The organism is Agreia sp. Leaf210 (assembly GCF_001421485.1).
Classification (GTDB): Bacteria; Actinomycetota; Actinomycetes; order Actinomycetales; family Microbacteriaceae; genus Agreia.
In genome coordinates this window covers 283421-340852 of sequence record NZ_LMKK01000003.1, presented here as the reverse complement: position 1 = coordinate 340852, position 57432 = coordinate 283421, and the positions used below count along the sequence as shown (strand labels likewise).

Annotated in this window: 52 protein-coding genes and 1 tRNA gene (2 of these 53 only partly in view); 29 read left to right on the top strand and 24 right to left on the bottom strand. The window is 66.6% G+C overall.

Annotated elements, in window-relative coordinates; all coding sequences use genetic code 11:
* The 6 genes from ASE64_RS12015 to ASE64_RS11990 all read right to left on the bottom strand — a co-directional run.
* Positions 1 to 1162 carry the 5' portion of a homoserine dehydrogenase gene (locus tag ASE64_RS12015; RefSeq protein ID WP_055780734.1) on the bottom strand. It extends 197 nt beyond the left edge of the window, so the window shows 1162 of its 1359 coding nt (coding positions 1-1162); the start codon lies at positions 1160 to 1162; the stop codon falls past the left edge of the window.
* On the bottom strand, positions 1159 to 2592 hold the full coding sequence (gene lysA / locus ASE64_RS12010; RefSeq protein WP_055780732.1) for a diaminopimelate decarboxylase: 1434 nt from the start codon (positions 2590 to 2592) through the stop codon (positions 1159 to 1161). The genes ASE64_RS12015 and lysA overlap by 4 nt, the downstream gene beginning before the upstream one ends.
* Positions 2593 to 2712: 120 nt before the next feature.
* Positions 2713 to 3621: a Vgb family protein gene (locus ASE64_RS12005; protein ID WP_156351855.1), complete on the bottom strand. Its 909-nt coding sequence runs from the start codon at positions 3619 to 3621 to the stop codon at positions 2713 to 2715.
* Positions 3621 to 4379: an LmeA family phospholipid-binding protein gene (locus tag ASE64_RS12000; protein WP_156351852.1), complete on the bottom strand. Its 759-nt coding sequence runs from the start codon at positions 4377 to 4379 to the stop codon at positions 3621 to 3623. The genes ASE64_RS12005 and ASE64_RS12000 overlap by 1 nt, the downstream gene beginning before the upstream one ends.
* A 20-nt stretch (positions 4380 to 4399) precedes the next feature.
* Positions 4400 to 6079, bottom strand: a complete 1680-nt coding sequence (gene argS / locus ASE64_RS11995; RefSeq protein ID WP_055780722.1) for an arginine--tRNA ligase — start codon at positions 6077 to 6079, stop codon at positions 4400 to 4402.
* A 58-nt stretch (positions 6080 to 6137) separates the two neighbouring features.
* Positions 6138 to 6932, bottom strand: coding sequence for a transglutaminase-like domain-containing protein (locus ASE64_RS11990; protein ID WP_055781965.1), 795 nt, complete (start codon positions 6930 to 6932; stop codon positions 6138 to 6140).
* 111 nt (positions 6933 to 7043) lie between these two features.
* On the opposite strand from ASE64_RS11990, the gene ASE64_RS11985 reads away from it, so the two are divergent.
* The 4 genes from ASE64_RS11985 (at position 7044) to ASE64_RS11970 (ending at position 10150) form a co-directional block, all read left to right on the top strand.
* A tRNA-Arg gene (locus tag ASE64_RS11985) sits at positions 7044 to 7115 on the top strand.
* A gap of 44 nt (positions 7116 to 7159) precedes the next feature.
* Positions 7160 to 7855 (top strand): Pr6Pr family membrane protein, encoded by a 696-nt coding sequence (locus tag ASE64_RS11980; RefSeq protein WP_055780719.1) that lies wholly within the window; start codon positions 7160 to 7162, stop codon positions 7853 to 7855.
* A 33-nt stretch (positions 7856 to 7888) separates the two neighbouring features.
* The gene (locus tag ASE64_RS11975; protein WP_055780717.1) at positions 7889 to 9643 is read left to right on the top strand and encodes a pyruvate dehydrogenase; all 1755 of its coding nucleotides are present in this window, start codon (positions 7889 to 7891) and stop codon (positions 9641 to 9643) included.
* 60 nt (positions 9644 to 9703) lie between these two features.
* Positions 9704 to 10150, top strand: a complete 447-nt coding sequence (locus ASE64_RS11970) for a MarR family winged helix-turn-helix transcriptional regulator (RefSeq protein ID WP_055780714.1) — start codon at positions 9704 to 9706, stop codon at positions 10148 to 10150.
* Between the two features lie 17 nt (positions 10151 to 10167).
* On the opposite strand, the gene ASE64_RS11965 is transcribed toward ASE64_RS11970, so the two are convergent.
* The gene (locus tag ASE64_RS11965; RefSeq protein WP_055780713.1) at positions 10168 to 10911 is read right to left on the bottom strand and encodes a gamma-glutamyl-gamma-aminobutyrate hydrolase family protein; all 744 of its coding nucleotides are present in this window, start codon (positions 10909 to 10911) and stop codon (positions 10168 to 10170) included.
* Between the two features lie 105 nt (positions 10912 to 11016).
* Here ASE64_RS11965 and ASE64_RS11960 point away from each other — a divergent pair, with 105 nt between their 5' ends.
* From ASE64_RS11960 to ASE64_RS11915, 10 genes are all read left to right on the top strand, one after another.
* On the top strand, positions 11017 to 13116 hold the full coding sequence (locus ASE64_RS11960) for a TPM domain-containing protein (RefSeq protein WP_055780710.1): 2100 nt from the start codon (positions 11017 to 11019) through the stop codon (positions 13114 to 13116).
* A 39-nt stretch (positions 13117 to 13155) separates the two neighbouring features.
* Positions 13156 to 13902, top strand: a complete 747-nt coding sequence (locus ASE64_RS11955; protein WP_055780707.1) for a PspA/IM30 family protein — start codon at positions 13156 to 13158, stop codon at positions 13900 to 13902.
* Between the two features lie 41 nt (positions 13903 to 13943).
* The gene (locus ASE64_RS11950) at positions 13944 to 14801 is read left to right on the top strand and encodes an arginase family protein (RefSeq protein ID WP_055780705.1); all 858 of its coding nucleotides are present in this window, start codon (positions 13944 to 13946) and stop codon (positions 14799 to 14801) included.
* Complete coding sequence (locus ASE64_RS11945) at positions 14798 to 15601, top strand: crotonase/enoyl-CoA hydratase family protein (RefSeq protein ID WP_055780702.1); 804 nt, start codon at positions 14798 to 14800, stop codon at positions 15599 to 15601. The genes ASE64_RS11950 and ASE64_RS11945 overlap by 4 nt, the downstream gene beginning before the upstream one ends.
* A gap of 13 nt (positions 15602 to 15614) precedes the next feature.
* The gene (locus tag ASE64_RS11940) at positions 15615 to 17066 is read left to right on the top strand and encodes a dihydrolipoyl dehydrogenase family protein (protein ID WP_055780699.1); all 1452 of its coding nucleotides are present in this window, start codon (positions 15615 to 15617) and stop codon (positions 17064 to 17066) included.
* A gap of 5 nt (positions 17067 to 17071) precedes the next feature.
* Positions 17072 to 17461 (top strand): Fe-S oxidoreductase, encoded by a 390-nt coding sequence (locus tag ASE64_RS11935; RefSeq protein ID WP_235480637.1) that lies wholly within the window; start codon positions 17072 to 17074, stop codon positions 17459 to 17461.
* Positions 17458 to 18333, top strand: coding sequence for an SDR family NAD(P)-dependent oxidoreductase (locus ASE64_RS11930; protein WP_235480609.1), 876 nt, complete (start codon positions 17458 to 17460; stop codon positions 18331 to 18333). The genes ASE64_RS11935 and ASE64_RS11930 overlap by 4 nt, the downstream gene beginning before the upstream one ends.
* A gap of 109 nt (positions 18334 to 18442) precedes the next feature.
* Positions 18443 to 19243, top strand: a complete 801-nt coding sequence (locus ASE64_RS11925) for an HAD family hydrolase (RefSeq protein ID WP_442853834.1) — start codon at positions 18443 to 18445, stop codon at positions 19241 to 19243.
* Positions 19240 to 21747: a glycoside hydrolase family 65 protein gene (locus ASE64_RS11920; protein ID WP_055780696.1), complete on the top strand. Its 2508-nt coding sequence runs from the start codon at positions 19240 to 19242 to the stop codon at positions 21745 to 21747. The genes ASE64_RS11925 and ASE64_RS11920 overlap by 4 nt, the downstream gene beginning before the upstream one ends.
* 32 nt (positions 21748 to 21779) lie before the next feature.
* Positions 21780 to 23072: a GNAT family N-acetyltransferase gene (locus tag ASE64_RS11915; RefSeq protein ID WP_162234568.1), complete on the top strand. Its 1293-nt coding sequence runs from the start codon at positions 21780 to 21782 to the stop codon at positions 23070 to 23072.
* Between the two features lie 43 nt (positions 23073 to 23115).
* On the opposite strand, the gene ASE64_RS11910 is transcribed toward ASE64_RS11915, so the two are convergent.
* Complete coding sequence (locus ASE64_RS11910) at positions 23116 to 23526, bottom strand: siderophore-interacting protein (protein ID WP_162234567.1); 411 nt, start codon at positions 23524 to 23526, stop codon at positions 23116 to 23118.
* A 42-nt stretch (positions 23527 to 23568) separates the two neighbouring features.
* The gene (locus ASE64_RS11905) at positions 23569 to 25023 is read right to left on the bottom strand and encodes an amidase (RefSeq protein WP_055780688.1); all 1455 of its coding nucleotides are present in this window, start codon (positions 25021 to 25023) and stop codon (positions 23569 to 23571) included.
* A gap of 29 nt (positions 25024 to 25052) precedes the next feature.
* Here ASE64_RS11905 and ASE64_RS11900 point away from each other — a divergent pair, with 29 nt between their 5' ends.
* Positions 25053 to 25577, top strand: a complete 525-nt coding sequence (locus ASE64_RS11900; protein ID WP_235480608.1) for a DinB family protein — start codon at positions 25053 to 25055, stop codon at positions 25575 to 25577.
* A gap of 42 nt (positions 25578 to 25619) precedes the next feature.
* Here the strand turns inward: ASE64_RS11900 and ASE64_RS11895 are convergent, their stop codons facing one another.
* From ASE64_RS11895 to ASE64_RS11880, 4 genes are read right to left on the bottom strand one after another with little or no spacing between them, the layout of a single operon-like run.
* A complete protein-coding gene (locus ASE64_RS11895; RefSeq protein ID WP_055780685.1) occupies positions 25620 to 26198 on the bottom strand; it encodes a GNAT family N-acetyltransferase in 579 nt (192 codons plus the stop codon).
* A gap of 9 nt (positions 26199 to 26207) precedes the next feature.
* Entirely contained in the window at positions 26208 to 26909 is a 702-nt protein-coding gene (locus ASE64_RS11890) for a uracil-DNA glycosylase (RefSeq protein WP_055780682.1), read from the bottom strand.
* A gap of 3 nt (positions 26910 to 26912) precedes the next feature.
* A complete protein-coding gene (locus tag ASE64_RS11885) occupies positions 26913 to 27668 on the bottom strand; it encodes a peptidase S51 (RefSeq protein WP_235480607.1) in 756 nt (251 codons plus the stop codon).
* Entirely contained in the window at positions 27638 to 28156 is a 519-nt protein-coding gene (locus ASE64_RS11880) for a phosphoribosyltransferase (RefSeq protein ID WP_055780679.1), read from the bottom strand. The genes ASE64_RS11885 and ASE64_RS11880 overlap by 31 nt, the downstream gene beginning before the upstream one ends.
* 53 nt (positions 28157 to 28209) lie before the next feature.
* On the opposite strand from ASE64_RS11880, the gene ASE64_RS11875 reads away from it, so the two are divergent.
* Positions 28210 to 29724 carry an MFS transporter gene (locus tag ASE64_RS11875; protein ID WP_055780676.1) on the top strand — a complete coding sequence of 505 codons (1515 nt, stop codon included), beginning with the start codon at positions 28210 to 28212 and terminating at the stop codon, positions 29722 to 29724.
* On the opposite strand, the gene ASE64_RS11870 is transcribed toward ASE64_RS11875, so the two are convergent.
* Positions 29712 to 30500 (bottom strand): SDR family oxidoreductase, encoded by a 789-nt coding sequence (locus tag ASE64_RS11870; protein ID WP_055780673.1) that lies wholly within the window; start codon positions 30498 to 30500, stop codon positions 29712 to 29714. The genes ASE64_RS11875 and ASE64_RS11870 overlap by 13 nt on opposite strands.
* Positions 30501 to 30613: 113 nt before the next feature.
* Here ASE64_RS11870 and ASE64_RS11865 point away from each other — a divergent pair, with 113 nt between their 5' ends.
* The 6 genes from ASE64_RS11865 (at position 30614) to ASE64_RS11840 (ending at position 37748) form a co-directional block, all read left to right on the top strand.
* Positions 30614 to 31720, top strand: coding sequence for an acyltransferase family protein (locus ASE64_RS11865; protein WP_235480606.1), 1107 nt, complete (start codon positions 30614 to 30616; stop codon positions 31718 to 31720).
* Positions 31721 to 31771: 51 nt separating this feature from the next.
* Entirely contained in the window at positions 31772 to 33100 is a 1329-nt protein-coding gene (locus ASE64_RS11860) for a bifunctional o-acetylhomoserine/o-acetylserine sulfhydrylase (protein WP_055780671.1), read from the top strand.
* A gap of 82 nt (positions 33101 to 33182) precedes the next feature.
* On the top strand, positions 33183 to 34388 hold the full coding sequence (metX, locus tag ASE64_RS11855) for a homoserine O-acetyltransferase MetX (protein ID WP_055780666.1): 1206 nt from the start codon (positions 33183 to 33185) through the stop codon (positions 34386 to 34388).
* 214 nt (positions 34389 to 34602) lie between these two features.
* The gene (locus tag ASE64_RS11850; RefSeq protein WP_055780663.1) at positions 34603 to 35769 is read left to right on the top strand and encodes a sensor histidine kinase; all 1167 of its coding nucleotides are present in this window, start codon (positions 34603 to 34605) and stop codon (positions 35767 to 35769) included.
* Positions 35766 to 37040 carry a hypothetical protein gene (locus ASE64_RS11845; protein ID WP_055780660.1) on the top strand — a complete coding sequence of 425 codons (1275 nt, stop codon included), beginning with the start codon at positions 35766 to 35768 and terminating at the stop codon, positions 37038 to 37040. The genes ASE64_RS11850 and ASE64_RS11845 overlap by 4 nt, the downstream gene beginning before the upstream one ends.
* An 18-nt stretch (positions 37041 to 37058) precedes the next feature.
* Positions 37059 to 37748: a response regulator transcription factor gene (locus ASE64_RS11840; RefSeq protein WP_055780657.1), complete on the top strand. Its 690-nt coding sequence runs from the start codon at positions 37059 to 37061 to the stop codon at positions 37746 to 37748.
* On the opposite strand, the gene ASE64_RS11835 is transcribed toward ASE64_RS11840, so the two are convergent.
* Both ASE64_RS11835 and ASE64_RS11830 read right to left on the bottom strand, forming a co-directional pair.
* A complete protein-coding gene (locus ASE64_RS11835; RefSeq protein WP_055780654.1) occupies positions 37738 to 38049 on the bottom strand; it encodes a thiamine-binding protein in 312 nt (103 codons plus the stop codon). The genes ASE64_RS11840 and ASE64_RS11835 overlap by 11 nt on opposite strands.
* Positions 38049 to 39323: a glycosyltransferase 87 family protein gene (locus ASE64_RS11830; protein WP_055780651.1), complete on the bottom strand. Its 1275-nt coding sequence runs from the start codon at positions 39321 to 39323 to the stop codon at positions 38049 to 38051. Before ASE64_RS11830 ends, ASE64_RS11835 begins: the two co-directional genes overlap by 1 nt.
* Positions 39324 to 39447: 124 nt before the next feature.
* Between ASE64_RS11830 and ASE64_RS11825 the strand changes: the two genes are divergently transcribed.
* Positions 39448 to 40152, top strand: a complete 705-nt coding sequence (locus tag ASE64_RS11825; protein ID WP_055780648.1) for a YceI family protein — start codon at positions 39448 to 39450, stop codon at positions 40150 to 40152.
* Between the two features lie 37 nt (positions 40153 to 40189).
* Here ASE64_RS11825 and ASE64_RS11820 read toward each other — a convergent pair whose 3' ends face one another.
* The gene (locus ASE64_RS11820; RefSeq protein WP_235480605.1) at positions 40190 to 41083 is read right to left on the bottom strand and encodes an ADP-dependent NAD(P)H-hydrate dehydratase; all 894 of its coding nucleotides are present in this window, start codon (positions 41081 to 41083) and stop codon (positions 40190 to 40192) included.
* Positions 41084 to 41137: 54 nt separating this feature from the next.
* On the opposite strand from ASE64_RS11820, the gene ASE64_RS11815 reads away from it, so the two are divergent.
* Both ASE64_RS11815 and ASE64_RS11810 read left to right on the top strand, forming a co-directional pair.
* Positions 41138 to 41773 carry an HAD family hydrolase gene (locus tag ASE64_RS11815; RefSeq protein WP_055781943.1) on the top strand — a complete coding sequence of 212 codons (636 nt, stop codon included), beginning with the start codon at positions 41138 to 41140 and terminating at the stop codon, positions 41771 to 41773.
* A gap of 20 nt (positions 41774 to 41793) precedes the next feature.
* Entirely contained in the window at positions 41794 to 42879 is a 1086-nt protein-coding gene (locus ASE64_RS11810; protein ID WP_055780645.1) for an NADH:flavin oxidoreductase/NADH oxidase, read from the top strand.
* A 30-nt stretch (positions 42880 to 42909) separates the two neighbouring features.
* Here ASE64_RS11810 and ASE64_RS11805 read toward each other — a convergent pair whose 3' ends face one another.
* From ASE64_RS11805 to ASE64_RS11795, 3 genes are all read right to left on the bottom strand, one after another.
* A complete protein-coding gene (locus ASE64_RS11805; RefSeq protein ID WP_055780642.1) occupies positions 42910 to 43947 on the bottom strand; it encodes a hemolysin family protein in 1038 nt (345 codons plus the stop codon).
* Positions 43940 to 45307 (bottom strand): hemolysin family protein, encoded by a 1368-nt coding sequence (locus ASE64_RS11800; RefSeq protein ID WP_055780639.1) that lies wholly within the window; start codon positions 45305 to 45307, stop codon positions 43940 to 43942. Before ASE64_RS11800 ends, ASE64_RS11805 begins: the two co-directional genes overlap by 8 nt.
* 103 nt (positions 45308 to 45410) lie before the next feature.
* Positions 45411 to 46850, bottom strand: a complete 1440-nt coding sequence (locus ASE64_RS11795; protein WP_055780636.1) for a GuaB1 family IMP dehydrogenase-related protein — start codon at positions 46848 to 46850, stop codon at positions 45411 to 45413.
* Between the two features lie 188 nt (positions 46851 to 47038).
* Here ASE64_RS11795 and ASE64_RS11790 point away from each other — a divergent pair, with 188 nt between their 5' ends.
* Complete coding sequence (locus ASE64_RS11790) at positions 47039 to 50866, top strand: multifunctional oxoglutarate decarboxylase/oxoglutarate dehydrogenase thiamine pyrophosphate-binding subunit/dihydrolipoyllysine-residue succinyltransferase subunit (protein WP_200920219.1); 3828 nt, start codon at positions 47039 to 47041, stop codon at positions 50864 to 50866.
* A gap of 52 nt (positions 50867 to 50918) precedes the next feature.
* Here ASE64_RS11790 and ASE64_RS11785 read toward each other — a convergent pair whose 3' ends face one another.
* Complete coding sequence (locus ASE64_RS11785; RefSeq protein ID WP_055780631.1) at positions 50919 to 51161, bottom strand: zf-HC2 domain-containing protein; 243 nt, start codon at positions 51159 to 51161, stop codon at positions 50919 to 50921.
* The gene (locus ASE64_RS11780; protein WP_055781940.1) at positions 51158 to 51778 is read right to left on the bottom strand and encodes a sigma-70 family RNA polymerase sigma factor; all 621 of its coding nucleotides are present in this window, start codon (positions 51776 to 51778) and stop codon (positions 51158 to 51160) included. The genes ASE64_RS11785 and ASE64_RS11780 overlap by 4 nt, the downstream gene beginning before the upstream one ends.
* 202 nt (positions 51779 to 51980) lie before the next feature.
* On the opposite strand from ASE64_RS11780, the gene aroA reads away from it, so the two are divergent.
* The 3 genes from aroA to ASE64_RS11765 are packed head-to-tail and all read left to right on the top strand — an operon-like array spanning position 51981 to position 55280.
* Positions 51981 to 53354: a 3-phosphoshikimate 1-carboxyvinyltransferase gene (aroA, locus tag ASE64_RS11775; protein WP_055780628.1), complete on the top strand. Its 1374-nt coding sequence runs from the start codon at positions 51981 to 51983 to the stop codon at positions 53352 to 53354.
* A complete protein-coding gene (gene rsgA, locus ASE64_RS11770) occupies positions 53351 to 54403 on the top strand; it encodes a ribosome small subunit-dependent GTPase A (protein ID WP_055780625.1) in 1053 nt (350 codons plus the stop codon). The genes aroA and rsgA overlap by 4 nt, the downstream gene beginning before the upstream one ends.
* A 52-nt stretch (positions 54404 to 54455) precedes the next feature.
* Positions 54456 to 55280, top strand: coding sequence for an inositol monophosphatase family protein (locus ASE64_RS11765; RefSeq protein WP_055780622.1), 825 nt, complete (start codon positions 54456 to 54458; stop codon positions 55278 to 55280).
* On the opposite strand, the gene ASE64_RS11760 is transcribed toward ASE64_RS11765, so the two are convergent.
* Positions 55277 to 55945: a DUF4166 domain-containing protein gene (locus ASE64_RS11760; protein WP_055780619.1), complete on the bottom strand. Its 669-nt coding sequence runs from the start codon at positions 55943 to 55945 to the stop codon at positions 55277 to 55279. The two genes, ASE64_RS11765 and ASE64_RS11760, sit on opposite strands and share 4 nt — an antisense overlap.
* Before the next feature lie 12 nt (positions 55946 to 55957).
* Positions 55958 to 57432: the 3' portion of a phosphoenolpyruvate carboxylase gene (locus ASE64_RS11755; RefSeq protein ID WP_055781937.1), read on the bottom strand. Its footprint extends 1189 nt past the window's final position; only the last 1475 of its 2664 coding nucleotides appear in the window; its start codon lies off the right edge, out of view — the gene reads right to left on this strand; it ends in the stop codon at positions 55958 to 55960.

Sequence of the window (57432 nt, the reverse complement as noted above, 5' to 3'; positions counted from 1 at the left end):
ACTGTTGCACCGTCTCGACGGAGACGCCGTGCTCGCTGAAGAGCGAGGCGATGCGGGCGAGCACGCCCGGCGCATCCGACACCTCGAGTGTGATCTGGTAGCGGGTGCTCACGCTGTCGATCGGAAGAATGGTCAGGTTGGCGTGCGTGGTCTCCGCCACACCGGGTCCGCCGGCGACGTGGCGACGGGCGGCGGAGACGACATCGCCGAGAACCGCCGACGCGGTCTCGATCCCACCGGCTCCGGCGCCGTAGAACATCAGATCGCCGGCCGCCTCGGCCTCGACGAAGACGGCGTTCTTTCCCCCGTGGACGGCGGCGAGCGGGTGCTGACGCGAGATCAGCGCGGGATAGACACGGGCCGACACCCCGTCGACGCCCGAGGTGGGGTCGGTGATCCGCTCGCAGATCGCCAGCAGTTTGACCACGTAACCGGCCTTTTGAGCCTGACTGACCTGCGCGGCCGTGATCTGCGTGATGCCCTCGCGGTGCACCGCTTCGACGGGCACATCGGTGTGGAACGCGAGGCGCGCGAGAATCGCCGCCTTCTGCGCAGCGTCGTACCCTTCGATATCGGCGGTGGGGTCGGCCTCGGCGTATCCGAGCTCGGTGGCGACGGCCAGGGCGTTCTCGAACGTGTCCCCCTCGACATCCATCTTGTCGAGGATGAAGTTCGTGGTGCCGTTGACGATGCCCAGGATGCGCTTCACCCGGTCTCCGGCGAGCGAGTCGCGGAGCGGACGGATGATGGGAATGGCGCCCGCGACCGCGGCCTCGTAGTACACCTGGGCACCCACCTGTTCGGCAGCGGCCTGCAGTTCGGGTCCGTGAGCCGCCAACAGCGCCTTGTTGCCCGTGACGACGTCGGCGCCCGAATTGAGTGCGTGGAGAATGTAGCTCCGCGCGGGCTCGATGCCGCCCATCAGCTCGATGACGATATCGGCCGATTCGATCAGGCCCATCGCGTCCGTGGTGAACAGCGCGGGGTCGATCGGCGCCGTGCGCGGAGCATCGACATCGCGGACGGCGATGCCGATGAGGTCGAGACCGGCGCCGACTCGTGACGCGAGTTCCTCGTGATGCTCGGTGAGCAGCGTCGCCACCTGGGCACCGACGGATCCCGCGCCCAATAGTGCGACTCGGAGGTTGCGGTAGGCGATCATGATGCTCCTGGTTCATCGGATGCGACACCCGTGTCGCGTGCAAGAAGGTCGTGCTCGGTCTCGCCCCGGATGAGCAGGCGTGCCTCGCCGTTGGCAACGGCAACGACGGGCGGGCGACCGACGATGTTGTAGTTGCTCGCCAGCGCCCAGCAGTACGCGCCCGTAGCGGGAACGGCCAGCAGATCGCCGGGAGCGACATCGCCGGGAAGGTAGTCGGCGTAGACGACGATGTCGCCCGACTCGCAGTGCTTGCCGGCAATGCGCACGAGTGCGGTGTCGGCGGCGGATGCGCGGCTCGCGATGCGGACGGAATAGTCGGCTCCGTAGAGGGCCGGGCGGGCGTTGTCGCTCATGCCGCCGTCGACGCTCACGTAGCGCCGCAACGCCGTCGCTCCGGATTCGTCCCCCGGGAGGGTCACGTCGACGTCTTTGATCGTTCCGACGGTGTAGAGCGTTACTCCTGCACCGCCCACGATCGAGCGACCCGGTTCGAATGCGACGACGGGCAGAGCGATGTCGAGACGAGCGCACTCCGTGGCCACGATGTCGGCGATGCTGGCGGCGAGCTCGGCGATGGGGGTCGGGTCGTCGGCCGTCGTGTACGCGATGCCGAATCCTCCCCCGAGGTTGAGTTCGGGCACAGGGCCGTCCTCCAGGAGCGTCGCGTGCAAGGAGAGCAGACGCGCTGCCGACTCGGCGAATCCGTCTGCTCCGAAGATCTGCGAGCCGATGTGGCAGTGCAGCCCGAGGAACATCAGGCTGGCGTGCGAGCGGATCGTTCGCACGGCGGCTTCGGCTCGCTCGAGCGGGAAGCCGAACTTCTGGTCTTCGTGGGCGGTCGCGAGGAAGTCGTGCGTGTGGGCGTGGACACCGCTGTTGACCCGCAGCCTTACGGCCTGGATCTTGCCCGAGCGGGACGCCGCATCCGCCACGCGGTCGATCTCGATCTCGCTGTCGATCACGATCGTGCCGACCCCGGCGGCAACGGCGCGCTCGATCTCTTCGACCGACTTGTTGTTGCCGTGCATGCCGATGCGGGCCGCGTCCACTCCGCCCGCCAATGCGACGGCGAGCTCTCCGCCAGAACAGACGTCGACCCCGAGACCCTCGTCGCTGACCCAGCCGGCCACCGCCGTGCTGAGAAACGCCTTGCCGGCGTAGTAGACCTTGGCCCGGGTGCCGATGCGCTCGAACTGCGACGAGAAGGCGGCGAGAGTCTCCCGGGCACGCGAGCGGACGTGCTCCTCGTCGACGACGTACAGCGGGGTTCCGAACTGGGCAGCGAGATCGGTGGCCGGTACTCCGCCGATCGAGACGACGCCACGCTGGTCGCGAGAAGCGCTCGACGGCCACACGGCCGGAGCGAGGTCATTCGCGTCGACGGGAACCGACAGCCATCCGGGGGCGAGCGGGTGTGCGACAGAGGTCATGGAGGATCCTGACGTGAGATCGATCGTCCCGGCACGGGACCAGTGGTCGGGTGGGGGCGAGCGAACCCGGATTGGTTCCTGAAGCCTTCGCGCGCCCGCAGACAGGGCGACAGCAGAATACTACTGGATGTCCGCCGCCAGGCTTCCTGGCTCGTGGATCTGCACGAGCTCTCCGGACTGGCGGGCCACCCAGAGTTCGCCGTCTGCGGAGAGCGCGATCGCCGTCGGCAGATCTCGCTCGCCCGGCATGGCGATCATTCTCGAGCGCCCGTCGCCGTCGAGGTGCCCGATCGCGTCGACGCCGTCGATCGTGAACCAGCACCCGTCCGTCGCGTCGGAGGCGACACGCACGGGCCGCCACTCCGGCTCGGGCAGAACGAACTCTGTCACGGCCCCGCCGCGGCCGACGCGACCGATGACGCGGCGTACGGGATCGGCGAACCACAGGCATCCGTCGTCGCCCATGCTGACCGCCGTCGGCGCGGCCGACGGGTCGTCGAACTCCACGAGCGAGGGCGCGGAGTCGCCTCCCCTGGCGTGCGCGATCGACCCGGCGCCGGGAAGGGCGAACCAGACGGACGAGCCGTTCGATGCGATCGAGGCGGGTGCGCCTCGGGGCACGCCCGTGTCGAATTCGGTCACGCGACCGAGGATGTCGACGTGGCCCACGGCATCGGCGTGTTCTTCGACGAACCATGCGCTGCCGTCGGGCTGTCCGACGATGCCCGCCGGGGCGGCATCCGGCGTGACCGTTGCCGACCATGCGATACCGCGTGAATCGAGACGGAGGACGCGATCCTCTGCACTGTCGGTGACCCAGACGGAGTCGTCGGTCGCGACGGCGACCGAGTGGGGTTCGGCGGACTCCCCCTCGAGCGCTATCCTCCGCTGCTCCCCGTGCGGCGACAGGCGCACGACGACGCCATCCTCGGCGAGAGCGCACCACACGGCTCCGTCCGCGGTGACCACGATGTCTCGGGCCCCCGCCGACGAGCCTTCGAGGGAGTGGACGACTAACGGCGACGGCATCACGGGCACGTTCCCATCGAGCGAAGACTCGTCTCATCGAGGGTGAAGTCGGCTGCACTCAGGGCGACCGTGGCCGACCCCGGAACGACCGTCAACGAGGTGAGGGTGACACCCTGCGGCAAGCGATCTGCGATGCACAAAGGAATCGACGTGTCGAGCACCGCGTTCACTGCACTCGAGGCATCGATCACGGTGGAACCTGCGGTGAGCGAGGCGGTCTCCGGCGTCAGGACGACGGAGTCGGCCGTCACCGAGACCCCGGCCGTCACCAGGTACTCGAGAGTGAGCCCGAGAACCGAGATCGACCCGTCATAGCCCACCGACTGGTCGCCGAGGGTCAGCGCGGCCGCACCCGGAACCTGGATCACACTGTTCACCGCGTCTTCGCTGAGCGACAGGCGTGCCGACACGGCGCCGACAGGCTTCGAGAGATCGGTGGGGACTCCCTCCGCCTCGACGTGCGCGGTGACAGGGACACCGTCGACCGACAGTGCCGGCGCGTCGAGAGTGACCCGATCGAATGTGCCCGAGAGATACTGCTGCAGAAAAGAGAAGCCGCCGATCTCGACGTCGACCTTTCCGTCGACGGTGTCGGGCAGGCTCGATGAGATCTCCGCTCTCGCGCGGTCTTCCGCATACGCGCGCAGCGCGATGTCTGCGACGACGACGACGACGGCGAGAACCACGACGGTCGCCAGAAGCACCACGATCCCTCGGGTGCGTCGGCGGGGCTTGGTGTTCGCTTCACCATTGATCATCGGCTCGCCCACGCGACCACTTACATCCGTTCCGGAGCGGAGACGCCGAGGAGGTCGAGGCCGTTGCGGATGACCTGTCCCGTCGCGTCGTTCAGCCACAGACGGGTGCGGTGGAGATCGCTGATCGGCTCGTCGCCCAGCGGAAGCACGCGAGCCTGGGAGTACCAGCGGTGGTAGTGACCGGCGACCTCCTCGAGGTAGCGTGCGATGCGATGCGGCTCGCGCAGTTCGGCGGACTTCTGCACGATGCGTGGGTATTCCTGCAGTGAACCGAGAAGCTCGGTCTCTGACTCGTGCGAGAGGAGGGTGGGCTCGAACACCGAGCGGTCGACGCCGGCTGAGGCAGCATTGCGCGCAACCGAACGGGTGCGCGAGTGCGCGTACTGAACGTAGAAGACAGGATTGTCGTTGGTCTTCGAGCGCAGCACATCTCCGTCGAGCGACAGGGGCGAATCCGCGGGATAGCGGGCGAGCGAGTAGCGCAGCGCGTCCGCACCCACCCACTCGAGCAGATCGTCGAGTTCGATGATGTTTCCGGCGCGCTTCGAGAGCTTGGCGCCATTGAGATTCACCAGCTGGCCGATCAACACCGAGATGTTGACGGCGGGGTCGTCTCCCGCCGCAGCAGCCAGAGCCTTGAGCCGCCCGACATAGCCGTGGTGGTCGGCGCCGAGAAGGTAGATCTTCTCCGTGAACCCGCGGTCCTTCTTGCTCAGATAGTAGGCCGCGTCTGCGGCGAAGTAGGTGACGACTCCGTTGCCCCGCGTGAGCACCCTGTCTTTGTCGTCGCCGAAGTCGGTGGTGCGCACCCACACCGCGTCGTCTGCTTCGAACACGTGACCCTGGGCGCGGAGCCGGTCGGCCGCGTCATCGATCAGGCTTCGCCCGGTCGCCGGGTCGATCTGATGCAGCGTGCGCTCAGAGAAGAACACGTCGAAGTGCACGTGGAAGCGCTCGAGCGAATCCTTGATCTCTTCGAGCTGCCTCAGGTATCCGAGGTCGCGAGCGACCGGGACAGCCTCGCCGAGCGGGAGGTCGAGCAGATTCGGCGCGCTCTCGAGCACGTGCTTCGCGAGTTCTCCGATGTAGGCGCCCGGGTATCCCTTCTCCGGCGTCGGCTCGCCCTTTGCTGCGGCGAGGATCGAGAGGCCGAAGTTGTCCATCTGATTGCCGGCGTCGTTGATGTAGTACTCGGTCGCGACGACGGCACCGGATGCGCGCAGCACGCGAGCGATCGCGTCGCCGAGGGCGGCCCAGCGGGTGTGGCCCAGGTGCAGCGGCCCGGTCGGATTCGCCGAGACGAACTCCATGTTCACAGAGAGTCCGTCCAGCGAGTCGTTGCGGCCGTAGCTCTCTCCGGCGTCGACGATCTGTCGGGCGATCTCGGCGGCCGCGGCGACGTCGAGAGTGATGTTGATGAACCCGGGACCCGCGACATCCACCGACGCGACGCCCGGGATGGCCTCGATCTCGGGCGTGATCTCCGCGGCGAAGGCGCGAGGATTCGTTCCCAGCCTGCCCGCGAACTTCATCGCCACGTTGGAGGCCCAGTCTCCGTGATCGCGGTTGCGAGGACGTTCGAGCACCAGGTCGGCGATGGTGACACCAGCGTCGGGAACGGACTCCCCCGCAGCTCGGCGCCGCTCGATACGAGCGGTCACGATGTCGAAGAGGGCCAGGGAGAGCTGTTCGGGAGTCACGAACGTCGATCTTACCGTTCAGGCTGCGCCGGCCGCGGTGCGTGCGCGACGGTCGTCCTCAGCGCAATTGCACCAGCCGCGTCACATCGTCGGTCGGCAGCTCGTCGACCGTCGCCGTCACCTCGAGCTCGGTCAGAGTGAGCAGCCCGTCGTGGTTCGTGAGAAATGCCGTGTCCGCCGCATCGCGTCCCGTCGAGATTCGGACAAGGCTCTGCCTCGGGGCCAGCGCCGTCGCATCCACGATGTACCACGCGCCGTCGACGAAGGCTTCGGCCACGGCATGGAAGTCCATGGGATCGAGCCCCGGCGCGTACACGGCGACCAGCCGAGCGGGCACGTCGAGTGCGCGGAGCAGCGCTACGACGAGGTGCGCGTAGTCGCGGCAGACTCCCTGTCTGGCGAGCAGCGTTCGAACGGCACCGTCGGTGGGCAGACTCGAGCCGGGAACGTAGCTCAGCTTGTCGCCCACCCACGAGCTGACGCCGTCGAGCAGGGCCCGCCCCTTGAGACCGGCGAACTCGGACACGGCGGTGGGCAGGAGGATGTCGGACTCGCAGTACCGACTGGGCTTGAGATAGGTGATGCGGTCGATCGCCGTGATGGCGGCGGGCACCGCCTCCCCCGTGACCGTCGCCCAGTAGTCCATCGTCAGCGTTCCCGCGCCGACAGTGAACTGGTGCAGCCGCGTGCCGTGCACATCCGAGATCTCGACCGGGGTGATGCTGCTGCTGCCGTAGCGGAAGTCGATGGTCTCGACGTATCGGGTGATGCCTTCAGCGACCGATGCCGCGAAGACCATCGTGACGGGACTGTCGATACGAACGGCGATGTGTGCTGAGACGGAGCGCTTCATGGCATGCATCATGCCATTCGAATGTTTCGAGTTCGTGTTGCGCACGGGTCGTCGCCACCGTCCGATCACGCGCGCTACAGTGTGCCGCTTCTGGTAGGTTTTCTGGAGTACGCCCTCGTAGCTCAGCGGAAGAGCGCTTCCCTCCGAAGGAATAGGTCGCTGGTTCAAATCCAGTCGAGGGCACACCGGCGCTTCGTCGGCCGCGCACATCCGGGGGTCGGATCGCCATGAGGATTCTCTTCGCCGCACTCCGCGTCGCCGTCGCCATCGCCATCCTCGCCGCGATCGTCGGCCAGTTGATGACGAGCCTCGCGTTCTGGTCGGATCGAGGCGTCACAAACGTCGGCAGCAACATCGTGAACTTCTTCAGCTTCTTCACGATCGAGTCGAACGTCGCTGCGGCGATCGTGTTATTGATCGGCGCGGTCCTGATGGTGGCACGCCGTGGCCACGATCCCGAGTGGTTTCAGGTGACGCGCGCGGCCGTCGTGAGCTACATGGTCGTGACCGGCCTCGTCTACAACGTGCTGCTGCGCGGCATCGACCTGCCGCAGGGGGGGACGCTCGGCTGGTCGAACGAGATCGTCCACGCCGTCGCGCCCGCCTACGTTCTGCTCGATTGGATCCTCGCTCCCGGACGCCGCCCGATCTCCGCGCGCCGGATAGGCGTGATCCTGATCTACCCGCTGGCCTGGGTGGTCTACACGCTGGTCCGAGCGCCCTTCGTCACCGATCAGGTCTACGGGACCGAGTACTGGTACCCGTATCCGTTCCTGAACCCGAACAGCTCGCCACAGGGATACGTCTCGGTCGCGTTCTACGTCGTGCTCATCGCCGCGGTCATCGGGCTGACGGCAGCCGGCGTCCTGTGGCTCTCTCGACGGGGCACGGTCTCCCGCCGAGACTCTCGACAGCTGTCCTAGCCCGACCCCGGGCCACGGGGGTTAACTGGATCCATGGCCACAACCGTTGCAGACCAGCTCATCGCCCAGCTCATCGACGCGGGAGTCCACCGCATCTACGGCATCGTCGGAGACAGCCTCAATCCGGTGGTCGACGCCGTGCGCCGCACCGGTGGATCCGCCAAAGGCGGCATCGACTGGATCCACGTGCGCAACGAGGAGGCTGCGGCCTTCGCCGCCGGAGCCGAGGCACAGCTCACCGGCAAGCTCGCCGTATGCGCCGGCAGTTGCGGCCCGGGAAATCTGCATCTCATCAACGGTCTCTTCGACGCCCATCGATCGGGTGCGCCCGTTCTTGCGATCGCGAGCCACATTCCGAGCATCGAGATCGGCAGCTCCTACTTTCAAGAGACCCACCCCGACCGTCTGTTCGTCGAGTGCTCGAATTATCGCGAGCTGATCTCGACTGCCGTACAGGCGCCGCGCGTCGTGAACTCCGCCATCCGGCACGCGACAGGACTCGGCGGCGTGGCCGTCGTCACGCTGCCCGGCGATATCGCCGAGTTGGATGCCGTCGGCTCGGCCCCGGCATTCGTTCTCCCCCGGCCTCCCGCGATCGTGCCCGACGCGAACGACATCGCTGAATTGGCCAGCGCGATCAATGATGCGAAGACGGTCGCCATCTTCGCGGGCGCGGGCGTCGAGGGCTCGCACGACGAGGTCGTCGCCTTCGCCGACCTGCTCGCCGCCCCCGTGGGTCACACGCTACGCGGCAAGCAGTGGATCCAGTACGACAACCCCTTCGACGTCGGCATGACAGGTCTGCTCGGCTATGGTGCGGCACACGCGGGAATGCACGATGCAGAGCTGCTCATCCTGCTCGGCACCGATTTTCCGTACGAGCCGTTCCTGCCCGACGGAACGAAGGTGCAGATCGCCCAGATCGACGCCGACGCGTCGCACCTCGGGCGGCGCGCGAGCGTCACTCATGCGATCCACGGTGACGTCGCATCGACCCTGGCCGCCCTCACCCCGCTGATCCGGGGCGAGCGAAACCGGAGCTTCCTCGAGAAGACTCTCAAGCGGCACCACAAGTTGCTCGACTCGGTCGTGGGAAAGTACACCGACGTCGACAAGACCGTGCCGATCCACCCGGAATTCGCCGTCACCGTGCTCGACGAGCTGCTGTCGGACGATGCCATCGTGACCGCCGATACCGGCATGGGCAACGTCTGGCAGGCGCGCTACATCACTCCCAACGGGCGCCGTCGGCTGATCGGATCGTACCTGCACGGATCGATGGCCAACGCCGTTCCCCAGGCCATCGGAGCCCAGTCTGCTTATCCGGGTCGTCAGGTGGTCACGATCTCGGGCGACGGTGGCCTGTCGATGCTGCTCGGCGAGCTGGTGACCATCGCCGCGTACAAGCTCCCCGTCAAGGTGGTCGTGTTCAACAACTCCACCCTCGGCCTCGTGAAGCTCGAGATGTTCGTCGACGGCTACCCCGATTTCGGCGTGGACGTGCCAGGGGTCGACTACGCCGCCGTCGCCGCTGCGCTCGGCTTCTTCTCCCGTCGCGTCGAGGATCCACAGGACCTGCACGGGGCCCTGAGCGAGGCGTTCGCCCACGACGGCCCCGCGCTGGTCGACATCGCCACCGATCCGCTCGCCCTGTCGCTGCCACCGAACATCACGGTAAAGCAGGTCACCGGATTCGGACTGGCTCTGTCGAAGCTCGTTCTGAACGGCGGCGTCGGCGAGGCTGTGCGGATGGCGCGCTCGAATATCAGACACGTTCCGGGGCTCTGAGCCTCTTATACTTAGTGCCCTATTGATTCGTGCGCATCGCACGGGCGAAGGGAAGCGTGCATGCCGCAGGACGTCGACGTGCTGGCGCTCGAGAATCAGGTGTGCTTCGCTCTGGCCGTGGCTTCGCGCAGCGTGATCGGGCTCTATCGCCCCGTTCTCGAGCCGCTCGGTCTCACGCACCCGCAATACCTCGTGATGCTGGCGCTCTGGCAGCAGGATCCGAGGTCGGTGAAAGAGCTCGGAGCGGCGCTTCAGCTCGAGCCCGCGACCCTCTCGCCCCTGCTCAAGCGGCTGGAGGCATCCGGTCTCATCGATCGACGACGCAGCGCGGCCGACGAGCGGCGCCTCGACGTGACCCTCACCGAAGAAGGCCGGGCGCTGCGGTCACGGGCGGAGAGCATCCCGCAGACGATGATCGAGCAGTTGGGCATGCCCGTCGCCGAGCTTCAGGCGATGCAGGCGTCGCTGACGGCGATCATCGCGGCGGCGACGCGGTCGAGCGACTGAGACGACCGGTTCGACTCTCAGGCCAGAGCGCGCTCGCGCACGCTGAGCCGGGCCACCAGCTGCGCGAGCTGGCCGTCCGGGGCACCCGGGTCCTCGGGGTGGAACTGCACCCCCGTGACCTGTGCGTCGGCATGCTCGACCGCCTCGACGACGCCGTCCGGTGCTGTGCCGATCGCGACGAGACCCTCGCCCAACCGGGCGACCGCCTGGTGGTGCGCGCTCTGTACGACGATTTCGGTCGCGCCCAGATCCGTCGACAGTCTGCTCGAGGAGTCGAGAGCCACGGTGTGCGCGGCCATGATGTCTCGAATGGGCGCACCGAGGTTCTTGTGGATGGTCTGGTTGCCGAGGTCCTGCACGATGTCTCCGCCGAGAGCGACGTTGATGACCTGGAGTCCGCGACAGATGCCGAGCAGAGGCGTGCCGCGTCGCAGCGCTCGGTGCACGAGCGCGATCTGACCCTCGTCGGCGGTCTCGAAGTGCTGGCTCTCGAAGGGGTAGTCCGCCGCTCCGCCATAGAAGCGAGGCGAGATGTCTTCGCCGCCCATGATCATGATGGCGTCGCTCGCGTCGGTGAGAGAGAGCAGTGATGCTGTTCCGACATCGGCGGCGGCGACACGATTGACGAGCCAACCGTCATTCTCCGCAGCACGCACGGCTCGGGAGTTGAGCACCTCGACGTAAGCGTGGTACTCGACATCGCGCGGGCGGTACCGGGTGACCTCGACGACGCTGAGTCGCTTCTCGGTGCGGGTGGGCATGCATCCATCATGCTGATTTCGACGCGCGCTCCCCAGCACACTCGTAACGCGGCGACACACAGTGTCGATACCGTCGAGACAGACCTCTGTTCTAGACTGCCTGCGATGTCCAGTAGCGATCGACGACGATTCTCCAGCCTCTCATCCCGCCTTCTCGCCGGGGTCGGACTCGTGCTCGCCCTGTTCGCGTTTCAGGTGCCCTCGGCCGCTACGGCGACCGGACCGGTCGACCTGGACGGGGCATACATCGTCGACCGGTCGAGCGTGCTCGGTAGCCGGGCCGGCGAGGTGCAGGACGCTCTCGACGACCTCTCGGCCGACGAGAGCGTCAATCTCTTCGTCGTCTACGTCGACAGCTTCACCGGAGTAGACGACAGGCAGGCATGGGCCGACGACACGGCCATCAAGAACGATCTCGGCGTCAACGACGTGTTGCTCGCCGTGGCGACAGACGACCGCCTCTATCAGGTCTCCGTCGATCCGGGGTTCTCTCTGGATGACGCGCAGCTCTCGAGGCTGGCCACCACCTCGATCCAGCCGTCGTTGCGCGAGAACGACTGGGCTGGCGCAGCCATCAACACGGCTACCGGATTGGGTGAACTCCTCCGGGGAGATGATCTCTCCGCCCCGGTGATCACACCGGGCCAGGAGACCGCGACTGGCTCGGGTGGCGGGTCGACCGTCTTGACCTGGATCCTCGGAGGCGCCGTCGTTGTGGTGGCGGCCATCGTCGGGCTCGTCTTTCTGCGGCGTCGAACGAAAGCCTTGGCAGAATCGGCGCGGTCCCGAGGATCCGGCCCTAGCCAGAAAGACCTCGATCGGCAGGTCGGCAGGCTGCTCGTGCAACTCGATGACGCGACCGCGAGCAGCGAACAGGAATTGGGTTTCGCCATCGCCCAGTTCGGAGACGACGCGACCGCGACGTTCGCGCAGACCTTGGAGAGCGCCAAGCAGAAGGTGCGCGAGAGCTTCGCGCTCAAACAGCGTCTCGACGACAGCACGCCCGATAGCGCAGAAGACCGGAGAGCATGGTCGCTGAGGATCATCGACCTGTGCACGAAGGCCGATGCCGAGCTCGACGCTCAGGCCGAGGCGTTCGCGGCGCTGCGCGAGCTCGAGAAGAATCCGCAGCCCGCGCTCGCCGCCATCGCGACGGGCGTAGCAGCGGCCCGTCAGACCGCTCCGAGGGCGGCGTCGACCCTCGCCTCACTCACCGCGCGCTATGCGCCTCACGCACTCGCGACGGTCATCGACAACGCGTCTCAAGCGGAGAGACTGTTGTCGTACGCCGACGCCACGGCGCGGGCCGTGCCAGATCTCATCGCCGCCGGTCGCGCAAGCGAGGCGGCTGTGAGCATCCAACGTGCGCAGGGCGCGGTCGCGCAAGCCGGAGTCCTGTTCTCAGCGATCGACACCCAGGCGACCGCGTTGCAGAACGCGGTCGCCTCGCTCACCTCGGCTATCGGAGAAGCGTCCAGCGACACAGCCGAAGCACGGGCCCTGCTGTCGACTCCCTCGGGCGCGGCCCGCGGCGCCGAAGTGAATCCGTTGATCGCCCAGGTGGAGGCGGCCGTGGCTCAAGCTCAGACCTCCGGTCCTTCGGATCCCGTTGCCGCGCTCCAGTCGCTCCAGTCGGCGAACGGGCCACTCGACGCGGCGCTCGCGGTCGAGCGTGAGCAGGCGCAACGGTTGGCGCGCACGCAGGAACAGCTCTCGAGAACGCTCGCGGCTGCATCCGGCACCATCTCTGCGGTCAAGGAGTATGTCGTGACGCGCCGAGGGGCCGTCAGCGTCGATGCCCGCACCCGCATAGCCGAGGCCGAACGGCTGCTCACCGAGGCCTACGGCCTGCAGACGACAGATCCGGAACGGGCGTTGGCCTCCGCAACACAGGCGAACAGATTCGCGCAGACAGCCGATCAGTCCGCCCGCATCGATGTCGACGCCTACAGTCCTCCGTCGAGCCGGGGATGGCCCGACGACGACGGCGATTCGGCCGCGCTCGGAGGTCTCCTCGGGGGTCTGTTCTCGGGTGGCGGCTCGACGAGACGCTCGTACTCCGGCGGCTTGTTCGGAGGATCATCAGGCTGGGGCGGCAGCTCGCGTTCCTCGGGTTCATCACGTTCCTCGCGGTCGTCGGGCTCACGTCGGAGTTCCTCGTCATCACGCTCGGGCGGTCGTCGCGGCAGCGGCGGGCGTTTCTAGTACACGCACGATCCACGGTCACAACCCAAGGAGAAGACAATGGCAAAGCAGTCCATCATCGGTCGCATCACGCAGCTCGCCAAGGCGAACATCAACGCTCTGATCGATCAGGCCGAGGATCCCCAGTTGATGCTCGATCAGCTCGTGCGCGACTACAGCGACAACATCGCCGATGCCGAGAGCGCCATCGCGCAGACCATCGGAAACCTGCGTCTGCTCGAAGACGACCACCGCGAAGACGTGTCGACGGCAGAAGACTGGGGTCGCAAGGCGCTCGCTGCAAGCCAGAAGGGCGATGAGCTCCGTGTCGCCGGCAACACCATCGACGCCGACAAGTTCGATGCTCTCGCCAAGGTGGCCCTGACTCGTCAGCTCCAGAGCGAGAAGGAGGCTGCCGACGCCGAACCCTCGATCGCCTCGCAGACCGAAGTGGTGGAGAAACTCAAGGCGGGCCTCAACGCCATGAAAGAGAAGCTCGGCCAGCTCACGCGCAAGCGCGACGAGCTCGCGGCGCGCGCCAAGACCGTCGAGGCGCAGAGCACGGTGCAGGATGCGCTGAAGAGCATCGATCTGCTCGACCCGACCAGCGACCTCGGCCGATTCGAAGACAAGATCCGACGCGAGGAGGCGAAGGTGCGCGGCCAGGAAGAGCTCACGGCCTCGAGCCTCGACGCCCAGTTCGAGAGCCTCGACGATCTCGGGGAGCTCACCGAGGTCGATGCCCGTCTGGCGCAGCTGAAAGCGAAGAACCAGCCGGCTCGACCCATCGACGCGCCGGTCGAATAGCCTCCGGTCCGACGCCCCGAAGACCGTGGAAGACTGAGCAGGTGCCAGCTACTTTCGTGATCGTGCCCCAGTGGCAGGGCTCCGGTTCGTCGAGGGCCATGCGCCTCGTCGACGGGGCGTCGGCCATCCAGGGCGATCTGCCCGCCGCAGCCACCAGAGTCGTCGATGTACCGATGGGCGCGGGCGAATCGCAGGGCACCGGCGTTCTGCGCTACACGGCCATCCAGTCCGTGCTCGCCAACCAGCGACGCGTTCTCGGCGCCACCGTCGGCCCGGTGGTGACGATCGGCGGCGATTGCGGCGTGGAGTTGGGAGCCATCCCGCACGCCCTCGAGTCGTCCGGCGAATCGGTTGCCGTCGTCTGGTTCGATGCGCACGGTGACCTCAACTCGCCTGAGACCTCGCCGTCGCACGCGTTCCACGGAATGGTTCTGCGCGCTCTGCTCGGCGATGGTCCCGACGCGCTCCTGCCCTCCGTCCCACTGTCGAGCACACGAGTCGTGCTCGCCGGCACGCGGTCGCTCGACGACGACGAGGCCGCCTACATCGAGTCCGCGGGCCTGCGCGTGGTCTCGGTCGCCGAGCTCCAGGAGCCGGAGGCCGCGGTCGAGGCGGTCCTGCAAACGGGAGCGAGCTCCGTGTACATCCACGTCGACCTCGACGTCATCGACCCCGCCGGGATCGACGGCGTCGGCTACCCCGAACCGTTCGGACTCACCGTTCAGCAGCTCGTGCAAGCGATCTCGGCCATCCGCGCGCGGTTCGGGCTCGTCGGTGCCGGCATGACGGAGTTCGCTCCATCGACGCCCGAGTCCGCGTCCGACGATCTGCCCGGCATCCTCCGCATCATCTCGGCCCTCACCCGCACCGTGCCGCGACAAGAAGAGAGCACTCCGTGACCGACTCCCCCCGGCCCGATGGGGCCCGGATCGTGACCGAACGATGCGGCCACGTACTCCTGATCCAGCTCCACAGGCCTGAGAAGCGAAACGCGGCCGACTTCTCGATGCTGCAGCAGCTCTCGTCCGCCTACGGCGAGCTCGACTCCGATCCCGAACTGCGGGTCGGGCTCGTGCACGCTGCCGGTGATCATTTCACCGCCGGACTGGACCTCGCCGACATCGGCCCGCGCATCACCGAATCGGGAATCGACTACGTCGATCACGACGGAATCAATCCGTGGCAGGTCTCGGGGCGCAGTCTCAGCAAGCCCGTCGTCATGGCGGTGCAGGGAATCTGCCTGACGCTCGGAATCGAATTGATGCTCGCCAGCGACATCGTCGTCGCCGCCAATTCGACGCGCTTCGGACAGCTCGAGGTGAGCCGCGGCATCCTGCCCTTCGGCGGGGCCACCCTGCGTTTTCCCCGCGCCGTCGGCTGGGGGAACGCCATGCGCTGGATTCTGACGGGCGACATGTTCGACGCGGCGGAGGCCCTCAGAATCGGACTGGTGCAGGAGGTCGTTCCCGAGGGAACGCAGTTCGAGAGGGCGCTCGAGCTCGCCGAACGCGTGGCGGCGCAAGCGCCCCTCGCCGTGCAGGCCGCGCTCGCCAACGCCAGGCTCGCCGTTCGCTCGGGCGACGCGGCAGCCGAGGCCGAGCTTCAACCCGCTCTCGTTCGTCTCGCGTCGAGCGACGACGCACGAGTCGGTCTCGAAGCATTCGCAACCCGCACCACGGCTCGCTTCACGGGCCACTGAGCAAGGACACATCATGACAACGACCGAATACGACCTCATCGTCATCGGCGCGGGCGCCATCGGAGAGAACGTGGCAGACCGTGCGGTCCAGGGCGGCCTGCGCACGGCCCTCATCGAGAGCGAACTCGTCGGAGGAGAGTGCAGCTACTGGGCGTGCATGCCCTCGAAAGCCCTGCTGCGGAGTGGGTCGGTGCTGCGCTCGGCGCAGTCCGTGGAGGGTGCGAAGGAGGCGGTGACGGGAGACATCGACGTGTCCGCAGTGCTGAATCGACGCAACTCGTTCACCAAAGACTGGAAAGACGACAGCCAGGCGGACTGGGTCTCGAGCGCTGGCATCGACCTCATCCGCGGGCACGCGCGGTTCATCGGCCGCAAGCGCATCGAGGTCACCGGTGCCGACGGAACGACGACCACCTACTCGGCGAAGCACGCCATCACGGTCTCGACCGGATCCGCGGCCCTGCTGCCCGACATTCCCGGGTTGGCCCAGTCCCGTCCGTGGACGAGTCGCGAAGCGACCAGCGCGCAGTCGATCCCGTCGAGACTCGCCATCATCGGCGGCGGTGTCGTGGCCGTGGAAATGGCCACGGCCTATGCCAGCCTGGGCGCCGTCGTCACTCTCCTCGTGCGTGGGGCGCTCCTCGACTCGATGGAGCCCTTCGCCGGCGAGCTCGTCGGATCGTCTCTCGCCGATCTCGGCGTCACCCTGAAGCTGCACACCTCGCCGACATCGGTCGAACGGCTTGCGGGCGGCGACGTCGTCGTTCACCTCGACGACGGATCGACCGTCACGTCCGACGAGCTTCTGGTGGCCACGGGACGCACGCCGCGCACGGACGACCTCGGGCTCGAGACGATCGGGCTCACGCCCGGCGACTGGCTCACCGTCGACGACACCCTGCGAGTCGTCGACGACAGCGGTCAGCCCTTCGACGGAGGCTGGCTGTACGCCACGGGCGATGTCAACCACCGCGCGCTCCTGACTCATCAGGGCAAGTACCAGGCGCGGGCCGCCGGCGACGTGATCGCGGCGCGCGCCGATGGCAGAGAGGTGTTCGACGAGCCGTGGGGCGCACACGTCGCCACGGCAGACCACCGCGCTGTTCCGCAGGTCACCTTCAGCGACCCGGAGGTCGCGTCGGTCGGATTGACCGCGGCTGCGGCAGAGAAGGCGGGGTACCGCACGCGCGTCGTCGACTACGAGATCGGCAACGTCGCCGGCGCGAGCGTACATGCCGACGGCTACACCGGCACCGCGCGCATGGTCGTCGACGAAGATCGCCGGGTCGTTCTGGGAGTCACCTTCGTCGGCCCCGACGTGGGCGAGATGCTGCACGCCGCCACCATCGCCGTCAGCGCCGAGGTCCCCATCGACCGACTCTGGCACGCGGTTCCGGCCTATCCGACGATGAACGAGATCTGGCTCCGCCTGCTCGAGACCTACGGTCGGCCCGTCGGCGCGTGAAGCCGATCTCGATTCCCGATGTCGCGCTGACCCGGGCAGTGAAGTCGGTCGTGCTGACTCCCCCATTGGCCCGCGCCGGCTACCTGTACGCCACGGCGGTGGCGCTCGTCTGGGGCTTCTCGCTCAGCACCGGAAAGGCGAGGCGCGTCGATGGTCTCTTCGTGTGCGAGGGCATGCCCACGTGGTCGTTCTCGAGGGGCGGATCGTGCGTGGGCGGGGTCTACCTCACCGACACGAACACGAAACCCGCCGTCCTCGAGCACGAGTCCGTGCACCGGACCCAGTGGAAGAAGTACGGAATGGTCTTCCCCATCCTCTACTTTCTCGCGGGTCGAAACCCTCTGACCAACCGGTTCGAGATCGAAGCCGGTCTCGAGAAGGGCAACTATCGGTGACCGCGACGAGCCGTCCGTTGGCCGACGCCACAGTGGTCATCACCGGCGCGAGCTCAGGAATCGGACGAGCCGCGGCCGAAGAGCTCGGGCGTCGGGGGGCGCGCGTCGCCGTTCTCGGTCGCGATGCCGACCGAACCCGCGACGTGGCCGCATCCATCACGAATGCCGAGCCGTTCGTGGCGGATTTCGCATCGTTGGCCGACGTGCGGCGCGTGTCGAGCGAGCTGCTCGAGCGCTTCGACCGCATCGATGTGCTCGCCAACAACGCGGGTGGCCTCGTCTCGCGCCGCACGCAGACGGTCGACGGCCATGAGAAGACGTTCCAGGTCAACCACCTCGCGCCCTTCCTCCTCACCCGTCTTCTGATTCCTCGACTTCGAGAGACAGCGGCCGCAGGGCACCCTGTCACCGTGATAGCCACGGGGAGCGTGGCGAATCGATGGGGTCGGCTCCGGCTCGACGACCTCGATTCCCGCGCGAGGCCATGGCTCGGCGGATGGCAGGCCTACGGCTCGGCCAAGACCGCGGTGCTGCTCGGCACGCGAGAACTCGCTCGGAGAACTCGTGGCAGTGGCATCACCGCATACGCTTTTCATCCGGGGTTCGTCACGACCTCGTTTGGCGCCGATTCATGGATGCTCCGGCTCGGCAACGCGCTCGGCAACGGTGGCCTCGGAATCACTCCGGAGACCGGCGCGGTGCCCCTGATCGAGTTGGCATCGGCCGCCATCCCTCCCGCCCCGAGCGGAACGTACTTCGACGGGCTGGTCCCCAACGGGAGAACGAGCGGCGCCGCACGCGATGACACCCTCGCGTCACGTCTCTGGGGGGTATCCGAGAAACTCGTCGATCTCGAGGTCGTCACCGACTGACCGGGCCGTGCGGAAACGTTTCCATGCAGCCGCTACTATGGCGGAGTTACCCGCTTCACCCGACATCTTCCCCTTCCCCTCTTCGCCTCAGAACCCCCCGAGGATTCCTGTGACTTCTGCCCCGATTCCGGTGCTCTCCATCACTGACGCACGCGAGCGACTCACGTCGCTGAAAGCCGTGCTGTTCGACCTCGACGGAGTACTCACACCGACCGCCGACGTGCACATGTCGGCATGGGCCCGCCTCTTCTCCCCCTACCTCGCCTCGCGCGGCATCGACGAGCCGTACACCGACGCCGACTACTTCGCCTACATCGACGGCAAGCCGCGTTACGACGGCGTGCGCTCGTTTCTGGCCTCGCGCTCCATCATGATTCCGGAGGGCACGCCTGATGACGCTCCCGAACTCGAGACCGTCTGCGGTCTGGGCAACCGCAAGAATTCGGCGTTCACAGAGTCTCTCGAATCCGACGGCGTAGCTCCGTACCCCGGATCTCTGCGCTTTCTCGACGCGATCACCGACGAGGGACTCCTCGTGGCCGTCGTGTCGAGCTCGCGCAATGCCGAACCCGTGTTGCGTGCGGCGGGCATCCGCGATCGTTTCGAGGTGGTCGTCGATGGTCTCGTCGCGGCTCGCGAGGGTCTCGCCGGCAAGCCCTCTCCGGCGACCTACGCCTACGGCGCGGAGCTGCTCGGGCTGTCTCCTCAGCAGTGCGTCGTCGTCGAGGACGCCCACTCCGGTGTGCAGGCCGGACGCGATGGTAAATTCGGTCTCGTCCTCGGAGTGAACCGCGGCGCCGGCACGGCCGAACTCCTCGAAAGCGGCGCAGACATCGTGGTCGACGACCTCGCCGAGCTGCTTCCCCTTACTTCTTCAACCTCGACTCCTACCCCAGGGGAACCCGCATGAATCTGATCTCCCGCGACCCGCTCGACCGCAACCGTTTTCCCCTCGACGAGTGGGCGCTCGTCGAGACGGACTTCAGCTCGAAGGACATGGGCCGCACCGAGACGCTCTTCGCCATCGGCAACGGCTACCTGGGACTCCGAGGCAACGTCGACGAGGGGCGCGACGGCCACGAGCACGGCACCTACATCAACGGGTTCCACGAGACGTGGCCCATCAGGCACGCCGAAGAGGCCTTCGGCTTCGCCCGTGTCGGCCAGACCATCGTCAACGCCCCCGATGCCAAGATCATCCGGCTCTACGTCGACGACGAGCCGCTAGTCCTGACCGAGGCCGATCTGCCGATGTACGAGCGTCGGCTCGACTTCGCCGACGGCATCCTGTGCCGTTCTCTGGAATGGCGCACGCCGTCCGGCAAGCGGGTACTGATCAACTCGCGTCGCATGGTCTCGTTCACCGATCGTCATCTGGCGTTCATGGACTACGAGGTGACCCTGCTCGATGCCGACGCCTCGGTCGTCATCTCGAGCCAGATCCTCAACAGGCAGGACGGTATCGACGAATACCACGCTCCGACCGCCGCGTCGAAGGACTTCGACCCGCGCAAGGCCGAGGCATTCACCGATCGTGTCCTCCAGCCACGCTACAAGCGCGACGAGGACGGCCGTTATGTGCTGGGCTACCGCTGCACGAATTCGGGCATGACGATCGCTTGCGGGGCAGACCACACGATCGAGACCGAGAACGAGTTCGAGGAGTCGTCCCAGATCGGCGACGATCTGGCCAAGCACGTCTATCGGATCCGTGCCCACCAGGGCAAGACCATCCGCATCACGAAGACGGTGAGCTACCACACGTCGTCCGGAGTTCCCACGCGCGAACTCGCGGACCGCTGCGATCGCACTCTCGACCGCGCGCGTGACGAGGGTATGGAGTCCTTCGTCGAGCGCCAGCGCGACTGGCTCTCGGAGTTCTGGGCCCGCACCGACGTGGTGCTGCCCGGGCAGCCGGTCCTCCAGCAGGCCACGAGATGGAACCTGTTCCAACTCGCGCAGGCATCCATGCGTGCCGACGGCCAGGGAGTCTCGGCCAAGGGCGTCAGCGGATCGGGCTACGGCGGCCACTACTTCTGGGACACCGAGGTGTACGTACTGCCGTTCCTCACGTACACGTCGCCGATCGCCGCGCGCAACGCTCTCCGCTTCCGACACGCCATGCTCGACCATGCCCGCATGCGTGCGACCGAGCTCAACCAGCTCGGCGCCCTGTTCCCGTGGCGCACCATCAATGGCCTCGAGTCGAGCGCCTATTACGCCGCCGGCACGGCGCAGTACCACATCGATGCCGACATCTCACATGCGCTCACCCAGTACGTCTCGGCCACGGGCGACGAGGACTTCCTCGCTCGTGAGGCCATCGACATCCTGGTCGAGACCGCGCGGATGTGGGCCGACCTCGGGTTCTGGCGGGCCAACGGCGGCGATATCTTCCACATCCACGGCGTGACCGGTCCCGACGAGTACACCACCGTCGTCAACGACAATCTGTACACCAACGTCATGGCACGCTCGAATCTGCGCTCCGCCGCGGCGGCCGTCACACGTATCCGCGAAGAAGACCCCCAGGCGTACGACCGTATGGTGGCCCGGGTCAAGTTCGATGAGGCGGAGATCGACGAGTGGTCGCGTGCCGCCGAGGCGATGCACATTCCGTTCGACGAGAATCTGCGCATCCACCCGCAGGACGCCCAGTTCCTCGAGAAGGAGCGTTGGGATCTCTCGCACACTCCGCCCGAGAAGCGCCCGCTCCTTCTGCACTTCCACCCGTTGGTGATCTACCGCTTCCAGGTGCTCAAGCAGGCAGACGTCGTTCTCGCACTCCTGCTGCAGGGCGACCAGTTCACGGCCGCAGAGAAGCGCGCCGACTTCGACTACTACGATCCGATCACCACCGGCGATTCGACGCTGTCGGCCGTTGTGCAGTCGATCATCGCGGCCGAGGTCGGGTATTCGAGCTTGGCGCTCAGATACTTCACCTCGGGCCTCTTCGTCGATCTGGCGGACCTGCACAACAACACCGCCGACGGCGTTCACGTCGCCTCGACGGGCGGGGTGTGGAGCGCGCTGGTCTACGGATTCGGAGGCTTCCGTGACCACGGCGGTCGCATCACGATCGACCCGCGGTTGCCCGAGGAATGGCAGGGACTCACCTACCGCATCACGCTGCGCGACACTCGGATCCGAGTCGACCTGCGGCAGGCCGACATCGAGCTGACGGTCGAGGACGGCGACAGGGCCACGGTCTTCGTTCGTGGCGAGCGTGTGACGGTGCAGGCGGGCGAGCCCGTTCTCATCGGACTCGATCACCAGGGGCCACGGCTGCCGGGCGCTCCGAGGGCCGCCGACGTCGAGGGCAATCTCAGGGCAGATGGAAGTGTCATCACCTCGTCACTTCCGACCATCTCGCTCGACACCTCCGAGGCCGGCCTGCTCGAGCCCATCGACTGATACGCGGTGTCGCGGGCGCTAACGTGGAGGGTGTGAGCACCTCAACGCAGTCCCTCGAACTCCGCACATTTCAGGCAGGCCGCGACGGTGAGACCGCCGACGGGCCGACCGCTGGTTGGCTCGAGGCGGACTTCCTCGGCTTTCTCGGACGCCGACCGACAAAGGCGCACGCCGCTGCCCTGGCGGGATACCTCCGGGAGGACGGTCAGGAACTGACGGGCGTGTACGACACCGCGTCGCCCGAGCACTCGTTGCGCCCCGACATCCCCGTGGCCACGTTCGCCTCGTTCGAAAAGCCCCTCACGGTGAGCCCCGGGGTCCAGCTGAAAGCCCACCTCATCTCGTCCGTCACCGTCCGCGCCACGCATCGGCGCCGCGGCATCCTCCGCCGCATGATGACAGAGGATCTCCGGCGCGCCGCCGAAGCCGGGTTCGCCATCGCGGCCCTCACTGCATCAGAGGCATCGATCTATCGTCGCTTCGGCTTCGGGGCGGCAACGTGGGTGCACGAGCTGACCGTCGACACCGACGCGCGTTTCGCTCTCACGAAAGCACCCTCCGGCCGGTGCAGCGTCGTCGATCCACGCGATATCCCCGCCCTCGCTGGCACCGTCTTCGATGCCTTCCATGCGAGCCAGCCGGGATCCATAGGCCGGCACGCCCAGTATTCCGACCGTATCTCCGGCACACTCACCGACGAAGGCGAAGAAGACCGGGCGCGCCGGGCTGCTGTGCACTACGACGAGAGCGGCGTCGTCGACGGCTACGTCACCTACCGATTCGGCGGGTGGGAGACGAAACCTCACGCGATCGAGGTCAACGACCTCGTCGCCGCTACGGGCGATGCCTATCTGGCGTTGTGGCACTACCTTGCCTCGATCGACTTGAGTACTCGGGTGACGTTCTCGTCTGGTGCGCCCGACGATGCTCTGCGCTGGGCGCTCGTCGACCCGCGAGTGCTGACGGTCACGAATGTCGAGGATCGGATCTGGCTGCGCATCCTCGACCCCATAGCGGCGTTCAGCGCTCGGCGGTACACCGCCGATGGGGAGGTCACGTTCCGGGTTGTCGACTCCCTGGGATTCGCGGACGGCTTCTACAGGCTGACCGCCGCGGAGGGCGCGGGGTCACTCGAGCGCGTCAGCTCCGGTCCCGTCGACATCGAGATGGATGCGTGGGTACTCGGCGCCCTGTACCTCGGCGGCGCGGATCCGCGCGTCGCCGCAGCGGCGGGTGCCCTGCGCGAGGTCGTTCCGGGCTCCGCGGAGACGCTGCAGCGTCTTCTCGCCCCGGCGGCGCCGGTCTACTGCAACACCGCGTTCTAGTCGAGGGCCTGGCCCCGAGAACCGGAACGCCGACGAGCTCGGACTACCGAGCGAGCGTTTCGCGGCTGGAACCGAGTCGTTCAGCGAGGTCGGCTCGAAGATCGTCGATGCGCGCGGCCTCTCCGCCGAGCCACACACAGAGTTCGGCTCCATCGGCCACAACATCGCCCGTGGTCATCTCGCTCACCCACGCTCGGACAGCGCGGCCGAGCACCTGCCCGGGAGTACCGGTGCGCACGTCGCGCGCCAACCAGCTCACGGTGATGCGCTCGGGTGTCTCGAGGGCGATGATGTCGAGCGCCGTCTCCACCTCGATGAAGATCTGCCCGCGTGCGGTATCCGGGAGAGTCTCTATGAGGCCCTGAATGACGGGAATGATCGTCGAATCGCCTGCCAGCAGTACGCGCCCGGCGGTCGTGGGCATGGCTCCCGCCTCGGTCATCAGAACTCTCATCGAACTTAGTATAGGCATACCTAACCTACGAAGAGAATCCCCCTATGACCAGATCGGCGGATGCTTCTCCTCCCACCGCAGCCGACGCTCGAGCTGCCGCGCGATAGACAGGAGGACACTCTCTCCCCCGGGTCGGCCGATGAGCTGCATGCCGATCGGAAGAGAATCGGAACTCATGCCGACCGGCAGTGTGATGGCCGGAAGCCCGGCGGCGTTGACGTACGACGAGAACGGCGAGTACTCCACCTGCTGGGCGAAGTTGCGTTCTGGATCAGCGGCGTCGTACCAGCCGATGGGACGTGGAAGAAGGGCGAGGGTCGGCGTGAGCACAGCATCGAATCCAGAGAATCGATCGATGGTGCGACGTTCGAAACGAGACAGTTCGGCGAGTGCCTGCGCGAGCTGTACGGCCGTCAGCTCGCGGCCGCGGCGACGAAGCCAGCGGGTGAGCGGCTCGACGTCGCCATCGGCATCCGCATCGGCTTCGATGGGCGGGACGGACTCGATCCGGATCTGGGCCGCGCCGGCCTGCCAGACGGTCGTGAACGCCGAGCCGTACTCGGGAGCCGGTTCGAGCCCGACCTCCTCGATCCCGTGACCGAGGGCCGACAGCAGAGCGACCGTATCGGCGAGCACCGCCGTGATCTCGGGGTCGATGACGAGCTCGTGAGAGCTCGACCACGGGGAGTCGACGCAGACCCCGATCTGAAAGCGGCCCTCGCCTCTCATGGCGAAACCCAGAAAGTCGCCGTCATCCTCGCTCGGAGCACGCAGGGCGAAGTGATCGTCGATGACCGAGCCCCGGCGTCCGATCATTCCATCGAGCAGGAAAGCCGCATCCACGACACTGCGAGCGATAGGCCCGGCGACCGGGAGCCCGCCGAGAGCGTCGATGCCCGACAGAGCCGGGACGCGCCCGCGCGAGGGCTTGATCCCGACGAGCCCGCAGGCCGCCGCAGGGATGCGGATCGACCCACCGCCATCCGACCCCGGTGCGAACGGGAGCAGCCCTGCGGAGACGGCGGCAGCCGCTCCCCCGCTCGACCCTCCCGGACCGAGATCGAGATTCCACGGGTTGCGGGCGGGCGGAGCCAGAAGGGTCTCGCTGTGGCTCGTCATACCGAATTCGGGTGTCGCCGTCTTGCCGAGGCTGATGCCGCCCGCTTCGTCGAGGACTCCGGGCAGCTCGTCGCTCGCCTCGGGAACGAAGTGGGCGAACGCGCGCGAACCAAATGTCGTGCGCACTCCCTCCCTCCTCCACAGGTCTTTGTCGGCGAACGGCATGCCCCACAGGCGCGTCGACCGCGGGACATGCATCTCGACGTGGCGGGCGCGCTCGAGCGCGCGCTCGGCCGTCACGGTGAAGAACGCGCCGAGCTCGCCGTCGCGTGCCCCTATGCGGTCGAGGTAATGCTGGGTCAGTTCGACCACGCCGAGCTCTCCTCGCTGCAGGAGGCGGTACTGGTCGAGGGCCGAGAACTCGTGCGGGGCGGTCATGAATCGAGCCTAGTTCTAGGCTGGAGACCGTGACCTCGACAAGCACCGGGACCCTGCCCGAAGACGACCGACCGGAACCGCCCGAACGCGGCGGCGAACGCGAGATGCTCGATGGGTTCCTCGACCTGCAGCGCGCGACGGTCGTCTACAAGGCCACCGGCCTCAGCGACGCCGACGCCGGGCGACGCCTCCTGCCCTCGCTGACCACGGTGGCGGGCCTCATACGGCACCTCGCCGATGTGGAACGTTCCTGGTTCCGAGAGGTCATGGACGGCGAAGCGATGATCTCGTATCGCTGGTCTGACGAAGACCCCGATGGCGAGTTCAGGATCAGCGAGAAAGACACGCTCGCCGAGATCATCGCCGACTACGAGACGGCGGTCGCAGAGTCCCGAGCAGTGCAGCTGAGGCACTCGCTCGACGATCGCTGCCAGGGTCGCGAGGCCCGTTTCACCCTGCGCTGGATCACGGTGCATCTCATCGAGGAGACGGCACGCCACATCGGTCACATCGACATCCTGCGCGAGATGCTCGACGGAGCAACAGGCGAATGATCGGGTGCCGAGCGGCGAGACCCCGGTCGATCGAACTCTCTGCTACTTCAGCGACTTCTGCAGCATGACCGTGCCGAGCCACCGGTTGAACTTGAATCCGACGCGGCCGAGGCGACCGACCTCCTTGAATCCGAAGCTCTCGTGCATCTTCAGCGAGGCCTCGGCGCCCTGATCCGCGATCACGGCGAGCACCTCCTTGATGCCCACAGCCTTGGCCCGGGTCAGGAGTTCTGCCATCAGCGCCTTCCCGAGACCCTTGCCCGTAGCGGCCGGGCCGAGGTAGATCGAGTTCTCGACGGTGCGACGGTACGCGGCCTTCTCCTTCCACGGGGCGACATAGGCGAAACCGAGGATGTTACCGCTCGGCGACACAGCGACGAGAAAAGGGAATCCGAGCTTGGAGACCCACGCGAATTTGGAGCGCCAGGCCTTCAACGACATCGGATCCTCGTCGAAGGTGACGGTGCTGTTCGCCACATAGTGGTTGTAGATCTCGCGCACGTCAGGGAGGTCGCGAGTCGTCGCGTCACGAATGACGTATTCGAACTTCGGCGGCGGCGGGGTCTTTGGGCGCAAAGCTGGCGGCAGTCTGCGTCGCGGCTGGTACTCCTCTTCAAGCATTGTGCAAGCCTATTCCGCCGCGGTCTCGAGCGACCAGTCGACAGGCTGCGCGCCCTGCGTTTCGAGCAGTGTGTTCGCTCGACTGAATGGCCGCGATCCGAAGAAACCGCGACTGGCGGAGAGAGGGCTGGGATGCGCCGACTCGATGAACGGGGTGTCTCCCAGAAGCGGTTTGAGTGCCGCTGCATCTCTACCCCAGAGGATCGATACGAGCGGCTCGCCCCGAGAGGCGAGGGTACGCACGGCGAGATCCGTCACTCTCTCCCAGCCCTTTCGCCGGTGCGAGCCTGCATCACCCGGGCGCACGGTGAGCACCCTGTTGAGCAGCATCACCCCGGAACGCGACCACGAACTCAGATCTCCGTGTGCCGGCGGCTCGACCCCGAGGTCGTCGCGCAGTTCTCGGAAGATGTTCTGCAGGCTGCGCGGCAACGGACGCACGTGGGCATCGGTCGCGAAAGACAGGCCGATCGGATGCCCGGGCGTCGGATACGGGTCCTGTCCGACGATGAGCACACGGACCTGCGCCAGCGGAAGACGGAATGCTCGGAACACATTGCGACCGCTCGGCTGATAGCCGCGCCCCTCAGCGACCTCGGTGCGCAGGAACTCGCCCAGCGCGACGATGGTCTCCTCCTCCGGGGACAGCGCCTCCGCCCACGATGGGTCGATCAGTCCCTCGTCGACCAGTGTGCGCAGAGAACCGGCCATCGATCAGCCGACGCCGATCGTCGAAACCCGAACGGTTCCGTTCTCTCGTGTGACAGACCAGACGCTGCCTGATCCGACCACGCGTAGCGAGCTCTCCCCCACGATCAGCGCTGTGTGCTCATCGATGGCCAGTCCGCCGTCGACAACCGCGGCCTCCGTCGCCGCGATGAGTCGAGCGACGGTGCCCCACTGCGCGGCGTGAACGTCGATCGTCGTATCGATGAGCCCGATGCCCTCGGCTACGGTGACCTGCTCGATCTCCTGGGCCGCGTCGACCGGGCAGACCTGCACCTCGCCGATCTTCCACCCGCCGATCAGTGCTCCGTCGCTCACCACGGCAGCACCGGCCGACATACCGAAGTAGGGAACGCCGGACTCGACGAGCGCACGGATGGCCGCAAACGACGACGCCAGGCTCTCGCGATAAGCGGGCACAAGACCGCCCCAGACGACCAGGCCGTCGAGGTCGACGAGGAGCGACTGATCGATCGGTGCGCCTTCCGGGGCGAGTACGGCGATCGGATCGATCTTGCCGAGGGTGCCGAAGACCGCAGACAGCTCCACGAACTTCTCCGGGCCATCGCCATCGCGAACGAGCACGATGGCCACGCGGGGGCCATCGAGACGACCCGCTTCGGTCGCCCTCTGGGTGGCCTCGTCGAGGAAGGGACGGAAGACCGCCCCATCGTCGTCGAAAGGCCAGCCGCCGCCGGAGAGGTGGATGGACATCAGACGGTGACCGGAGGATGCGCCGACCACGGGAACACTATCCACCGATCGGTCTTGCGCCAGAAGAAGTCGGGTTCGATCACGGATCGAGGCTTCGAGTACAGCGTCGCCGTCTTGACGATGACTCCGACGTTCTCGAGCAGTCCGACGACCATCGCAAGCGTGCGTCCGGAGTCGGCGACGTCGTCGACCAGGAGGATGTTCTTGCCGATGAGAGCGGTGTTGTCGAGCATCGGCGGAAGGAGAATCGGTTCGGGCAGCGTGGTCTCGATGTCGGAGTAGAACTCGACGTTGAGACTGCCGCAGCTCTTGGTTCCGAGAGCGTAGGCGAGGGCGCCGGCCGGCAGGAGGCCACCGCGCGCGATAGCGATCACGAAGTCCGGAACGAAACCGCTTCCGAGAACGTCCCGCGCGAGATCCCGAGAAGCGTCACCGAACTCCAACCACCCGAGGACCTCTCTCTCGGGTTCGGCCGTAGGGGCCAGATCGGCAGTCGTCTTCTCGTCGCTTCGAACCATGCCTCATACGGTACCGGGTTTCTCACCCGTCACAGCGCGAGTAATATCCGCTCATGACGACCGAACCGGGCAGGCGGCGATTCGTCGCGACGCGATCTCTCGGCACGACGTCCGTGGGTGTCACGGCGAGCCTCATCGGCTACCTGTTCCTCGTCGAGATCACCAGCGGCATCCTTCAGGGCTACTACATCCCCCTCATTCCCGACCTGGTGAAGCATCTGGGAATCGTCGATGCAGACTTCAACTGGTTCGAGGCCGGTCAGCTTCTGGTGGCTGCTCTCGTCGTACCCATCATCGCGAAGCTCGGCGACATGTGGGGCCACAAGCGGATGCTGCTTCTCACGACGGTTCTGACGGCCGCGGCGAGCTGGTGGCTCGTCGTCGCAGACGACTTCGTGTCGTTTCTCATCGCGTGGGCGCTGCAGGGGTTCTATGTGGTGTGGCTGCCGCTCGAGGTGGCGCTGATCTTCGAACGGGGCCGTCGTACCGGTCGTGCCGCGTCGCAGACCCGTCGCGCCGCCGGCCTGCTCGTCGTCGCTCTCGAGGCCGGCGCGATCCTGGGCGCACTGGCGGGTGGCCGCGTCTTCGCGGCATTCGGCGACGCCGTCGGCCCCACCCTGATGATTCCCGCGATCGCCGTCACCCTCGTCTTCTTCGTGGTGCTGTTCGGCGTTCCCGAATCGTCGCCTCAACCCGGGCGCTCTCTCGATCTCGCGGGTTTCTCGATCCTCACCGCGGGCCTGCTGCTCATCACGTCCGGGCTGACATTCCTCCGAATCAATGGTCCTGAGACCTGGTGGGTCTGGGCGCTCATCGTGGTCGGGGCTCTCGCCTTCGTGCCGTTCGTGCACTTCGAGCGGCGACAGTCCGATCCGGCGATCGACATGAGGGTGCTCGCGCAGCCCTCCATGTGGCCGGTTCAGCTCACGGCTGCGCTCATCGGAATCAGCCTGCTGGGTGCCCAGGCGCCGCTCAGTACCTTTGCAGGCACGGATCCGGTCAACGGATACGGCCTGGGTCTCGCGGCCAGCGATATATCCAACCTCATCGGCGCGTACCTCGTGTCGATGATCGTCGGAGCGATCCTCTTTCCGATCGTGTCGACCTGGGCGACCCCGCGGGTCGCGCTCATCGGGGGCGCCTTCCTCGTTGCGCTCGGCTACCTCCTCTTCCTGCCTTTTCACGACTCGACTCCGCAGGTGGTCGTCAACATGGTCGTGGCGGGACTCGGATCGGGAGCCTTGGTCGGCGCGCTCCCCAGCGCAGCCGCCGCGGCAGCTCCCCGTGGTCAGACGGGCGTCGCCGCAGCACTCACGAACACGACGAAGACGATCGGTGGCTCGTTCGCCTCAGCGGTCTTCGGCGTCGTGCTCTTCGCCGGAGCGTCCTCGGTCACCGCGACCGCGTCGAGCCTTCTCGGCTATATGCAGGTGTGGGCCATTTGCGGCCTCGGTGCACTCGCCGCGGCCATCCTGCTCTTCTTCGTACCGCGCCTGGCGTTTGCCGACCCCGTCGCCCCAGAGGAGGGACCGACGGAGCTCGGGTCAGCCTCGAATCAGCCTCGGTGATTCTCGGGACGCACGTGGAGCGCTCCCCGATGCACCTTGTGCGGCGCCGACTGCGCAACGGGCTTGATCACGACGAGGTCGAGAGACACGTGCGGGGGCTGCTCGACCATCGACACGATGACCCGTGCGACGTCGTCGGCGACCAGTGGATCGGGCACGTTCGCGTACACGCTCTCTGCCCGCTCCCTGTCGCCTCCGAATCGGTTCAGCGAGAACTCTTCGGTGTAGACCATGCCGGGCGCGATCTCGAGCACGCGGATGGGCTCGCCGCTCACCTCGAGCCTCAGCACCTCGAGCATGGCGGCCGCCGCGAATTTGGCAGCGTTGTAGCCGCCGCCGCCCTCGTAGGCCGTATGTCCCGCGATAGAGGTGACGGTGATGATGTCGGCGACATCGCCGTCGCGGACCGACTCGCGTAGCTGTGGCAACAGGGCCGAGATCACTCTCTTGACGGCCACCACATTCACCTCGTACATCCAGGCCCAGTCGTCGACATCGCCGTTCTCGATCGAGTCGAGACCGCGCGCTCCCCCTGCGTTGTTCACCAGGGTGTTGACGCCGCCCGTCTCCTCGACGTACGCGGCAAGGGCATCGACCTCGCTCTGCACCGTCAGGTCTGCGACGAAGTACCGGGCACCCGTGCGCTCGGCGAGCGCTTCGAGTCGATCCCTGCGTCGCGCCACGCCCACGACATCCCATCCGGCGGCACGCAGTGCGACCACCGTGGCCTCTCCGATACCCGAGCTTGCTCCGGTGACGACCGCGCGACGAATCATTGACCTACCTCTTTCGACAAGGTTCGAACTCCGCTTCCACGGTAGTGCGTTCGAGACTCCCTCTCCGACCGTGCGATGCGAGGCCGTTTCAGGCCGAAGCTAGGCTGGTCGCCGTGACATCTCCTCAGCAGCCGCGCCAGCCGGGCGGCGCCGTGCTCGCCGCCGGATCGAAGCAGCGCCTGCCGCTGTGGGACAACGCCCGGTACCTCGCGATCACCCTGGTGGTGGTCGGTCACGCCATCCTGCGGCTGATCGACGCGTCCGACACGTCGTATAGCGTCTACCTCGTCATCTACGCCTTCCACGTTCCGGTCTTCGTTCTCGTCAGCGGGTACTTCGCCAAGGCGAGCCCTCCCGGCGCGAAGCAGCTCAAACGGCTGGTCACCGATCTCGTGTTGCCGTATCTGATCTTCGAGACCATCTGGACCCTGGTGCGATGGGCGGTCGTCGGAACCCTGAACCTCGATCTCGCGCAACCGTCGTGGACCCTGTGGTTCATCCTCTCGCTCATCGCCTGGCGCATCGGGCTCCCCTACCTCGCACAGCTGCGCTACCCGCTCCTGATCAGCGTGGGAGTATCGGTCTGGGCGGGATACATCGGGGATATCACCTCGGAGTTCGCCATTTCGCGCACCCTCGGCCTTCTGCCCTTCTTCGTGCTCGGATGGCGCCTACGGGGCAGCGATCTGACACGCCGGTGGCTGTCATGGTCTCCATCCACGGTCATCTGGTGGCGCGTCGGCGCTGCAGCACTGTTCGCCGCCGTCGCCATCGTCGTCTTCACCGGCATCGACTTCTGGCGAGAAATCGGAATCCGACAGTTCCTGCTCTTCGACGAGTCCTACGCCGCAGTGGGATACGACCACTGGTGGGCCGGCGGCGTGCGCCTCGCCGTGATCGTCGTCGCCGTCATCCTGTCGTTCGCCTTCCTCGTGCTCGTGCCGCGCCGTCGGACGGTCTTCACCGACCTGGGCCAGGCGACGCTGTACATCTACCTCCTGCACACGTTCGTTCTGTACCCGTTCCGGGAGTCCGGCGTACTCGAAGGCGACGTGCCCATCTGGTATCTGCCGGCCATGATCGTGTTCGCGATCGTCGTCACGTTCCTGCTGGCCTCTAAGCCGGTGCGCACACTCCTCAGGCCGCTCGTCGAGCCGCACCCTCGCTGGCTGTTACGTCGTGTGTCCCCGTCCGTTGACGCCCGTGGGCCCGGTTCCTAGGCTCGCCTGAGAGCGATCAGCTCTCGCATTCGCCCCAAGGAAGCAGGACTCATGAGCGACAACGACGCCAGCTGGAAATTCGAGACCAAGCAGATCCATTCGGGTGCGGCTCCCGACCCGGTGACGAATGCCCGCGCCACACCCATCTATCAGACGACCTCTTACGTCTTCAACAACTCCGACCACGCGAAGAACCTCTTCGCGCTCGCGGAATTCGGCAACATCTACACGCGCATCCAGAACCCCACGCAGAACGTGGTGGAGGAGCGCGTCGCCGCGCTCGAGGGAGGGACCGCCGCACTACTCGTCGCCTCCGGTCAGGCCGCCGAGACCTTCGCCGTGCTGAACATCGCCGAGGCCGGTGACCACATCGTGTCGAGTGCGTCGATCTACGGCGGCACCTACAACCTCTTCAAGTACACGCTGGCGAAGCTCGGCATCGAGACCACGTTCGTCGAGAACCAGGACGACGCCGAGGAGTGGCGCCGTGCGGTGCGCCCCAACACGAAGCTCTTCTTCGCTGAGACGATCGGCAACCCGAAGATCAACATCCTCGACATCGAGCTCGTCGCCGAGGTCGCCCACGCGTCGGGCGTGCCGCTCATCGTCGACAACACGATCGCCACGCCCTATCTGATCCGCCCCTTCGAGCACGGTGCCGACATCATCGTCCACTCCGCCACCAAGTTCCTCGGCGGTCACGGCACGGTCATCGGCGGTGTGATCGTCGATGGCGGAAAGTTCGCGTGGAGCAAGAACCCCGAACGATTCCCCGGCCTCACCTCGCCAGACCCGTCGTATCACGGCGTGAACTACGCAGAGGCGCTCGGCGATGGGATCGCGTACATCATCAAGGCCCGCGTGCAGCTGCTCCGCGACCTCGGTTCGTCGATCGCCCCGGCCAGCGCGTGGCAGCTCATCCAGGGCATCGAAACGCTCAGTCTGCGCATCGAACGCCACGTGCAGAACGCGCAGGAGGTCGCCGAGTGGCTCGATGCACACGACGACATCGCCACGGTCTACTACGCGGGCCTGCCCACGAGCCCGTGGTACGCCACAGCCAACAAGTACGCGCCGAAGGGCGTCGGCGCCGTTCTGTCGTTCGAACTGAAAGGCGGGGTGGATGCCGGGCGCGCGCTGGTCGACAACCTCACGCTGTTCAGCCACCTGGCCAACATCGGCGACGTGCGCAGTCTCGTCATCCACCCCGCCTCGACGACCCACTCGCAGTTGACGCCCGAGCAGCAGCTCACCTCGGGTGTGACCCCCGGTCTCGTGCGGCTCTCGGTGGGGCTCGAGAACATCGACGACATCAAGGCCGATCTCGAGGCCGGCCTGAGCGCGGCCCGCGAGGTGGCGCGCGCCAACGCCATCGTCTAATTCGCTCGTCCGCTCCCGCCGGCGTCCCGGCCCGACGTAACATTCGGGCCGGGACGCTCGCTGCACGCCAGAATGAAGTGATATGGACTGGCAGACACCCGAAGACACCGTCCCGAGCGGCTTCGTCACCGACGCACAGATCAGGTCGATCCTCGGCAAGCCGCCCGCATCCGGCGCCTGGCGCGACGGCGACCCGATCGGCAGTCGCACGTTCGTGTCAATCGGTTCGTTCGACTTCGAGATCGGAACGAGCATCCCGGATGTCCGCATCGCGTACGAGACGCTCGGCACGCTCTCGCCCGAGCGCGACAACGCGGTTCTCGTTCTGCACGCCCTGACGGGTGACAGCCACCTCGTCGGACACGCCGCACCCGGGCATCCGACCGACGGCTGGTGGAGCGGCATCGTCGGGCCGGGTCTGGCGATCGACACGAACAGGTGGTTCGTCGTCAGCCCCAACATGCTGGGAGGCTGCCAGGGAAGCACCGGACCGGCATCGCTCGGTCCCGACGGAATCGAATGGGGCGCGTCCTTTCCGTACACGACCATCTCCGACCAGGTGCGTGCGCAGCTCGCGTTCTCCGACGCGATCGGGATCGATCGCTGGGCCGCGGTCGTCGGAGGTTCCATGGGAGGGATGCACGCGATCGAGTGGGGCGTTGCCCACCCCGAGCGCATCGATCGGCTGGCGGTGATCGCAGCGCCGGCACGCTCGAACGCCGACCAGGTCGCGCTCAACTCCGTTCAGGTCGAGGCGATCCACATCGATCCCCGATTCGCTGGCGGCGCCTACTACGACGCGGCGGATGGAGAGGGGCCCCATCGCGGCCTCGCACTGGCTCGACGTATGGCGCTTCTCAACTACCGCAGCCCCTCCGAGCTGAACGATCGGTTCCAGAGGAGCTGGCAGTCGGGCATCAGCCCACTCGGCAGCGACGGCAGATTCGCCGTGGAGTCGTATCTCGACTTTCACGGCAACAAGTTCACGCGTCGCTTCGACGCCAACTCCTACGTGACGCTGGTGCAGGCGATGAACTCGCACGATGTGGGTCGCGGGCGCGGCGGGCTGGCCAACGCTCTCGCGAATGTGACGATCCCCACGGTCGTCATCGGCATCGACAGCGACCGGCTCTTCCCCATCGAGGATCAGTTCGAGATCGCGCGGCATGTTCCCGGAAACATCGACGGCACCGAAGCGGTCGTTCTCTCTTCGCCGTTCGGGCACGACGGTTTTCTGATCGAGAACGAGGCGGTCGGTCGACACCTCACGCGCTTACTGGATGCCTGACCCCGGCGACCGCGCGTATGCCGAGAAACACAAAAAGCCGGGAGCGTCGCCTTGCCAACGACACTCCCGGCGGTTCCCCCCAAGCAGTTCACTCAGGCTACGCCCCCTCCATCTGCAACACAATATGTGCATGTCCCCCCACTTCAGGGCACAGGACCAGTAGCATGACAGTCGTGAGAGTACGCCGGTTTTCTGCAATCACCCGGCGTCGATCATGGCACTGAGCACAAGCGGTCAACGCCGGTTCCTCGCCCGCACGACCCGCCTGGTCGGCCTCTCCTTCGTCGGCGCGTCGTTCATCACGCTCCTGCTCGACATTCCCGCCGACCTCGACGTGCTCGCAGCGGCGCTCCCTCTTTTCGCCGTCATGGCGACCGGCTTCACCGTCGTCGGAAGAACGCGGTCGCTGCCCTGGACGGCGACAATCCTCGTGACGGGCGTCGCGACGATCCTTCTTCTCAGCCTGGATGCCCTCGGAGGCAGCGCCGATTCGACCTCCACGGCCGCGCTCCTCCTCGGTTCGGCGGCCCTGCCCTCCCTCGTGATCTGCAACCTCGATTCCCTCGCTCGGATCGTCACCGTCGCCACCGGCGCCGCACTCGTCGTCGTGACGACCGTCCTGACCACCGTGCGGGCTGTGCCTTGGCTCGAGAGCCTGCTGTCCGTCGTCGTCGGTTGGTCGATCCTCACCGGCGTCACCGTCTGGCTCTCCGTCAGCATCTCCCGCGCCCTCGACCGCATCTCACGCCTGGGTCGAGCGCATCTCGCCGAACGGCAAGCCACAGAGACCGAAGCGCAACGCCGACAGGGCGCGCGCCTCCTGCACGACACTGTTCTCGCCACCCTCACACTGCTCGCGCACTCGGGCGTCGGCGTGCGTCCTGACGCGCTGAGAGCGCAAGCAGCCGAAGATGCCCGTCTCCTGAGACAGCTCCGCCTCGGCGGAACCCCGATGCCTCGGTCGTCGGGCGCCTACACGCTGGAAGCGACGGAGACGAGCGATCTCGGGCACACGCTCGAATCGGTCAAGCAGCGCTTCGATCGCATGGGACTGACGGTCTCGTGGCACGGCGCGGGGCGTCTTCTGCTGCCCAGCGACGTGCTCGACGCCTTCCTTCTCTCGCTTGCGGAGTGCCTCGAGAATGTGCGCCGACACTCGGGCGTCAGCAATGCGGAGGTCACGATAACCCAAGACGACACGACGGTACGGGCCATGGTGACCGACACGGGTGTGGGTTTCGATCTGGACCAGGTCGACTCGGCCAGGCTCGGTCTCGCCGAGTCGGTGGTCGCCCGGATCAGAGAGGTGGGCGGTCGCACTCGACTGTTCTCCGCCCCGGGCTCAGGAACCACGGTCGTGCTGGAGGTGCCGAAATCATGACCGAAACCCTGCCGCCAGATGAACCGCAGCGCAGCGAGGATCCGAACGTCCTCAGTCGACTCGTGCGCGCACGGCGTATCGGACCCCGAGCCGTTTCGGCTCTGCACGACGATCTCGCCAGGGATTCCCGGCTGGGCTACGGCTACCTGGGCATCGCGGCGATCGTCCTCGGCTCGTGCCTCTTCCTGAGGGGCCTGCTCTCGTTCTTCGTCGAGACGCTCGCCCGCCCCGCAGACGGGTCCACCCTGATCCGGGTTGTCGCCTGGACCCTTCTCACGGTAGCCCTCGTCGGGTCGTGCCTGCTCGCCCGCAGATTCCACGGCCGCATTCCTGCCGTCGCATTCGCGTCGGCCACGGTGCTCATGGCGCTCGCTCTGCTTCTGGAGACCATTGCGAATCTGGGCACCTCCCAACCCATCCTCCACTCGTCGACCGTCTTCGGAGTGGGAGCGACGCTACTCGCCCTGGTCGGATCGCGGCCGGCACGACAGCTGCTCGTCGCGGACGCGGTGTTCGCGGTGATCATCGTCGCCATGCTGGTCTCCGGCGCCTTCTCCGGCTCATTCGCCCCCGGCCCGTCTATACAGATCGCCTCCATCGCGCTGCTGCCCCCGCTCCTCGGCGCGCTGGTCGTACAGGGCTTCGGTGCGCTCGTGCAGCTGGAACTCGACCGCTCAGTCGTCGAGAGCGCGCTCCTCTCGCCCCGCTTCGCGTTCGGCATGCGCGCATCCGACGAACTCGCGCGTCTCGACCTCGACGCCGAAAAGATCCTCGATGGTGTCGCCCGAGGCACGATCGATCTCCCCCTCGATCCGGAGGTGGCGGGGGCGGCCTCGTCGATCGCGACGGAGTTGCGCCTGCTCCTGGTTGCGGGCCGTCACGACACCTGGCTGCATCACGCGATCGAGGAGTCGGAGGTGCTCGGTCCCGTGGTGACCCTCACGGATCCGCGCGGTCTGGCCGGATTCCTCGATCCCAGCCAGCGCGAGGGACTCCTCTCTGCCGTGTGGCTGCTGGTGGCGGACTCCCTGCGCGTACAACCGACCCTGCAGATCGTGGTGGGGCCACAGAGCGTCGAAGAAGACGGCGACGCTGCCGATATGATGAGCTTCCCGGTCGCACTCACGGTCGACGGCGTCCCCAAGCGGCGCATCGACCCCGCCGTATGGCCGGCGCTCGATCGTGTCGGCGACCATTCTGAGATGGTCACGAGGGGCAGTATCACGATCGTGACGACAGTTCGTACCGTGGCACAGCAGGTCGCAGCGTAAGCGACCGGGAGGACAACCGTGACAGACTCCGCAGCACAGATCAGACTCGCGATCGTCGACGACCACCGCATGCTCCTCGGAGCGTTGACCGAGTGGATACGAGGTGCGGCCGACGACATCGACATGGTGGCCGCCGTCACGACGTGGCCAGACCTGCTGACCCACCCCGAGTTCCCCGTCGACGTGGTGCTGCTCGATCTCGACCTCAAGGACTCGCTTCCGATCTCGGTCAAGCTGCGCACTCTCAAGACCACCGGAGTCAAGACCGTGCTGATGAGCACGTACTCCGAGCCTGCGGTCATTCGCGAGGCGATCGCCGCCGGCGCCCTGGGCTACCTCGTCAAGAGCGAAGAGGCGGGGATGATCGTCGAGGCCATCCGTGCCGCGCACGCGGGAAAGCCGTTCATCTCGAGCGAGCTCGATCTCGCACTGTCTGCCGACGAGGTCGGCGGTGCGCCCAAGCTCTCGGCGCAGGAACGGCGGGTCATGGCCCTCTACGGTGGCGGCGAGCCGGTCAAGCAGGTCGCCCAGGCGCTCGAGATCTCAGAGGAGACCGCGAAGTCCTACCTCAAGCGCATCCGAGAGAAATACCGGGTGGCCGGCATCGACGTCGGAACAAAGGTCGCCCTGCGCAAGAGGGCGATTCAAGACGGGCTGCTCGTGCAGGTCGACTACCACAGGGCCTCGGAGACCGACCTCACGGAGTGATCTCGTCGAGTGCGCTTTCGAGCCGTTCGACCTTGGCTGTCAGTTCGCCGGCGTAGCCGTCACGGATGTCCGCCTTCAAGACGAGCGAGACCCGACTGCCGAAACGTCCCACGGCCTCGGTCGCCTCCTTGACGACGGCGAACACCTCGTCCCACTCCCCCTCGATGGTCGTGAACATCGAATCGGTCTGATTCGGCAGCCCCGAATCGCGGACGACCTTCACGGCCGCGGCGACGGCGTCATGCACCGACCCGTCTTCGCGCCCGGTTCCCGAGGGTGCTACAGAGAATGCGACAAGCATCAGGTGAACTGCCTTTCCAGTGGATCGTGACGAGGGCGAGAAGATACGGGGTGGCGTCTCAACCGCCAGACCATGCGGACGGAAATGGCGAATAAGACGACGAGCGCCGCATTGCGCAGAGTCAAGACGAGGAGCATCCCTGGTTGCAGCACCAGAAGGGCGTCGTAGCCGAACGGGTAGATGATCTGGGTGACGGCGGCGATCACCAAGGCCAGCACCGCGGGGGCCAGAAACCGTCTTCCCTGGCTGACGATACCCAGCACCACGGGGGCGGCGATCCACAGCACGAACTGAGGTGAGCCGACCTTGTTGAAGACGAGAAGACCGACGACGATGGCGAGGCTGAGCGGGGCGAGCAGATGAGCAGGCCGAGCCCCGCTTCGCGCGACGAGAGCGCCCAGGGCCAGCAGAGCCGCTGACGAGATGACGAGGAGGGGGGTCATGACGGCGCTGGCGGTGTCGACACCCGAGCCGAGCACCTGGAAGGTGTTGATCGACTGGATGTACTTCACCGAGGCGGCCGCCGGATCGAAGAAGGCGATCCACATCCACACCGTGCTGATCGGCGCCTCGATCTGCAGTCCGCGAGAAGACTGCTGCGAGATGAATCCGAGGCTGTTCACGCCGCTTCCGACCAGGAGCACGACCAGCCCGATGACGACGCCGGTCGCGACGAACGAGATCGCCGCGCTTGCCCGCCGTCGGATTGCCACGACCATCGCGGCGACGAGGACCGCGGGCCACACCTTGATCCAGGTCGCGAGAGCGAGCATCGCACCGGCGACGGCCGGCCGATGCTGAGCCACCAGGAGAGCGATGATCGCGATGGCGACCGTGGTCACGTCGATCCTGCCGAGGGCCACCGGGCCCAGGAACAGCATGAAACCGATCCACCACCATGCGGCTGTGATCCGCAGCGCGCCGAATCGGGCGCCCGGCCCCGTGCGCGCAAGCAGATAGGACAACACGACGGCGTTGGTGACGACCACGACGAGCAACCAGCCGACCCCGTACAGCTCGGGACCGAGCACCATCGCCGCGAGCATGGGGACCAGGGCGACGAGCGGGTAGACCCAAGGCTCGGACACTCCCACGACGTCTCCGGCAAGGGCGTTCTGCACCCACGTGCTGTATTGCCGGGTCACATCCCCCCACGGCAGCGTCGGGTGCGTGAGTCCGACGAATCCCAGCCACGCGTGCACGAGCACGAACGCCACCCACAGGACCGCGGGTCGCCGCACCGTCGTCGCCAGCATCATCCGCACGTCGCCCATACTAGGCCGCACCCCACCGGCCGTGCGCGATCTCGATCACAGGCTGCTCTCCGGTGGCTCCCAGGCAAGGATCACCTGCGCCTGATTGTCTGGCCCTTCTCCCACCAAACACCACGGACGGATCATGAAGAGAATTGCGAGCATCGCACTCGGCGTCTCGGCGTCGGTTCTCGCGTTGGGGACCATGGCTGCCGTAGCCGGCCCCATCATGTACGGCAGTGCAGCCGCGAGTCCGACAACCGTGGTGCCGAGCGTGATACCCACCGTGCGCGAGTCATCGCCCCAGGTCGACGTCGACGATCCCGCCGGTCTCTCCGGCGACTGGGCCGTCGCAGACGGTTCCGAGGCGGGGTACACGATCGACGCGGTCGTGAATGGTTCCGCTCTCACCGTCACCGGCACGACCGACCACGTGACCGGGTCGGCGATCGTCGACGACAGTGTTCTCACGGGCGCGACGATCGTGGTGGAGGTCGCGAGCATCACCACCGACAACGCCGCACGCGACGCCTATTTCAGGGGGCCGGCGCTCGACGCAGACGACTTTCCCACGGCGTTGTTCACCCTGACCACTCCGATCCCGCTCAACGACGATCTGGTCGGCGGCACGCCGGTGGTCGTCGCCGCATCGGGCGATCTCACCCTTCACGGCGTGAGCCGACCGGTCGACGTGTCGCTCACCGCCACTCTGCAGAATGGTCGACTGACCCTCGCCGGCACTGTGCCCGTGTCATTCGGCGACTACGGCATCGCGCCCATCGACCTCGGATTCGCGCGCGTCAACGATCAGGGTTCGATCGACTTCGCTCTCTCCGTCTCGCCGCGCTGACGCCCGCGCTCGCCCGGCGGTCGACGTGGGCGCCAGGTCAGCGTGAGGCGTGGTCGAGCAGATCCGCGATCGTCGCGCCGACCGACTCGGCGATGTCCAGCGCCGTGATGGGCCCTCCGCCCGACGCCCGAGCACCCGCCGCCTGGTGAAGGTACGCTGCCGTGGCCGCCACCCCAAGCAGGATGTCCGTGCCCTCGTCTGCGAGGAATGTCGCGTTGGTCGCGAGCAACGCCCCCAGAATGCCGCCGAGGACGTCGCCCGAGCCCGCGGTCGCTGCCCAGCTCGACGACGCGGTGACGCTGATGGTGTCGGTCGACGGCCCGGCGATGATCGTGCGCGCCCCCTTGAGGAGCACGACCACGCCGAAACGCTCCGCGGTCGCTGCGGCCCAGTGCTCGGGGTCGTCAGAGATGGCGGCCCGCTCGACGGTGACGCCGACACGGTCCCAGAGCGACGCGAGTTCGCCCGCGTGCGGAGTGATGATCGTGCTGGCTCCGGCCGTGAGCACGAGGTCGAGAGCACCCGCGTCGATCACGCAGGGCACGTTTTCTCCAAGAGCGCTTCGAAGCAGCGCCGTGTCGTCGTCCGATCTCTTCTCGGCGTCCATGCCGGACCCGAGCAGCCATGCCTGCACCCGGCCCGGTGCGGTCACGACCTCCGGTCGCCGTTGGAGCACGAGGCCCGTCGGCACCTCGGGGCCCAGGTAGCGGATCATCCCGACGCCGGTTCGCGCAGCGGCGTCGACGCCGAGCACGGCAGCTCCCGGATACATGTCCGATCCCGTCCGCACCCCCAGAACGCCGCGCCGATACTTGTCGTCGCTGGGTTGCGGGACCCGCATTAACGGCACCGCGTCGGCGGCGGTCCACTCGGTCGATCCTGCCGCGAGGCCGGTCTTAGATGCAGAGGTGGGTTCGGTCTTGTCGCTCACAGCTCCACGATAGATTGGATGAGTCCCCCACCCTCTTCCGACGTGCGGAGCTTCATGCCCATCAGCATCCCCGGCAAGGTCGTGGTCTTCGACTACGGCGAGGTCATCTCCTTCTCCCCCTCGGATGCCGACCGCCAGGCGCTGCTGTCGATCGCCCGTGTGCCGGAGGAGAAGTTCTGGCCGCCGTACTGGGCCAATCGGGACGCTCTCGACCGCGGCACCCTGAGCATCCGCGACTACTGGCTCGAGATCGCTCGGCACGCCGGGGTCGAATTCAGCGAGTCGCGCATCCAGCAGCTCTGGATCGCCGACTATCGGAGCTGGCTCAGCATCAATCCCGATACCTACGACATCCTCCTCGCGCTTCGCGACGGCGGCACGCGCATCGCACTCCTGTCGAACGCGGGCTTCGATTTCGGCGACTACTTCCGTCACGGGCCCATGGGCGCTCTCTTCGAGCGGGTCTTCGTCAGCGCGGAGATGGGCCGACTGAAACCGGACGAGGGCATCTATCTCGAGGTACTGCGCGATCTCGGCGTCGAGGCTCACGACATGATCTTCATCGACAACAAGGCCGTCAACATTGAGGGAGCGGCGAGCGTCGGCATCGCCGGTCACGTGTTCACGACCGCACCTCTTCTCCGCGCCTACCTCGACGACACAGCCGCATCCGCGACTCCGGCCTCCTGACACCCCACGAAAGACCCCTCATGAGCGAATCCATCCTCTTCCGTCCCCTCAGCATCCGGGGCGTGACCATCCGCAACCGCATCTGGGTCGCGCCCATGTGCCAGTACTCCGCCGAGGCCTGCGACGGCATGACCACCGACTGGCATCTCGTGCACCTGGGATCCTTCGGCCAGGGCGGTGCGGGCCTCGTGATCACCGAGGCGACGGCGGTGAGTCCGGAGGGCCGCATCTCACCGCAAGACCTGGGAATCTGGAACGACGAGCAGACGCAGGCGTTCCGGCGTATCACCGACTTCCTGCACGGCCAGGGCGCGACGACGGGCATCCAGTTGGCCCACGCCGGCCGTAAAGCCTCGACGTATCGGCCCTGGGCACCCGAGCGCGGCACGGTTCCGATGGACGCCGGCGGTTGGCCGACCGTGGCGCCGTCGCCTATCGCATTCCCCGGCTACGCGACGCCCGGCGAGCTGGACACCGCTGCGATCGACGGTGTCGTCGACGACTTCGTCGCCGCGGCCCTCCGGTCGATCGATGCCGGATTCGACGTGCTCGAGATCCACGCGGCCCACGGCTACCTGATCCATCAGTTCCTCTCGCCGCTCAGCAATGAGCGCACGGACGAATACGGGGGAAGCCTCGAGAACAGAGCCAGGCTGCTCCTCCGGATCGTCGGCGAGACCCGGGCCGCGGTCGGCGAAGACGTTCCGCTCCTGGTGCGCTTCTCTGCCACGGACTGGGTGGACGACGGCTGGAACGAAGAGCAGACCGCCACCGTGGCAGCGTGGGCGAAAGACGGCGGCGCCGACGTGTTCGACATCTCGAGCGGCGGGAACATGACCGGCGTCACGATTCCGGTGTCGCCCGGTTATCAGGTTCCCCTCGCCGAGTACGTCGCGGCGAACGGCGACGTTCCGGTCAGCGCCGTGGGTCTCATCACGACGGCGGCCCAGGCCGCCGAGATCGTCGACGAGGGTCGCGCCGACGCGGTCATGCTCGGACGCGAGATGCTCCGAGACCCGCACTTCGCCCTGAGAGCAGCCCACGAGCTGGGCGTGACGGTCGATTACTGGCCCGCGCAGTACGAGCGCTCGGCCTGGCCCGCCTAGAACCGCGTCACGCGCCCGGCGGCTCGATTGTCAGAGCCGCCGAGTCGCGTCCTGGACCTCGCCCACCAGCTCCTCGATGATGTCCTCGAGGAAGAGCACGCCGGTCGTGCGACCCGACTCGGAGAACGTGCGCGCGAGGTGCGCGTTCGTACGGCGCATGCTGGCCAGTGCGTCTTCGAGTTCCGTTCCCTCGTAGATCGAGACGAGCTGCCTGATGCGTTTGGCAGGCACCGGTAGGTCGACCTCGTCTGCATCGATGTCGATCACGTCTTTCAGGTGCAGGTAGCCGTCGGGGCGCCCCTCCTCATCGACCACGATGTAGCGAGAGAAACCGTGTTTGGCCACGGCGTGCTCGATCTCGGCGGGGGTCACGTGGTCCGAGAGGCTCACGAGCGACTCGAGTGGAACAGCGACGTCTTTCACCGTCTTCGAGGTGAACTCGAACGCCGCGTTGAGAGCGCCCGTCGTGTCGCTCAGCACACCCTCGCGAGTGGACTGCGAGACGATGGTCGACACCTCGTCGAGCGTGAACGCACTCGCCGCCTCGTCTTTCGGCTCGACACCGAACAACCGCAGGATCGAATTGGCGGTCGCGTTGAGCGCGACGATCGCGAACCGGAAGATTCGGGCGAGCCACACGAGAGGCGGAGCGAGCAGCAGAACGGCGCGCTCCGGAAGCGAGAATGACAGGTTCTTGGGAACCATCTCGCCGAAGACGACGTGCAGGAACGAGACGATGAGCAGCGCGATGACGAACGCGATCGTGCCGATGACCTCCTCCGGCAGGCCGGTGAACGCCAGAGGAATCTCGAGCAGGTGATGGATCGCGGGCTCGGAGACGTTGAGGATCAGCAGCGAGCACACGGTGATTCCGAGCTGACACATGGCCAGCATCAAAGTCGCGTGCTCCATGGCCCAGAGCGCGGTCTTGGCGCTCGCCTTGCCCTGCTCCGCCAAGGGCTCGATCTGCGATCGACGAGCCGAGATGACGGCGAACTCGGCGCCGACGAAGAAGGCGTTGGCCAGGAGAAGCACAACGAGCCAGACGATACCCAGCCAATCAGCCACGGTCGTTCACCTCCGTATTCGATTCGTCGGTGATGAGCGCGTCGACGGGGGCCGCTGCCTCGTCGGTGGCGATCGGGGTGAAGCGGATGCGATCGATACGACGTCCGTCGAGCCGCACGACCGCGAGTTGACCGGTGGGCAACTCGACGGTGTCTCCGACGACGGGAAGCCGACCGAGTTCGCTCATCATGTAACCGGCCACCGTCTCGAACGGACCATCGTCGGGAACGCTGATTCCTGCGCGATCGGCGAGCTCATCGGGTCGCAGCATTCCGGGGAACGACACGGAGTTCAGGGTCTTGACCACTCCGGCGCGTGACCGGTCGTGCTCGTCGTCGAGTTCGCCGACGAGCTCTTCGACCAGATCTTCGAGTGTGACCACACCCGCCGTTCCGCCGTATTCGTCGACCACGATCGCCATCTGGTAGCCGCGTCCGCGCAGCTCACCGAGGAGCGAGTCGAGCTTCATGGTCTCGGGCACGCGGATGACGCTCGAAGCGAGTGCCGCGGCCGGCACGTCGTGCCTCCTGTCGCGCGGAACGCTGACGGCCTGCTTGACGTGCACGACTCCGACGATGTCGTCGATGTCGTCGTCCAGCACGGGGAAGCGGCTGTGTCCCGTCGTTCGGGTGAGCGTGATCACGTCTTCCGCGCTGTCCGTGCGCTTGACGCTCGCGATGCGGGGCCTCGGCGTCATGGCGTCGGACGCCGTGTGTCCGGAGAAGAGCAGAGTGCGGTTGAGCAGTGTCGCCGTGTCGACGTCGAGGCTGCCCTGCATGGCAGATCGGCGCACGAGCGACGAGAGCTCCTCCGCGGTGCGGGCGCCCGACAGCTCTTCTTTCGGCTCGATGCCCATAGCTCGCAGCAACCCGTTCGCGCTGTTGTTGAGAAGACTCACGGCGGGCTTGAACACCATCGTGAAGAGGCGTTGAGCCGGAATCACCAGCTTCGCGGTCTGCAGCGGCAGGGCCAGCGCGAAACTCTTCGGCACGAGCTCGCCGACGATCATCGACAGCAGCGTGGCGAAGACGATCGCGATCGTCGCGGAGACGCCCGGCACGACCGCTTCGGGGATGCCGACGCCGGTCAGAGGGGCGCGAAGCAGATTCGAGATGGCCGGCTCCATGGTGTACCCGGTGAGCAGGGTCGTGAGCGTGATGCCGAGTTGAGCGCTCGAGAGATGCGTCGACGTGATCTTCAGCGCCGCGATCGTCGGGCCGAGGCCCGTCGCACCACGATTCTGCCGCGTCTCGAGATCGTTCCGATCGAGATTGACGAGCGCGAACTCGCTGGCGACGAAGATGCCGGTACCGAACGTGAGAACGATACCGACGCCGAACATGATCCAGTCAAGAGGCATGAGTGCCGCCGGAACTGCTCAGAAGAAGGGATGGATGGGCTGAGGGAGGGTCGTCCATTGTCTCGCCAGTATACCGGCAGCCGGCGCCAGAGCGGCCGTGCTCCTACCAGCTGACGGGCAACGCCTTGCCCTCTTCGTACCCCGCCGCCGACTGAATGCCGACCAGCGCGCGATCGTGGAACTCGGCCACGTCGGAGGCGCCCGCGTACGTGAACGAGCTGCGGACTCCGGACGTGATCATGTCGAGCAGATCCTCGACAGAGGGGCGCAGCGGGTCGAGGTAGATGCTGCTCGACGAGATCCCCTCGGCGAACAGGGTCTTGCGGGCGAGCTCGTAAGCGTCGAGACGTCCGAAGCGGTCTTTCACGGCCTTGGTCGACGCCATGCCCCAGCTCTCCTTGTAGAGCCGACCCGTCGCATCCGTCTTCAAGACGCCGGGGGCCTCGATCGTGCCCGCGAACCATGAACCGATCATCACGCTCGACGCCCCGGCGGCCAGAGCGAGGGCAACGTCGCGCGGGTAGCGCACTCCCCCGTCGGCCCAGACGTGGGCGCCGAGTTCACGAGCCGCGTCGGCCGTCTCGAGCACGGCAGAGAACTGGGGTCGTCCGACGGCCGTCATCATGCGGGTGGTGCACATGGCGCCCGGGCCGACTCCGACCTTGAGGATGGTGGCACCCGCAGACACGAGATCGCGCACCGCATCGGCGGTCACGATGTTGCCGGCCACGATCGGGAGGCCGAGGTTCTCGTTCGCCACCGTCTCGATGGCGCGCAGCATGCCCTCCTGGTGTCCGTGCGCCGTGTCGATCACCAGCACGTCGACGCCGGCCGCCGCCAGGGCCCGGGCCTTGGATGCGACGTCGCCGTTGATTCCGACCGCCGCGGCGACCCGGAGCCGACCCTGCGCGTCGACCGCCGGTGTGTAGAGCGTAGAGCGGAGCGCGCTGGTGCGGCTGAGCGTTCCGATGACCGATCCGTGCCTCATCACGGGAGCGAACTCGAGCTCGGCCTCGACCATCGCATCGAACGCCTCACGGGGCGAGTCGATGTCGTCGGCCGACAGCGCGGTGAGCGGTCCGTGCAGCAGATCTCCGAGGAGCGCGTCGGGCAGTGCCGAGGCGAGCCGGGCAGCAGCGATGCATCCGAGATACACCCCGGCGGAGTCGTGGATGACGATTCCGTGCCCGGCCACCGCGGGAATCTGACGCAGAGCCTCCTCGACGGTGTCATCCGGGGCGAAATCGAAGGGGGTGTCGAATTCGACGGGCTGCGCCTTCACCCAGCGAATCGCCGCATCGAGGTCCTGCAGATGCATGTCCTGCGGCAGCACACCGAGCCCGCCGCGTCGCGCCAGAGTGGCGGAGAGCCGGGGGCCCGTGACCGAGTTCATGTTCGCGCTGACGATCGGGATGCTCGCTCCCGTGCCGTCGTTCGGCGCGAGAGACACGTCGAGCCTGCTCGTCACCCGCGACCGTGACGGCACGAGGAAGACGTCTGAATACGTGAGGTCGTGGGTCGCGGTCGCGTGATAAAACTCCATACCTCAACGGTAGTCGCTTCCGCGCCGAGCGGGCCCACGTCGGGTGGCGCTTCAGGCTGAGGGGATTAGGCTTGACCATGAACGTGTCGGGCGCCCGCCGGCAACGATGCAGGGCGCTGACGACTGTCATGAATGTACTGATTTCAGGCGAATTGTCGATGCACGATGAAGAGAGTGGGCGATCGGGCTTGTCTAGCCAAACGACCGGAGTGGAAAACGACGAGAGCGCGTCGGAGTTCGGAGCCAATGAATGGCTCGTCGAGGAGCTCTACGAGCAGTTCAAGGTAGACCGCAAGTCGGTCGACGAGTCGTGGTGGCCGATCCTCGAGAGCTACCACTCGACCGTGGTGTCCAAGGGCGGTGCAGCCTCTGCGCCGACGGCCCAGCAGGCGCCACCCGCGGCGACCGAATCCGAGCAGATCGCGGAAGCCTCCGGAGCGACCACCCCGCCGACGTCACCCGTCGCCACGGTCTCGACCGAGGCGCCGTCCGGCGCATCCGTCGCCGACCAGCGCGAGAGCCAGCCCGCGGCCCGCACGACGAGCATGCAGGCGCGACAGGCGCCGATCCCCGCAGAGGCACCGGTCTCCGCGCCGAAGCGTGACACCACGGCAGAATCCACCAGCAGCGAAGACGACGTCGAGAAGGACACGGTCACCCCGCTCAGAGGTATGGCCAAGACGCTCGCGACCAACATGGATGCCAGCCTCACCGTGCCGACGGCCACCAGTGTCCGCTCGATCCCGGCGAAGCTGCTGATCGACAACCGCATCGTCATCAACTCGAACCTCAAGCGCAGCCGCGGCGGCAAGGTGTCGTTCACCCACATCATCGGCTGGGCCCTCGTGCAGGCGATGAAGGAGTTCCGCAGCCAGAACGTCTACTACGACGAGGTCGACGGAAAGCCCTCGGTCGTCGCGCCGGCCCACGTCGGACTGGGCATCGCCATCGACATCCCGAAGCCCGACGGCACACGCGCCCTCCTCGTTCCGGGAATCAAGCGCGCAGACACCATGGGCTTCAACGAGTTCCTCGGGGCCTACGAAGAACTGGTCAGCCGCGCCCGAGCGAACAAGCTCACGGCATCCGATTTCCAGGGCACCACGATCTCGCTCACCAACCCGGGCGGAATCGGAACGGTGCACTCGGTTCCGCGCCTGATGAAGGGGCAGGGGTGCATCATCGGCGCCGGAGCCCTCGAGTACCCCGCCGAATTCCAGGGCACGAGCGCGAGGACGCTCAACGACCTGGGTATCGGCAAGATCATCACTCTGACGAGCACCTACGACCACCGCGTCATCCAGGGCGCCGGTTCCGGTGAGTACCTGCGCAAGGTGCACGAGCTGCTCATCGGTGAACGCAACTTCTACGAGAACATCTTCGCCGAGTTGCGCATCCCCTACGCTCCGATCCACTGGGCTCCCGACATCAGCGTCGACCTCTCGGACGCCGTCGACAAGACCGCTCGGGTGCAGGAACTGATCAACGCCTTCCGCGTGCGCGGCCACCTGATGGCCGACATCGACCCGCTCGAATACCGCCAGCGCACGCACCCCGACCTCGACATCGAGAACCACGGGCTGACCCTCTGGGATCTCGACCGAGAGTTCGTGACCGGCGAGTTCGGTGCGAAGCGCAGTGCGCTCCTCCGCGACATCCTCGGCGTGCTCCGCGACTCCTATTGCCGCAAGACCGGCATCGAGTACATGCACATCCAGGATCCCGCCCAGCGCAAGTGGATCCAGGACAAGGTCGAGCGTCCTTACGCCAAGCCCGGCCACGACGAGCAGATGCGCATCCTCGCCAAGCTCAACGAAGCCGAGGCTTTCGAGACCTTCCTGCAGACCAAGTACGTCGGCCAGAAGCGATTCAGCCTCGAGGGCGGTGAATCCACGATCGCGCTCCTCGATGCGATCATCCAGGGTGCCGCAGACGAAGGTCTCGACGAGGTCGCGATCGGTATGGCGCACCGTGGCCGTCTCAACGTGCTCACGAACATCGCCGGTAAGACCTACGGTCAGATCTTCCGCGAATTCGAGGGCACTCAAGACCCGCGAACCGTTCAGGGCTCGGGAGATGTGAAGTACCACCTCGGTACCGAGGGCACCTTCCACGGCAGCGACGGCACCGAGATTCCCGTCTACCTCGCCGCCAACCCGTCGCACCTCGAGGCTGCCGATGGCGTCCTCGAAGGAATCGTCCGGGCCAAGCAGGACCGCAAGGCGATCGGAACGTTCTCGACGCTGCCGATCCTCATCCACGGAGACGCGGCCCTCGCGGGACAGGGCATCGTGGTCGAGACCCTGCAGATGTCCCAGCTGCGCGGCTACCGCACCGGCGGAACGATCCACATCAACATCAACAACCAGGTCGGCTTCACGACCCCTCCCGGCGAATCCCGCTCGTCGGTCTACTCCACCGACGTCGCGAAGACGATTCAGGCTCCGATCTTCCACGTGAATGGCGACGACCCCGAGTCGGTCGTGCGTGTGGCGCAGCTCGCCTTCGAGTACCGGCAGCAGTTCCACCGCGACGTCTTCATCGATCTGATCTGCTACCGACGCCGCGGGCACAACGAGGGCGACGACCCGTCGATGACCCAGCCGCTCATGTACAACCTCATCGAGGCGAAGCGCAGCGTGCGCCGGCTGTACACCGAGTCTTTGGTGGGTCGTGGCGACATCACCGAGGAGGAGTACCAGGCAGCCCACCGAGACTTCCAGGACCGCCTCGAGCGCGCCTTCGCCGAGACCCACGCCGCGCAGACCTCGTCGATTCCGGTCATCACGGCCGACGGATCGAGTGTGGCGGATCTCGAGCTTCCCGATGCTCAGCAGAGCGACTCGGCCAGCTCCGATGCGTTCTCGACCGCGGTGGCCGAGTCGACGATCCACCAGATCGGCGACGCATTCCAGAACAAGCCCGCGGGCTTCACAGTTCACCCGAAGCTGCAGCAACTGCTGAACAAGCGTCTCGAGATGAGTCGTTCGGGCGGAATCGACTGGGCATTCGCCGAGCTGCTCGCCCTCGGTTCACTGCTGCTCGAGGGCACCCCCGTGCGTCTGGCCGGTCAGGACACGCGTCGCGGCACCTTCGTGCAGCGTCACGCGGTGCTCCACGATCGGGAGAACGGCCAGGAATGGCTGCCGCTGGCCAACCTCAGCGAGAGCCAGGCCAGATTCTGGATCTACGACTCCCTGCTGAGCGAATACGCCGCGATGGGCTTCGAATACGGCTACTCCGTGGAGCGGCCCGATGCTCTCGTGCTCTGGGAGGCTCAGTTCGGCGACTTCGCCAACGGCGCCCAGATCGTGATCGACGAGTTCATCTCGTCGGCCGAGCAGAAGTGGGCGCAGCGCTCGTCGCTCGTCTTGCTCCTGCCTCACGGCTACGAGGGCCAGGGTCCCGACCACTCCTCGGCTCGCATCGAGCGCTATCTGCAGCTGTGCGCAGAGAACAATATGACCGTCGCGCGTCCGTCGACGCCGGCCTCGTATTTCCATCTGCTGCGCCGGCAGGCGTACGCCCGTCCGCGCAAGCCGATGGTCGTCTTCACCCCGAAGGCGATGCTGCGGTTGCGCGGTGCGACGAGCGACGTGCCCGATCTCACCAACGGAACATTCGAGCCGGTCATCGACGACAGTCGCATCACCGACAGGTCTTCGGTCACTCGGGTTCTGCTGCACTCGGGCAAGATCCACTACGACCTGGTCAACGAACTGCAGAAGAATCCCGACGACACGGTCGCGCTGGTGCGTCTCGAGCAGTACTACCCCGCTCCGCTCGGCGAACTGAAGTCGGTTCTCGACCAGTACCCAGACGCCGACGTGGTGTGGGTGCAGGACGAACCCGAGAATCAGGGAGCCTGGCCCTTCGTGGCGGTCGAGGTCGCACCGCACCTCGGGCGTTCGGTGCGTGTCGTGTCACGCCCCGCGGCGGCATCGCCCGCGGCCGGATCGGCGAAGCGCCACGCCATCGAGCAGACCGAGCTCATCGAGCGAGCCACCCAGAGGTGATGATCGGTCGGTTCCTCGGGCGTGGCTCGAGGAACCGACCGTCAGCCGCGTATCAGTGCGTGGCTTGAATGGTGCGGATCTTCAGTAGCACCTGGTCGCGCAGGTCGCCGGGCGCGGTCTCGCGACAGGCGCGCTGAACGGCCTCGGTCAGCACGCGTCCGACATGCAGCTCAGACTCGCAGTCGACGCATCCGGCGAGGTGCTCGCGGATGTCTTCAGCGTCTGTCGAGCAGAGTTCGTTGTGCAGATATTCCTCGAGTTCGGCCTTGGCCTTATCGCAACCGCAATCGGTCATTTCTTCGTGCTCCCCGTCTTCGATGCGACATGAATGCCGCGATCTGCTGCGTAGTCGGTCAGAAGTCCCCGGAGAAGTCGTCTGCCTCGATGCAGACGACTCATCACTGTGCCGACAGGGGTCTTCATGATGTCGGCGATCTCCTGATAGGAGAAACCTTCGACGTCGGCGAAATAGACCGCCAGACGAAAATCTTCGGGTATCGACTGCAGCGCGTCTTTGACCGCACTGTCGGGCAGATGATCGATGGCCTCTGCCTCGGCAGAACGGCTCGACATCGCGGTGGCCGATTCGGCCTCGCCCAGCTGCCAGTCCTCCATGTCGGAGATCGTGCCCTTGTAAGGGTCGCGCTGCTTCTTGCGATATGTGTTGATGAACGTGTTGGTGAGAATGCGGTAGAGCCACGCCTTGAGGTTCGTGCCCTGCTCGAACTGCCCGAAAGCAGCGTAGGCCTTCACGAACGTCTCTTGGACCAGGTCTTGAGCGTCGGCAGGATTGCGCGTCATGCGCAGGGCAGCGCCGTACAGCTGATCGAGGAACGGTATCGCCTGTTCCTCGAACAGATCCCGCGGATCTGGGGTGGCCGCCGGAGGGGTGTCAGGTGTGGAGTTGCTCATCAGAGCAGAGTCTACTTTGGCGAGGGCGCGTTCCGCCCAGGCCATGCCTGGGGTTGCGAGCGAAGGCCGTACGCGTTCCTGTGTCAGCATGTCTGCCCCACCTCCTGCCTCTCGCTCCGCCGTCGGTCCGTTCGACCGCCATACGATCAACAACGACGATCGGAACGTCGTTTATTCCGCTGTCGCGGTAATCTGGGGAGCAATGGGCATCATCAATCAACTCGATCCGCGCTTCTCCCCCTACGACGACGAGACGCCGGGGGTCGCCGCCGTTCCTCCCGGCGATGCGCCGTGGCCGGCCCCGACCACCTCCGGGCCGATCGACGCCGCTGTCGTCCTGCCCGGCTCGAAGAGCCTGACGAACCGGCAACTCGTGCTGTCGGCGCTGGCCGATTCGCCGTCGACACTCCGCGCTCCTCTGCACTCGCGCGACACCACCCTGATGGTCGAGGCGCTCCGATCCATGGGAACGACCATCGAGGCAGTCGTCGGTGGAGGAGAGTTCGGCGAGGACTGGCTCATCACTCCCGCCGACGAGCTTCTCGGCAGTACGACGGTCGACTGCGGGCTCGCCGGAACGGTGATGCGATTCATCCCGCCCGTCGCCGCGCTGGCCCTCGGACCCGTTGTGTTCGACGGCGACGAGGCCGCTCGTCGCAGGCCCATGAAGACGACGATCTCATCGCTCCGCTCGCTCGGCGTCGATATCGCAGACGACGGAGCCGGGGCGCTCCCCTTCACCGTGCACGGCACGGGTGCTGTCACGGGCGGGGAGATCGTCATCGATGCGTCGAGCTCTAGTCAGTTCGTCTCCGGTCTTCTGCTCTCCGCCGCTCGGTTCGACGAGGGCCTCGTACTGCGTCATTCTGGCGAGCGGGTGCCCAGCCAACCCCATATCGAGATGACGATCCAGGCTCTGGCGGATCGCGGCATCACCGTCGAGACGCCCGAGCCGGGTGTCTGGGCGATCGTCCCCGGCAGCATCCGGGGTTCGATCGTCGACATCGAGCCCGATCTCTCGAATGCGGCACCCTTCCTCGCCGCGGCCGTGGCCACCGGCGGGCGGGTGAGCATCAGCGGCTGGCCGTCGACCACCACTCAGGTGGGCGCCCACCTCATAGACTTCCTGCCGCTCTTCGGGGCCACCGTGTCACTGGTCGATGGGGTGCTCACTGTCGAAGGCACGGGCCACATCAACGGCATCACGCTCGACCTCTCCGAAGGCGGAGAGCTCGCTCCGGCGTTGGTGGCGCTTGCCGCTCTCGCCGACTCCCCCAGCGAGATCACCGGCATCGGACACATCAGACACCACGAGACCGACCGGCTCGCTGCCCTCGCTGCCGAGATCACTGCGCTGGGTGGTGCCGTCACCGAACTCGACGACGGGCTGCGCATCGAGCCCGCGCCTCTGCACGGCGGAACGTGGAAGACGTACGCCGACCACCGGATGGCCCACGCCGGCGCGATCATCGCGCTCGTCACCCCCGATGTCCTCATCGAGGACATCGCCACGACCTCCAAGACGCTCCCCGAGTTTCCCGAACTCTGGAGCGCGCTGGCCGCGAGCAGCTCATGACCTGGTGGTCGAACGACGACGATGACGACGACGAGGAGTCGCAGTACGACGAGTCGAGCGTTCGTGTGCGGCCCAATCCGAAGGGCAACAAGCCGCGCACGAAGATCCGCCCCGAGTACGCCGATGCAGTGCCGGGTCGCATCCTGACTGTCGACCGCGGGCGCTTCACCGTTTTGGTCGACGAGGACACACCATACGAACGGGCGATAACCGCATCGCGGGCCCGCGAGCTGGGCAAGACCGCCATCGTGACCGGTGACCGGGTCGGTCTCGTCGGTGATACCTCCGGAGCCGAGGGCAGTCTCTCTCGGGTGGTCAAGATCATTCCGAGAACCACGCTGCTGCGGCGCAGCGCTGACGACACCGACGCCGTCGAGCGCGTCATCGTAGCCAATGCCGACCAGATGCTGATCGTCGTGGCGGCCGCCAACCCCGAGCCGCGCGCACGACTCATCGATCGCTACCTCGTCGCCGCGTTCGATGCCGGGATCACACCGATCCTCTTCATCACGAAGACCGACCTCGCCGATCCGGCCGAGTTCCTCTCGGAATTCGACTGTCTCGACCTCACCGTGGTCACGGGTCAACGCGACGAACTGCCCCTCGAGGAGTTGAAGGCTCTACTGATCGGCCACACCACGGTGACCGTGGGCCATTCCGGGGTCGGCAAATCCACCCTCGTCAACGCTCTGGTACCAGGTACAGACCGGGCGATCGGGCGAGTGAACGTCGTGACCGGAAGGGGCCGGCACACGTCCTCGTCGACCCTCGGTCTTCGTGTGCACGACGACGAGGGCCGCTCCGGCTGGATCATCGACACACCGGGCGTGCGTTCGTTCGGCCTCGGCCACGTCGACCCGGCGAACGTCCTGAAATCCTTCGCCCGCATGGCTATTCCTTCCTCCGTGCCGCCGCCCGATGGCATCCCGCTCAGCCAGGCTCACGATTGGGAGATCGTCGACCGCGTGCTGGCGGGCGAATTGGGAGCGAGCGGCATAGCCCGCATCGAGTCGCTGCAGAAGCTCGTCGGCTCGCTCAGCGACTCGTAGCAGCCGCTCGGCGATGACGGTGTGTTCACCCGCGCTGACTACGCTTGGGGGCATGACCGAGCCGTACGCAGATGATCTGGCCCTCGCCCTCACGATCGCAGACGCCGCCGACGCGATCTCGCTCGATCGCTTCATGGCGCTCGATCTCGTCGTCGAGAAGAAGCCCGACCGAACACCGGTGACGGATGCGGACAGGGCCGTAGAACGCGAGATCAGAGACCGGCTCGCCGAGGCGCGTCCCAGCGACGCCATCCTCGGCGAGGAGTACGGCTCCGCCGGCGACTCCGTTCGCCAGTGGATCATCGATCCCATCGACGGAACGGCGAACTACCTGAGGGGCGTCCCCGTGTGGGCGACCCTGATCTCCCTCGTCGTCGACGGCGAGCCCGTGGTCGGAGTCGTGAGCTCCCCCGCCCTCGGACGCCGCTGGTGGGGTGCGCTCGGTCAGGGCGCCTGGACGACGGACTCGACCCTCGCACCGGCATCGCCCGCCCGACGCCTCGCGGTATCGGCCGTCGCGCGGCTCGACGATGCGAGCGTGAGCTACAACAGCCTGAAAGGGTGGGACGAGGCCGGCAGGCTCGACAGCCTGCTCTCGCTGAGCCGCGGCGTCTGGCGCACCCGGGCCTACGGCGAGATGTGGTCGTACATGCTCGTGGCGGAGGGCGCGCTCGATGTGGCCGGCGAGTTCGACCTGCAGCCCTACGACATGGCAGCTCTCATCCCCGTCATCCATGAGGCCGGCGGTCGATTCACGTCCATCGACGGCGTTCCCGGCCCGTGGTCGGGCTCTGCTCTCGCCACCAACGGGCTGTTGCACGACGAGGCGCTCCGCGTGCTCGCCGAGGAGAGCTCCGCACCACGAGTGACGCGCTAGTAACGGCGGTCGATGCGCGTCGTCTCGACATCGTCGACCCGACCCGCCCGAGGGTCGTACTCGAACGACCCGCGGTAGGCGAACACCTGACCGAAGACCGGATGCGTCAGGGTGACATCGACGCGCTGGCACGTCGATGCCGCATCCCAGCGTTCGAGGAGGTCGACGCGAGCCGACAGAAGCCGAGGAACGGCGAGGCGCAGACGACCGAGCCACAGCCAGGTTCCGACAGACCGCATCTGGAGCCAGCCCTCGGGTGACACGGAGAGCCTCAATGACACTTCCAGAAACCGGGTCCGACCGAGGAAGTCGTGGAGCAGCCCGTCGCGGCCGGCCAGCATCGTGTCCTGCATGGTTCGCGTCACTGTCGCGAATGCAAAAGTGCGGGTAGAGCTGAGACACAGCCGACCGTGGGCATCGGAATGCGGCACGTTGACCACGGTGAGACCCACGCCGTTGCCGCGTTCGCCGAACAGCGCGTCGGCCCTGGCTATCGCCGCGAACAGAGGCACGAGCCAGGCCTTCGTCGGTCCGGCGAAGGCGTAGACCCCGCGCCCGACTCCCGCCTCACCTCGGGCAGCACCGCCGACGTAGTGCGACAGTTCCGGCTGCAGCGAATCGGTCTGGTCGCCGAGCAGGGCCTGATACACGGACCGGTGCGCCACGGGCACGGTTGTCTACCCCGTGTTCTGCAGGCCGGCGGCGACACCGTTCACGGCGAGCAGGAGCAGTCGATGCGTGTCGTCCGCCGGGTCGACGCTGCCTGACCTACGCACTGCTCTCAGCGCGCGCAGCTGCAGCAACGACAGAGCGTCGACGTAAGGGCTTCTCAGACGCACCGCGCGCTGCAGCACGGGACGGCCCTCGAGGATCTCCCCGTGCCCTGTGGTGCGCCGTACCCACTCGCGGGTGAGTTCCATCTCGTCGAGCACGAGCGAAGCCAGGTCGTCGCGGTCGCCCAGGGCGAGGTACCGCTCGGCGAGCCTGTCGTCGGTCTTCGCGAGCGACATCTCGACGTTGTTGATCATCGCGGTGAAGAGCGGCCACCGCTCGTAGGCGTCGCGGAGGGCGTCGACGTCTCCCACAGCGGCGAGAGCCGAACCCAGCCCGAACCACCCGGTCAGGTTGATTCGCGCCTGCGTCCACGCGAACACCCATGGGATGGCCCGCAGATCCTCGAGTGATTCGACCGACAGACCGCGGCGGGCGGGCCGGGAACCGAGCGCCAGCAAGCCCACTTCCTCCATCGGCGTGACCTGGGCGAACCAGGGAGCGAACCCATCGGCCTTGATGAGCTCGAAGAAGCGTTCGCGCGAGCGGAGATCGAGCGTGCGGGCGATGTCGGCGAAGTCACGCGTGGCGGTGTTGTTCGCCTCTTCGTTCGACGGACTCGACGCGAGCAGCGTCGCCGCAGCCATCTGTTCGATGTGGCGCGCCGCGATGGCCTTGTCGCCGTACTGAGCGAAGATCACCTCGCCCTGCTCGGTCAGTTTGAACCGGCCCTGCACTGATCCCCCGGGCTGGGCCATCACGGCCTCGTTGGCCGGACCGCCACCGCGACCGAGTGCGCCGCCTCGACCATGGAAGAGGGTCAACTCGATGTCGTTGTCCTGCGCCCAGCGCGAGATGCGCTCCTGCGCCGAGTACAGGGCGAGCGTCGCCGAGACAGGTCCGACATCCTTCGACGAGTCGGAGTACCCGAGCATGACCTCGAGACGCCGACCGGTTGCGGCAAGGCGTTCCTGCACCTGCGGCAGCGTGATCATCTCGTCGAGGATCGTCGTGCTCGCTTCGAGGTCGGCGAAGGTCTCGAAGAGGGGAACCGCGTCGAGGACCGGCGCTGCCTCGGGCGATCCGAGGGCGGCCTCGGCCAGGGCGAACACGGTGGCGATGTCGGCGGAGGACTGGGTGAATGAGACGATGTAGCGGCGCGCCGCGGCCGTTCCATAGCGTTTCTGCAGGGTCGAGATGGTGCGATAGACCGACAGCACCTCCTGCGTCATCTCACTCAGTTCGCCCCCGGCCCGGATCTCTTCGAGAGCCTGGCGGTGCACCTTGGAGTGCTGGCGGACCTCGAGCTCGGCCAGGTGGAAACCGAAGGTCTCGACCTGCCAGATGAGGTTCTGCAGTTCGCCGTTGGCGCTCCGATCGG

Bases quoted from the DNA above. Each gene is read 5' to 3' on its own strand.
- ASE64_RS11910 (WP_162234567.1), bottom strand. From the start codon at position 23,526: ATGAGAGTTCTGATGACCGAGGCGGGAGCCATGCCCACGACCGCCGGG.
- ASE64_RS11845 (WP_055780660.1), top strand. From the start codon at position 35,766: ATGACCGAAACCCTGCCGCCAGATGAACCGCAGCGCAGCGAGGATCCG.
- ASE64_RS11785 (WP_055780631.1), bottom strand. From the start codon at position 51,161: ATGACCGATTGCGGTTGCGATAAGGCCAAGGCCGAACTCGAGGAATAT.
- ASE64_RS11955 (WP_055780707.1), top strand. From the start codon at position 13,156: ATGGCAAAGCAGTCCATCATCGGTCGCATCACGCAGCTCGCCAAGGCG.
- ASE64_RS11975 (WP_055780717.1), top strand. From the start codon at position 7,889: ATGGCCACAACCGTTGCAGACCAGCTCATCGCCCAGCTCATCGACGCG.
- ASE64_RS11870 (WP_055780673.1), bottom strand. From the start codon at position 30,500: ATGATTCGTCGCGCGGTCGTCACCGGAGCAAGCTCGGGTATCGGAGAG.
- metX (WP_055780666.1), top strand. From the start codon at position 33,183: ATGGACTGGCAGACACCCGAAGACACCGTCCCGAGCGGCTTCGTCACC.
- ASE64_RS11980 (WP_055780719.1), top strand. From the start codon at position 7,160: ATGAGGATTCTCTTCGCCGCACTCCGCGTCGCCGTCGCCATCGCCATC.
- ASE64_RS11825 (WP_055780648.1), top strand. From the start codon at position 39,448: ATGAAGAGAATTGCGAGCATCGCACTCGGCGTCTCGGCGTCGGTTCTC.
- ASE64_RS11835 (WP_055780654.1), bottom strand. From the start codon at position 38,049: ATGCTTGTCGCATTCTCTGTAGCACCCTCGGGAACCGGGCGCGAAGAC.
- ASE64_RS11960 (WP_055780710.1), top strand. From the start codon at position 11,017: ATGTCCAGTAGCGATCGACGACGATTCTCCAGCCTCTCATCCCGCCTT.
- ASE64_RS11990 (WP_055781965.1), bottom strand. From the start codon at position 6,932: ATGAAGCGCTCCGTCTCAGCACACATCGCCGTTCGTATCGACAGTCCC.
- ASE64_RS11850 (WP_055780663.1), top strand. From the start codon at position 34,603: ATGGCACTGAGCACAAGCGGTCAACGCCGGTTCCTCGCCCGCACGACC.
- ASE64_RS11920 (WP_055780696.1), top strand. From the start codon at position 19,240: ATGAATCTGATCTCCCGCGACCCGCTCGACCGCAACCGTTTTCCCCTC.
- ASE64_RS11965 (WP_055780713.1), bottom strand. From the start codon at position 10,911: ATGCCCACCCGCACCGAGAAGCGACTCAGCGTCGTCGAGGTCACCCGG.
- ASE64_RS11780 (WP_055781940.1), bottom strand. From the start codon at position 51,778: ATGAGCAACTCCACACCTGACACCCCTCCGGCGGCCACCCCAGATCCG.
- aroA (WP_055780628.1), top strand. From the start codon at position 51,981: ATGGGCATCATCAATCAACTCGATCCGCGCTTCTCCCCCTACGACGAC.
- ASE64_RS11970 (WP_055780714.1), top strand. From the start codon at position 9,704: ATGCCGCAGGACGTCGACGTGCTGGCGCTCGAGAATCAGGTGTGCTTC.
- ASE64_RS12005 (WP_156351855.1), bottom strand. From the start codon at position 3,621: ATGCCGTCGCCGTTAGTCGTCCACTCCCTCGAAGGCTCGTCGGCGGGG.
- ASE64_RS11875 (WP_055780676.1), top strand. From the start codon at position 28,210: ATGACGACCGAACCGGGCAGGCGGCGATTCGTCGCGACGCGATCTCTC.
- ASE64_RS11815 (WP_055781943.1), top strand. From the start codon at position 41,138: ATGCCCATCAGCATCCCCGGCAAGGTCGTGGTCTTCGACTACGGCGAG.
- ASE64_RS11830 (WP_055780651.1), bottom strand. From the start codon at position 39,323: ATGGGCGACGTGCGGATGATGCTGGCGACGACGGTGCGGCGACCCGCG.
- ASE64_RS11890 (WP_055780682.1), bottom strand. From the start codon at position 26,909: ATGGCCGGTTCTCTGCGCACACTGGTCGACGAGGGACTGATCGACCCA.
- ASE64_RS11810 (WP_055780645.1), top strand. From the start codon at position 41,794: ATGAGCGAATCCATCCTCTTCCGTCCCCTCAGCATCCGGGGCGTGACC.
- lysA (WP_055780732.1), bottom strand. From the start codon at position 2,592: ATGACCTCTGTCGCACACCCGCTCGCCCCCGGATGGCTGTCGGTTCCC.
- ASE64_RS11880 (WP_055780679.1), bottom strand. From the start codon at position 28,156: ATGGTTCGAAGCGACGAGAAGACGACTGCCGATCTGGCCCCTACGGCC.
- ASE64_RS11895 (WP_055780685.1), bottom strand. From the start codon at position 26,198: ATGCTTGAAGAGGAGTACCAGCCGCGACGCAGACTGCCGCCAGCTTTG.
- ASE64_RS11940 (WP_055780699.1), top strand. From the start codon at position 15,615: ATGACAACGACCGAATACGACCTCATCGTCATCGGCGCGGGCGCCATC.
- rsgA (WP_055780625.1), top strand. From the start codon at position 53,351: ATGACCTGGTGGTCGAACGACGACGATGACGACGACGAGGAGTCGCAG.
- ASE64_RS11905 (WP_055780688.1), bottom strand. From the start codon at position 25,023: ATGACCGCCCCGCACGAGTTCTCGGCCCTCGACCAGTACCGCCTCCTG.
- ASE64_RS11765 (WP_055780622.1), top strand. From the start codon at position 54,456: ATGACCGAGCCGTACGCAGATGATCTGGCCCTCGCCCTCACGATCGCA.
- ASE64_RS11860 (WP_055780671.1), top strand. From the start codon at position 31,772: ATGAGCGACAACGACGCCAGCTGGAAATTCGAGACCAAGCAGATCCAT.
- ASE64_RS11800 (WP_055780639.1), bottom strand. From the start codon at position 45,307: ATGCCTCTTGACTGGATCATGTTCGGCGTCGGTATCGTTCTCACGTTC.
- ASE64_RS12000 (WP_156351852.1), bottom strand. From the start codon at position 4,379: ATGATCAATGGTGAAGCGAACACCAAGCCCCGCCGACGCACCCGAGGG.
- ASE64_RS11795 (WP_055780636.1), bottom strand. From the start codon at position 46,850: ATGGAGTTTTATCACGCGACCGCGACCCACGACCTCACGTATTCAGAC.